The sequence below is a fragment of the Exiguobacterium sp. SH3S3 genome (genome assembly GCF_004337115.1).
Taxonomy (GTDB): domain Bacteria; phylum Bacillota; class Bacilli; order Exiguobacteriales; family Exiguobacteriaceae; genus Exiguobacterium; species Exiguobacterium aurantiacum_A.
In genome coordinates this window covers 57672-115342 of sequence record NZ_SJUU01000009.1, presented here as the reverse complement: position 1 = coordinate 115342, position 57671 = coordinate 57672, and the positions used below count along the sequence as shown (strand labels likewise).

54 protein-coding genes (2 of these 54 cut by a window edge) are annotated in these 57671 nt (G+C 53.2%); 36 read left to right on the top strand and 18 right to left on the bottom strand.

The window, feature by feature from the left end; genetic code table 11:
* The 4 genes from EVJ28_RS09950 to EVJ28_RS09935 all read left to right on the top strand — a co-directional run.
* Positions 1 to 1030 carry the 3' portion of a DUF445 domain-containing protein gene (locus EVJ28_RS09950; RefSeq protein WP_236634122.1) on the top strand. 89 nt of this gene lie to the left of the window's left edge, so the window shows 1030 of its 1119 coding nt (coding positions 90-1119); the start codon falls outside the window, past its left edge; the stop codon is at positions 1028 to 1030.
* Between the two features lie 37 nt (positions 1031 to 1067).
* Positions 1068 to 1439, top strand: a complete 372-nt coding sequence (locus EVJ28_RS09945) for a YlbF family regulator (protein ID WP_131458132.1) — start codon at positions 1068 to 1070, stop codon at positions 1437 to 1439.
* A 128-nt stretch (positions 1440 to 1567) separates the two neighbouring features.
* On the top strand, positions 1568 to 3343 hold the full coding sequence (locus tag EVJ28_RS09940) for an SLC13 family permease (RefSeq protein WP_236634121.1): 1776 nt from the start codon (positions 1568 to 1570) through the stop codon (positions 3341 to 3343).
* A gap of 70 nt (positions 3344 to 3413) precedes the next feature.
* Positions 3414 to 3902 (top strand): hypothetical protein, encoded by a 489-nt coding sequence (locus tag EVJ28_RS09935; RefSeq protein WP_131488818.1) that lies wholly within the window; start codon positions 3414 to 3416, stop codon positions 3900 to 3902.
* Positions 3903 to 3934: 32 nt separating this feature from the next.
* On the opposite strand, the gene EVJ28_RS09930 is transcribed toward EVJ28_RS09935, so the two are convergent.
* From EVJ28_RS09930 to EVJ28_RS09920, 3 genes are read right to left on the bottom strand one after another with little or no spacing between them, the layout of a single operon-like run.
* The gene (locus tag EVJ28_RS09930) at positions 3935 to 4147 is read right to left on the bottom strand and encodes a YhzD family protein (RefSeq protein ID WP_236634125.1); all 213 of its coding nucleotides are present in this window, start codon (positions 4145 to 4147) and stop codon (positions 3935 to 3937) included.
* A gap of 45 nt (positions 4148 to 4192) precedes the next feature.
* Positions 4193 to 5284, bottom strand: coding sequence for a DNA polymerase IV (gene dinB / locus EVJ28_RS09925; RefSeq protein ID WP_236634120.1), 1092 nt, complete (start codon positions 5282 to 5284; stop codon positions 4193 to 4195).
* A 35-nt stretch (positions 5285 to 5319) separates the two neighbouring features.
* On the bottom strand, positions 5320 to 6243 hold the full coding sequence (locus tag EVJ28_RS09920) for a CorA family divalent cation transporter (protein ID WP_131458126.1): 924 nt from the start codon (positions 6241 to 6243) through the stop codon (positions 5320 to 5322).
* An 83-nt stretch (positions 6244 to 6326) separates the two neighbouring features.
* On the opposite strand from EVJ28_RS09920, the gene EVJ28_RS09915 reads away from it, so the two are divergent.
* Positions 6327 to 7286, top strand: coding sequence for an HD domain-containing protein (locus tag EVJ28_RS09915; protein WP_201738374.1), 960 nt, complete (start codon positions 6327 to 6329; stop codon positions 7284 to 7286).
* A gap of 37 nt (positions 7287 to 7323) precedes the next feature.
* Here the strand turns inward: EVJ28_RS09915 and EVJ28_RS09910 are convergent, their stop codons facing one another.
* Positions 7324 to 8310 (bottom strand): peptidylprolyl isomerase, encoded by a 987-nt coding sequence (locus tag EVJ28_RS09910; protein WP_131458125.1) that lies wholly within the window; start codon positions 8308 to 8310, stop codon positions 7324 to 7326.
* 142 nt (positions 8311 to 8452) lie between these two features.
* Here EVJ28_RS09910 and EVJ28_RS09905 point away from each other — a divergent pair, with 142 nt between their 5' ends.
* Complete coding sequence (locus EVJ28_RS09905) at positions 8453 to 8797, top strand: DUF1878 family protein (protein WP_083274001.1); 345 nt, start codon at positions 8453 to 8455, stop codon at positions 8795 to 8797.
* On the opposite strand, the gene EVJ28_RS09900 is transcribed toward EVJ28_RS09905, so the two are convergent.
* Both EVJ28_RS09900 and EVJ28_RS09895 read right to left on the bottom strand, forming a co-directional pair.
* Positions 8784 to 9347 (bottom strand): HTH-type transcriptional regulator Hpr, encoded by a 564-nt coding sequence (locus EVJ28_RS09900; protein ID WP_131458124.1) that lies wholly within the window; start codon positions 9345 to 9347, stop codon positions 8784 to 8786. The genes EVJ28_RS09905 and EVJ28_RS09900 overlap by 14 nt on opposite strands.
* A 60-nt stretch (positions 9348 to 9407) precedes the next feature.
* Positions 9408 to 9764, bottom strand: a complete 357-nt coding sequence (locus EVJ28_RS09895; protein WP_233589624.1) for a hypothetical protein — start codon at positions 9762 to 9764, stop codon at positions 9408 to 9410.
* A 168-nt stretch (positions 9765 to 9932) separates the two neighbouring features.
* On the opposite strand from EVJ28_RS09895, the gene EVJ28_RS09890 reads away from it, so the two are divergent.
* Positions 9933 to 10268 carry a hypothetical protein gene (locus tag EVJ28_RS09890; protein ID WP_131458123.1) on the top strand — a complete coding sequence of 112 codons (336 nt, stop codon included), beginning with the start codon at positions 9933 to 9935 and terminating at the stop codon, positions 10266 to 10268.
* Between the two features lie 52 nt (positions 10269 to 10320).
* On the opposite strand, the gene EVJ28_RS09885 is transcribed toward EVJ28_RS09890, so the two are convergent.
* Positions 10321 to 10749 carry an HIT family protein gene (locus EVJ28_RS09885; protein ID WP_131458122.1) on the bottom strand — a complete coding sequence of 143 codons (429 nt, stop codon included), beginning with the start codon at positions 10747 to 10749 and terminating at the stop codon, positions 10321 to 10323.
* 132 nt (positions 10750 to 10881) lie between these two features.
* Here EVJ28_RS09885 and EVJ28_RS09880 point away from each other — a divergent pair, with 132 nt between their 5' ends.
* Positions 10882 to 11934, top strand: a complete 1053-nt coding sequence (locus EVJ28_RS09880) for a hypothetical protein (RefSeq protein WP_131488816.1) — start codon at positions 10882 to 10884, stop codon at positions 11932 to 11934.
* A 51-nt stretch (positions 11935 to 11985) separates the two neighbouring features.
* Here the strand turns inward: EVJ28_RS09880 and EVJ28_RS09875 are convergent, their stop codons facing one another.
* Complete coding sequence (locus tag EVJ28_RS09875; protein WP_070327866.1) at positions 11986 to 12240, bottom strand: GlsB/YeaQ/YmgE family stress response membrane protein; 255 nt, start codon at positions 12238 to 12240, stop codon at positions 11986 to 11988.
* Positions 12241 to 12408: 168 nt separating this feature from the next.
* Here EVJ28_RS09875 and EVJ28_RS09870 point away from each other — a divergent pair, with 168 nt between their 5' ends.
* Entirely contained in the window at positions 12409 to 13146 is a 738-nt protein-coding gene (locus EVJ28_RS09870) for an ABC transporter ATP-binding protein (protein WP_070327865.1), read from the top strand.
* Complete coding sequence (locus tag EVJ28_RS09865; protein WP_131458120.1) at positions 13143 to 14273, top strand: ABC transporter permease; 1131 nt, start codon at positions 13143 to 13145, stop codon at positions 14271 to 14273. The genes EVJ28_RS09870 and EVJ28_RS09865 overlap by 4 nt, the downstream gene beginning before the upstream one ends.
* A 46-nt stretch (positions 14274 to 14319) precedes the next feature.
* Here the strand turns inward: EVJ28_RS09865 and EVJ28_RS09860 are convergent, their stop codons facing one another.
* On the bottom strand, positions 14320 to 15618 hold the full coding sequence (locus EVJ28_RS09860; protein WP_131468816.1) for an ammonium transporter: 1299 nt from the start codon (positions 15616 to 15618) through the stop codon (positions 14320 to 14322).
* A gap of 128 nt (positions 15619 to 15746) precedes the next feature.
* On the opposite strand from EVJ28_RS09860, the gene EVJ28_RS09855 reads away from it, so the two are divergent.
* From EVJ28_RS09855 to EVJ28_RS09780, 16 genes are all read left to right on the top strand, one after another.
* Complete coding sequence (locus tag EVJ28_RS09855) at positions 15747 to 16052, top strand: MerR family transcriptional regulator (protein ID WP_131458118.1); 306 nt, start codon at positions 15747 to 15749, stop codon at positions 16050 to 16052.
* A gap of 116 nt (positions 16053 to 16168) precedes the next feature.
* Positions 16169 to 17218: a uroporphyrinogen decarboxylase gene (gene hemE, locus EVJ28_RS09850; RefSeq protein ID WP_131458117.1), complete on the top strand. Its 1050-nt coding sequence runs from the start codon at positions 16169 to 16171 to the stop codon at positions 17216 to 17218.
* Positions 17215 to 18144 (top strand): ferrochelatase, encoded by a 930-nt coding sequence (hemH, locus tag EVJ28_RS09845; RefSeq protein WP_131458116.1) that lies wholly within the window; start codon positions 17215 to 17217, stop codon positions 18142 to 18144. The genes hemE and hemH overlap by 4 nt, the downstream gene beginning before the upstream one ends.
* The gene (hemG, locus tag EVJ28_RS09840; RefSeq protein WP_131470589.1) at positions 18137 to 19522 is read left to right on the top strand and encodes a protoporphyrinogen oxidase; all 1386 of its coding nucleotides are present in this window, start codon (positions 18137 to 18139) and stop codon (positions 19520 to 19522) included. Before hemH ends, hemG begins: the two co-directional genes overlap by 8 nt.
* A gap of 84 nt (positions 19523 to 19606) precedes the next feature.
* Complete coding sequence (locus EVJ28_RS09835) at positions 19607 to 20500, top strand: Cof-type HAD-IIB family hydrolase (RefSeq protein WP_131458114.1); 894 nt, start codon at positions 19607 to 19609, stop codon at positions 20498 to 20500.
* 71 nt (positions 20501 to 20571) lie between these two features.
* The gene (gene lplA / locus EVJ28_RS09830) at positions 20572 to 21561 is read left to right on the top strand and encodes a lipoate--protein ligase (RefSeq protein WP_131458113.1); all 990 of its coding nucleotides are present in this window, start codon (positions 20572 to 20574) and stop codon (positions 21559 to 21561) included.
* Between the two features lie 155 nt (positions 21562 to 21716).
* Complete coding sequence (locus EVJ28_RS09825) at positions 21717 to 22190, top strand: PTS sugar transporter subunit IIA (protein ID WP_236634118.1); 474 nt, start codon at positions 21717 to 21719, stop codon at positions 22188 to 22190.
* A 103-nt stretch (positions 22191 to 22293) separates the two neighbouring features.
* A complete protein-coding gene (locus EVJ28_RS09820; RefSeq protein WP_131458111.1) occupies positions 22294 to 23838 on the top strand; it encodes a long-chain-fatty-acid--CoA ligase in 1545 nt (514 codons plus the stop codon).
* Positions 23839 to 23934: 96 nt separating this feature from the next.
* Positions 23935 to 24237 (top strand): metal-sensitive transcriptional regulator, encoded by a 303-nt coding sequence (locus EVJ28_RS09815; protein WP_070327854.1) that lies wholly within the window; start codon positions 23935 to 23937, stop codon positions 24235 to 24237.
* A gap of 12 nt (positions 24238 to 24249) precedes the next feature.
* Positions 24250 to 26361, top strand: a complete 2112-nt coding sequence (locus EVJ28_RS09810; RefSeq protein WP_131470591.1) for a heavy metal translocating P-type ATPase — start codon at positions 24250 to 24252, stop codon at positions 26359 to 26361.
* A complete protein-coding gene (locus EVJ28_RS09805) occupies positions 26358 to 26564 on the top strand; it encodes a cation transporter (protein ID WP_131458109.1) in 207 nt (68 codons plus the stop codon). The genes EVJ28_RS09810 and EVJ28_RS09805 overlap by 4 nt, the downstream gene beginning before the upstream one ends.
* A 341-nt stretch (positions 26565 to 26905) precedes the next feature.
* Complete coding sequence (locus EVJ28_RS09800) at positions 26906 to 27568, top strand: response regulator transcription factor (RefSeq protein WP_070327853.1); 663 nt, start codon at positions 26906 to 26908, stop codon at positions 27566 to 27568.
* Positions 27565 to 28944: a sensor histidine kinase gene (locus EVJ28_RS09795; RefSeq protein WP_131458108.1), complete on the top strand. Its 1380-nt coding sequence runs from the start codon at positions 27565 to 27567 to the stop codon at positions 28942 to 28944. The genes EVJ28_RS09800 and EVJ28_RS09795 overlap by 4 nt, the downstream gene beginning before the upstream one ends.
* A 121-nt stretch (positions 28945 to 29065) precedes the next feature.
* Positions 29066 to 29536 (top strand): competence protein ComK, encoded by a 471-nt coding sequence (locus tag EVJ28_RS09790; RefSeq protein WP_070327851.1) that lies wholly within the window; start codon positions 29066 to 29068, stop codon positions 29534 to 29536.
* A 27-nt stretch (positions 29537 to 29563) separates the two neighbouring features.
* Positions 29564 to 32692 carry an efflux RND transporter permease subunit gene (locus tag EVJ28_RS09785; protein ID WP_370250780.1) on the top strand — a complete coding sequence of 1043 codons (3129 nt, stop codon included), beginning with the start codon at positions 29564 to 29566 and terminating at the stop codon, positions 32690 to 32692.
* Positions 32693 to 32827: 135 nt separating this feature from the next.
* Positions 32828 to 33238, top strand: coding sequence for a hypothetical protein (locus EVJ28_RS09780; RefSeq protein WP_131458106.1), 411 nt, complete (start codon positions 32828 to 32830; stop codon positions 33236 to 33238).
* A gap of 24 nt (positions 33239 to 33262) precedes the next feature.
* Here EVJ28_RS09780 and EVJ28_RS09775 read toward each other — a convergent pair whose 3' ends face one another.
* Both EVJ28_RS09775 and EVJ28_RS09770 read right to left on the bottom strand, forming a co-directional pair.
* Positions 33263 to 33616, bottom strand: a complete 354-nt coding sequence (locus tag EVJ28_RS09775; protein WP_070327849.1) for a hypothetical protein — start codon at positions 33614 to 33616, stop codon at positions 33263 to 33265.
* Positions 33617 to 33671: 55 nt separating this feature from the next.
* Positions 33672 to 34052 carry a truncated hemoglobin gene (locus tag EVJ28_RS09770; RefSeq protein ID WP_131488813.1) on the bottom strand — a complete coding sequence of 127 codons (381 nt, stop codon included), beginning with the start codon at positions 34050 to 34052 and terminating at the stop codon, positions 33672 to 33674.
* Between the two features lie 156 nt (positions 34053 to 34208).
* Here EVJ28_RS09770 and addB point away from each other — a divergent pair, with 156 nt between their 5' ends.
* The 9 genes from addB to EVJ28_RS09725 all read left to right on the top strand — a co-directional run bounded on the left by addB (position 34209) and on the right by EVJ28_RS09725 (position 49768).
* Positions 34209 to 37649, top strand: coding sequence for a helicase-exonuclease AddAB subunit AddB (gene addB, locus EVJ28_RS09765; protein ID WP_131488811.1), 3441 nt, complete (start codon positions 34209 to 34211; stop codon positions 37647 to 37649).
* Positions 37633 to 41235, top strand: a complete 3603-nt coding sequence (gene addA / locus EVJ28_RS09760; RefSeq protein ID WP_131488809.1) for a helicase-exonuclease AddAB subunit AddA — start codon at positions 37633 to 37635, stop codon at positions 41233 to 41235. Before addB ends, addA begins: the two co-directional genes overlap by 17 nt.
* Before the next feature lie 114 nt (positions 41236 to 41349).
* Complete coding sequence (locus tag EVJ28_RS09755; protein WP_070327845.1) at positions 41350 to 41712, top strand: response regulator; 363 nt, start codon at positions 41350 to 41352, stop codon at positions 41710 to 41712.
* Positions 41709 to 44267, top strand: coding sequence for a sensor histidine kinase (locus EVJ28_RS09750; protein WP_131488807.1), 2559 nt, complete (start codon positions 41709 to 41711; stop codon positions 44265 to 44267). Before EVJ28_RS09755 ends, EVJ28_RS09750 begins: the two co-directional genes overlap by 4 nt.
* Positions 44268 to 44403: 136 nt before the next feature.
* Positions 44404 to 44784: a YisL family protein gene (locus EVJ28_RS09745; protein ID WP_131458101.1), complete on the top strand. Its 381-nt coding sequence runs from the start codon at positions 44404 to 44406 to the stop codon at positions 44782 to 44784.
* Positions 44785 to 44885: 101 nt separating this feature from the next.
* Entirely contained in the window at positions 44886 to 45887 is a 1002-nt protein-coding gene (locus EVJ28_RS09740; RefSeq protein WP_131458100.1) for a class I SAM-dependent methyltransferase, read from the top strand.
* Between the two features lie 104 nt (positions 45888 to 45991).
* Positions 45992 to 47485 (top strand): phytoene desaturase family protein, encoded by a 1494-nt coding sequence (locus tag EVJ28_RS09735; protein ID WP_131458099.1) that lies wholly within the window; start codon positions 45992 to 45994, stop codon positions 47483 to 47485.
* A complete protein-coding gene (locus EVJ28_RS09730) occupies positions 47482 to 48960 on the top strand; it encodes a phytoene desaturase family protein (RefSeq protein WP_131488805.1) in 1479 nt (492 codons plus the stop codon). Before EVJ28_RS09735 ends, EVJ28_RS09730 begins: the two co-directional genes overlap by 4 nt.
* Positions 48929 to 49768, top strand: coding sequence for a phytoene/squalene synthase family protein (locus tag EVJ28_RS09725; RefSeq protein ID WP_131458097.1), 840 nt, complete (start codon positions 48929 to 48931; stop codon positions 49766 to 49768). Before EVJ28_RS09730 ends, EVJ28_RS09725 begins: the two co-directional genes overlap by 32 nt.
* A 469-nt stretch (positions 49769 to 50237) precedes the next feature.
* Here the strand turns inward: EVJ28_RS09725 and EVJ28_RS09720 are convergent, their stop codons facing one another.
* The 6 genes from EVJ28_RS09720 to ybaK all read right to left on the bottom strand — a co-directional run bounded on the left by EVJ28_RS09720 (position 50238) and on the right by ybaK (position 55479).
* Positions 50238 to 51704, bottom strand: coding sequence for a phytoene desaturase family protein (locus EVJ28_RS09720; RefSeq protein WP_131459106.1), 1467 nt, complete (start codon positions 51702 to 51704; stop codon positions 50238 to 50240).
* A 24-nt stretch (positions 51705 to 51728) separates the two neighbouring features.
* Positions 51729 to 52796, bottom strand: coding sequence for a glycosyltransferase family 2 protein (locus EVJ28_RS09715; protein WP_131466133.1), 1068 nt, complete (start codon positions 52794 to 52796; stop codon positions 51729 to 51731).
* Entirely contained in the window at positions 52793 to 53491 is a 699-nt protein-coding gene (locus EVJ28_RS09710) for a lysophospholipid acyltransferase family protein (RefSeq protein ID WP_131488803.1), read from the bottom strand. The genes EVJ28_RS09715 and EVJ28_RS09710 overlap by 4 nt, the downstream gene beginning before the upstream one ends.
* Positions 53457 to 54206, bottom strand: coding sequence for a carotenoid biosynthesis protein (locus EVJ28_RS09705; protein ID WP_131459103.1), 750 nt, complete (start codon positions 54204 to 54206; stop codon positions 53457 to 53459). The genes EVJ28_RS09710 and EVJ28_RS09705 overlap by 35 nt, the downstream gene beginning before the upstream one ends.
* Before the next feature lie 90 nt (positions 54207 to 54296).
* Positions 54297 to 54995, bottom strand: a complete 699-nt coding sequence (gene pssA, locus EVJ28_RS09700; protein ID WP_016508135.1) for a CDP-diacylglycerol--serine O-phosphatidyltransferase — start codon at positions 54993 to 54995, stop codon at positions 54297 to 54299.
* A 19-nt stretch (positions 54996 to 55014) separates the two neighbouring features.
* On the bottom strand, positions 55015 to 55479 hold the full coding sequence (ybaK, locus tag EVJ28_RS09695) for a Cys-tRNA(Pro) deacylase (protein WP_131459102.1): 465 nt from the start codon (positions 55477 to 55479) through the stop codon (positions 55015 to 55017).
* Between the two features lie 154 nt (positions 55480 to 55633).
* On the opposite strand from ybaK, the gene EVJ28_RS09690 reads away from it, so the two are divergent.
* Positions 55634 to 56371: an enoyl-CoA hydratase/isomerase family protein gene (locus EVJ28_RS09690; protein ID WP_131470596.1), complete on the top strand. Its 738-nt coding sequence runs from the start codon at positions 55634 to 55636 to the stop codon at positions 56369 to 56371.
* A 35-nt stretch (positions 56372 to 56406) separates the two neighbouring features.
* Here the strand turns inward: EVJ28_RS09690 and EVJ28_RS09685 are convergent, their stop codons facing one another.
* Positions 56407 to 57671, bottom strand: the 3' portion of a protein-coding gene (locus tag EVJ28_RS09685; protein ID WP_131470597.1) for an MATE family efflux transporter. It continues 94 nt past the right edge of the window; only the last 1265 of its 1359 coding nucleotides appear in the window; the start codon falls outside the window, past its right edge — the gene reads right to left on this strand; the stop codon is at positions 56407 to 56409.

The window sequence follows — 57671 nt, the reverse complement described above, 5'->3', positions numbered from 1 at the left end:
TCGGCCCCACGAGCCAAAGTATATCGGAAAAGTCCGAGTACCGTTCACACCGGGGTTGATTCCGAAGCGCCGCGATGAGCTGGCGACGAGTCTCGGCAAGACGGTCGTGAAACACTTGTTGACGCCTGAAGGGATGCGGAAGCGCCTGCTCGACGAACAAGTGAACGGCCACATCACCTATTTCGTCCAAGAGGAAGTCCGGACGATGCTCCGTTCGGACAAGACGATTCGTACACTAGTCGAACCGCTTTACCCGGACGCCGAGTCGCGTGTGTTGACGGAAGCGGACACGAAACTCCGTCAAGAGCTCCGGCTCGTGCTTGCTGACGTCAAGTCACGCAAGCTGTACGAACTGCTCGGTGAGGACGGGATGGACCGTGTCCGTGACGTGATCCCGGAAATCGTCGACGCGATGCTCGTCAAATCAGAAGAGTATTTCTATTCGGCGGAAGGAGAGGCTCAATTGCGGTATATGGTCGACTCGTTCGTCCAACGCCGGCTCGGTTTTATCGCCGGGTTCATTCAAAATATGAACTTCGTCGAGATGATCCGCCCGGAGATTGTCAACATTTTACGTGGCGGATCGACTCGGTCCGGAATGGCGACGATGATCACGCGCGAGTTCGAACGGTTCAGTGAGCGTACGGTCGACACACTCTTAGATGAGCGGTTAGAAAACCGATTGATCGATGGGGTGACGACAGAAGTCATCACCCGTCTTCCGATCGGCGAATTGCTCGACCGGACCGTCTATTCGTATACACGAGACGTCGAGACGCGCATCGTCGACGATCTCGTCCCGAACGGGGTTCGGCTCGTCATCGAACGGTTCACCGATCAAATGGAGACGGTGATGGACCGTCTGAAAATCGATCAAATCGTGCAAGAGCAAGTCCAGTCGCTCGATACGTCGTACCTCGAGGAGATTGTTTTGTCGATCTCGAAACGGGAGTTCCGGGCAATAACATGGCTTGGGGCGCTGTTAGGTGGTATGATTGGGTTGATTCAAGGGTTGATTGCCATCGTTTGATCGGCCACGGCCCTAATAGTATTTAGGAGGACGTCACATGTCACAAACAAACTTGTACGATCATGCTAACCAATTGGAAAAAGCACTTCGCGAATCTGAGGAGTTCACAAATCTCTCTTCATTATACGATCGTGTCAATGCGGATGCAGAAGCGAACCAGTTGTTCGCTGACTTCCGTGATATCCAAATGAAGCTTCAGCAAAAGCAAATGCAAGGCGAAGAAATCTCAGAACAAGAGATGATGGATGCTCAAACGAAAATGATGAGCGTGCAACAGAACGAATTGATCATGGAGCTCATGCAAGAAGAGCAACGCATGCATCAACTGGTCACAGAAGTGACAAAAATTATCATGAAGCCACTTGAAGAGCTATACGCTCCGATGGTTAATGAAAACGAAGTTCAATAACACCTGTGCGGATGGCTTTCGAGCCATCCGTTTTTTGTTGACCGACTTGTCATATTCCTAATGATAGCGTTTACATAATGTGGGGTATAATAGCCTTGTACATCAATTCACAAGAGAGGGTGGGCGTCATGGTCACCTTGTTCATATTAGCGGTCATGATCATCTTTTTCATCGGGGGCTGGTTGCGGGCCGATCTCGTCGCACTCGTCGGGCTCGTCGCGCTCGTATTGACGCAGCAACTGTCGCCTGTCGAGGCGATGGCAGGTTTCTCGAATCCGGTCGTCTTGATGATCGCCGGATTATTCATCGTCGGAGCGGGCCTGTTTCATACAGGACTCGCCGAACGGCTTGGCGCTGGGCTCATTCCTTATGCGAAAGGGAGTGAGGTGCGTCTATTTCTCGTTCTGATGGTCACCGTGACGTTTCTATCTAGTCTCATGTCGAACACGGGGACGGTCGCGCTCTTGATCCCGGTCGTTCTCGCCATGTCGAGACAAACCGGTACGAATCCGGCAAAACTGTTAATGCCGCTCGCGTTCTTTTCAAGCATCGGCGGGACGATGACACTCATCGGCACCCCACCGAACCTTGTCGCCGCTGAGGCGCTCCGTGGTGCCTCAGTCGGAACGCTCGGTTTCTTCTCGCTACTACCGATCGGGTTCGCCGCCGCCGTCGTCGGGCTGCTCTACTTTTATGTCATCGGGAACCGGCTGCTCGATGCGGGCGAGGTTCGTTCGGTCGTCGTCGCTCGTCTGCCGATGCCTGACTTGAACATCTACGCGCTCACGCTCACGAAAGGTCATCCGCTTGTCGGGAAAGCACTCCGAGACGTGAAGTGGTCACGTGACGGTTTGATCGTCCTCGGCGAAAAGCGAAAAGGGCTCGCGCATCGACTCGTCACGGCTCGAGCCGATACGGTGCTCTATGAGGGACGTGTCCTCGTCAGCGGGGCAGAAACGGATGTTCGACGCGTCGCCCGTCAAGAAGGGTTGATCGTTGAACCGATGGAGCTGAAAGACGTCTACGGGAAAGGGTCAGGCGTCGCCATTTTCACCGTCCCATCTGATAGCCCGCTCATCGGTCACTGTCTCTCGGAAAGTCGTCTGCGAAATGACTACCGCTTGAACGTGCTTCAAGTCATCCGCCCGAACGAAGAAATTGCGATGACACGGCTGAAAGACGTCCCGTTAGAGCGAGGTGATATGCTCGTGGCCCAAGGCGAGTGGAGCGATTTAGAAAAAGCGGGTGACGAGACACACTTGTTGCTCGCGAACGAGCGCGTGACCGATGTCGCCAACCGAGCTGTGTCCGAGCGCCATCAACTCGCGGCCGGTCTCATCATGCTCGTCATGGTCGTGCTCCTCGTCTTCGAATGGGTCGACCCGACCGTTGCCGTTTGGCTTGCGGCCATCGCGATGGTGCTGACGGGAGCGGTCCGGCATATGGACGTTGCCTACGAGTCGGTCCAATGGTCGTCGCTACTGTTGATTGCCGCCATGATTCCAGTCGGGACCGCACTCGAAAACGCGGGTGTCATGGCCTGGCTTGTCACATGGATCAGTGAGTCGTTCGGGCGCGCTGGTCCGGTCTGGGTGCTTGTCGCCATCTTCGTCGCAACGATGGTGCTCAGTCAAATCATCTCCAATACGGCAACGGCCGTCTTGTTCGCACCGCTCGCCTTATCGCTCGCCGCGTCACTCGAAGTCAGTCCGGTGCCGCTCGTCGTCGCGGTCGCCGTCGCGGCATCACTCGCGTTTATGACGCCGTTCGGCTCACCGACGAACGCGATGGTGTTCAGTATCGGCGGCTATCGCTTTTTCGATTTCGTTAAAGTCGGTTTGCCGCTACAAATGATTGTCGCGGTCGTCGCGATGTTTTCGATTTTATTCCTCTTTCCATTCTGAAAGAGGAAATTTTTGTTAGTTGACGAATAAGACGAATAAGTTGAAAACAATGAACTAATGAGGTGAAGAGATGATGTGGAAACGAATCGGTATCCTCCTGTGCGTCTTCTTCCTGGCAGCTTGCTCGAACGCCAGTGAAGAACCGACGCTCGGAGAGGACGCGTTGCTGGCCAAAAGGTATTTGGAGGAGAAAGGTTATGAGATCGTCTCTTACAAGGGAGGGGACACGTCACGTTTCGAGAAGAAAGACCTTCTCGATTCACCTGTGCGAGATACTTGGAGCGTCCAGACGACGCCACCGGACGACTATATCGGGCGTGACATTAAGCGAGAGCATTTCGTCGTCCGTAACCATCTGCTCGATGATCAGTACGAGCTCGGACAGACGAACGTCTTGGTCCTAATTGATGAGGGGGACATCATCGGCGGGACCTCATTCCCTGATTCAAAGGAACCGCTGATGGGGGCACCTTATTCACTGGATGGGAAGACGGCGGAAGAGCTACATCCCGATTATTGGACGTGGCGCGAACAATGGGAGACTAAATATAGCGAATAAACAAGCGCCTCGGGGTTCCCGAGGCGCTTCTGTTATGAGGCTGTGCTTTTCAGTTTTCCGGGAAGTTTGCACCGCTCGAAATAGATGAGTTGTCCTTGGCGGACGATGCGCGCCCCTTTATGGTCGTGACCGGCCTCCTGGAGCATCGCTAGCCCTTTCGCTTTTCCTTCTTCGTCGTTCGCTGCCTCGAATGAATCATTAAGTAAAATCGTGCCGTCATTCTCGAACGCGGTGACTGTGTACATGTTCAAACGGATCCCCCCCTTTTTTTCATTGTACTGAATCACCATTCATTCTTCAAGCGGTGGTTTCGTCAGTTCGTCGAACGTGAGCTGACGGGCTGTCTCCGTTCGGGGGATCAAATCGGAGACGGTCATGCCGATCAGACGGACCGGCTCGTTGATTGACATCTCATCGAACAAGCGTCGGGCGAGCCGTTTGATTTCGTCATGGTCATGGGTCGGATGGTTCAGCTTGATTTGGTGGCTGCGTGCTTGGAACTCGCTCGTCTTGATTTTGATCGTCACGGTTTGACAACTCAATTCACGGCGGTCGAGCTGTTGCAATACGTCTTCGATTTCAGGGATGACGCGCTCATACACTTCCTCCGGGTCGTCGAGGTCAAAGGCGAACGTCGTCTCCGAGCCGATCGACTTGCGTTCACGGGTCGGGACGACGGGACGGCTGTCACGTCCGTGGGCGAGTTCGTATAACTGGACACCACGGTCATGGCCGAGGATGGCCTTCAACTGTTCAGGTCGCGCCTGCTGGATGTCGGCAATCGTTTCAAACCCGTGCTTGAACAAAGTCTGGGCGGTCACTTTTCCGACACCGTGCATCGTCGTGATCGACAGCGGGGCGAGGAACGACTCGACTTCGTCCGCGGCGACGATAGTGAGGCCGTTCGGTTTGTCGAACCCGGAGGCGATTTTGGCGACGAACTTGGACGGGGCGACGCCGGCGGAAGCGGTCAGTCCGGTCCGGCGTTTGATCTCGCCGAGAATGTAGCGCGCCACGTAAGGAGCCGACGTGCTCATGAGCGAGTTCTCGGTGACATCGAGGTACGCTTCATCGAGCGATAGCGGCTCGACGAATGGCGTCACAGACTTGAAGATCTTCATCACGTCTTGGCTCACTTGCCGATACGCCTGAAAGCGCGGCTTGACGAACGTCGCTTGCGGGCACAGGGCGAACGCACGGCGTGACGACATGGCGCTATGCACGCCGTATTTCCTCGCCTCATACGAACAGGTGGCGACCACTCCACGACTGTGAGGGGCGCCACCGACGATGACGGGCTTATTTCGCAAATGAGGACGGTCTCGTTGTTCGACGGATGCATAGAACGCATCCATATCGACATGTATGATTAAACGTTCCATCGGCATCTCCTTTCTGTTTCAATCGACTCCTTTCATTATACCGAACTTTTGTTCGTTTTTTTACTTCTTTGTTTATCGAGACGTTGTTGAGTTCGAGGCTGACTTGGGAATTGGAGCAATGAGCCGATCCAATTTTTTCGCTTTAACCAAATTTGAATCAACAGCGTGAACAGGATAATCATGAACCAAGCGAACAAATAGCCGAGCGGCCACTCGAGTTCAGGCATTTGTTTAAAGTTCATGCCCCAGACGGCACCGAAGGCGACGACCGGCGTCGTCAGTGCCGTGAAGACGGTCAACGCCTTCATGATCTCGTTGCCGCGAAAGTTTGACAGCGTCGAGGCGAGATCGGTCATCGCGATGACATCTTCCTGGTAGTGTTCAATTAACGTTAACAGCCGGTCGACACGGTACTCAGCAAGGCGATAAGACTTCAGCTCATTCAACTCTATGTCGAGGAACGCCTCTCGTCCCGCCATCAGTAGCTCGCGGTACGGGACGACCGTATCTGACCAACGTTCAATCTCACTCCGCAGCCCAAATATCTCGTTCATGAATTCAGGCGGAACTTGACCGCTCATTTCACGCTGTGACATCATCAGGCGTTCCTCATATTCATCGATCCCATGGAAGTAATAGTCCATCTTTTCGGCGAGCAGGTCATAGAACGCTTCAATCGGTGTGGCATATTGTTTCGCTGCGACGATCTCGCAGTACAAATCGTCAAACCCGATCGTCCATAAAAAGTCGCGCGTCACGAAATAGTGACCGATTTTCTGCGGTTCGCGTTCGAGCTGCTCATAGTCGAGCGTGAGCGAACCATACATATAGTCCTGCTCGACGATGATTTTCGTCACTTTGGCCGTCGTCAGTTGTTCGAGCCAATACGTGTACGCCTCCGCATAGTGGTCGTCAACGTGTACGATTTCCTCAGGTCGCGTGTACCAAGTCCAATTCATCCTTCATTCCCCCAATGTTCTTCTCTCCTCAAGTATTCCCGGTTTACCGAGAAAGTTGGCATCTGGGGCGAACTTTCGTTAAGATGGAAGTACTGACAAGAAGAGAGGTGCTTTCATTGACGACTAAAATCGGTCAGCTCAAAGTGGGCGACACGTTAAACCAATATGTAATGATCAAACAATCATATCGAGGGCTCGCCGGGAACGGGAAGCCTTATCTGACGCTCGTTTTATGCGATGAGAGCGGCGAAATCGAGACGAAGGTGTGGGATAGCGCTGATACCGAGAAGTACGGGACGAAAAAGATCGTCCACGCCTCAGGAGAAGTCATGGACTATCGGGGCCGGACGCAGCTCAAACTGAAGCAGATCTCGATTATCGAAGGGGAGACGGACATCGCACCGTACGTCCGCTCTGCGCCGATCCCGAAGTCGGAGCTCGAGACGACGATCCGGGCGTATATCGACGCGATCAGTCACGAGGGCATGCGGGAACTCGTGACGACGATTGTCGACCGAAACGAAGAGGCATATTTCACGTATCCGGCGGCGGTACGTCATCATCATGCGGTCTATTCAGGGCTCGCGTTCCACGTTATGTCAATGCTCAAACTGGCCGGAACGATGTGTGACTTGTATCCACAGTTGAACCGGGACTTGCTCGTCTCAGGTGTCGTCTTGCACGATTTGGCGAAAGTCATCGAGCTGTCGGACGCGATCACTCCGGAGTATACGCTCGAAGGCAAACTGCTCGGTCATTTGTCGCTCATGGCGTCCGAGATCGAAGTCACAGCCCGCGAGCTCGGGACCGATCGTGAAGTCACGACGCTGTTACAACATCTCGTCTTGAGTCACCATGGGAAGCCGGAGTGGGGCTCGGCGAATGCGCCGCAACTTCCGGAGGCCGAGATGCTGTTCTTCATCGATAACATCGACGCGCGGATGAACATGTTCGATAAAGCGTTCGAAGGTGTCGAGCCAGGAACGTTCACAGAACGGGTCATGGCGCTTGATAACCGGGCGTTCTACAAACCGAAGCTATAAAAAAAGGCAGGCATCCCGCGGGATGCCTGCCTGTTGCTTATTGTTCTGTCGACTCTTCAGCCGGTGCTTCTTCTTCCGCTTTGAGAGCGTCTTTTACTGCGTCGAATTGTGTTGAGGCTTTCGCGTCTTTCACGTCAACGTTGTATTTTTCGATCAACTCAGCGTAGATTTTGTTGGCGTCGACTGAAGCTGCTTTTTCAGTCGCCAATTCTTCACGGATGCGGTCTTTCTCGTCCTCGAGCTTGAGGTCTTTTTCTTTACGGTCTACGACTTTGATGACGTGGAATCCGAATTGTGATTGGACCGGCTCTGAGACTTTACCGACGACATCTTCTTGGAACGCGTATGCTTCGAATTCAGGAACCATGGCACCGGCTGAGAAGTAACCGAGGTCGCCGCCTTTTTCGCCTGAACCAGTGTCTGTTGATTTTTCTTTCGCAACGTCTGCGAAATCAGCGCCATCGTTCAACTCTTTGATGATCGCTTGCGCTTCTTCTTCCGTCTCGACGAGGATGTGGCTCGCCTGGACTTCGACGTTCTCTTTGGCGAATTGTGCTTCGATTTCTTCATCCGTCACGTCGACGAGTTCAGACTTCGCAGCATCGACGAGCATCTGCCCACGGAGCGCTTCTTTGAATTCGTCTGTGTCAGCCATACCAGCCTGTTGGATCGCTTGTTCGAACTCTTCTTTCGAGTTGAACTGCTCTTCCGTCTTGCTGAACTCTTCGTCGACTTTCTCTTGCTCGACTTTGTCGCCATACTCTTTTTCAAGAAGTGCGTTCATCGTTTCTTGGAAAGCGAGTTGTGGGACCATACGGTCGTAGCTCATGTCCGCGATTTCACCGCGCGTGATTTCGCCACCTTCGAAAGAGACAACAGCTGAGTTGTCAGAAGATCCGCCGCTCGTTGCAGCGTACGTACCGCCTACACCGATGAGAAGCGCGATTGCCGATGCGCCGACAAGGGCACCAGTTGAAAACTTTTTGTTTTGTTTGTTTGGTTCATTCGTCATTCCGTTTGACATATATTCCACCCCTAAAAATCTATAAGTTTCTATGTTCGACTATACCACATTTTGTTAATGCTGACAGCTGTTCGATTACCTGTGTAGTATCATAGCACAGAAACGTGTCGTATAATGATGAAAGAGAATGTGAAATGATGGGGTGGGAAACGTGTCGTTAGAAGAGAAAGTTAATCAGTTGTCTTTTCAGATGGAGCTGTTGCTCGGACTAGTCGATTGGTCGAGTCGGCCGTTTGAATATGAAGTCATCAAAGCAAACTTGACGAAGGAAGAAGTTGCGGACTTCTATAAACTACTCGACGAAATCAACAATCAACAAAACGAGCAAAGGCGTTACGGCTTGTCGTCCGTAGAGCCTTTGCTCGTCAGTTTCGTCGGGATGTTGCATCCGTCGTTAGACCCTGGGGTCATCTTGGCGGCGTGCGTCAAACAAGGGATCGCTCTCGAAATCACAGAGCCCCTTTACGCGCACGTCAAGCTTCTTTAGTCAGCTCGTCATCTTCGGGACGACGGCCTGCCTCTTCAGAAATCATTTTTGATGTTTCGGCGAAGATGTCCATAAAGTTGTCGCCGTACAGGCGGCGGACGATGGCCGTGATGTCCGTCAAGTCCGGGAACTTCCCATATAACTCCTGCAACGGGAGCGAGGCACGGAACACACCGTTCTCTTCAGGGTCGAACGCATGGATTGTTTTGAGCAAGAGCGCTTCACCTTCAGGCGTCAACTGTACATAAGTATTACGTTTGTCCGTTTCTTTTTTAGAGAACGTGAGGAGACCACGATCTTCTAATTTTTTCGAAAAGTTGAACGCGGTCGATACGTGCATCACGCCATATTTCGCAATCTCAGAGATTGAGGCGCCACCGAGCGCGTGGGCAATCCATAAAATATGATGCTCGTTTATGTTCAAATCGAAAGGCTTGATCCAGTTCTGCCAGTCTTTTTCGACCGTCTTCCACAATGCTTTACTGAGCTGAATGATTTTATGGCTATAGAGCATGGCCTCAGGGCCAGAGAATTCTTTTTCATGTTCCATCTCAATTCATCCTTTCCGGATACAAAGTGACTAAAACGACGGACGATGCCTAAAGACCGGTCAGTCGGTCTTCTTCGCTTTCGCTTCGGTCATATCTGACTGTACGTTTGAAAGCTCGTTTAGGTTTCCTTGGATCTGCTCGATTGAAGGCTGAATGTCTTGTTGATAGCGTTCGACCTCGGCTTTCACTTGATCCGTCAATTCTTTGCCTTGCAACTTACCAGCCGCCACCACTTGTGAAGCATCTTTGGCAACTTTTTGGAATTGTTCTTTCAACGTAGTGATTGTAGACGCCCGATGCTGATTCGATGCGGCATCGTTGGCCGTTCCACGAGCAATCTTTTTCACTGTCGCCACGCCTAAAAACGCTACGACAAAGCCAAAAGCAACCCACTCGCGACGATTGTGACTCGACAATACATTCCCCTCCTCAAGCACGATAATGCTAGAATACATTCTTTTCATATTATTTTACCAAAAAAGAGAGATTAAAAACCTATATCTCAAATAAAATTTTTCAGAACATTCAATTTTGACCGAAAAATCATTTTATTTTAAAATGAGGTCAAAGGAAGGTGACCTCCAGTGGACAAGCAAAAGCGTTGGTTCGATGACATGCTAGACTTGTACAACGCGGCGAAACAACTGGGAGATGACCCTTGGGCACATAAAATAATGGAAGCACTCGAGGCGGGATACGAAGCGTCAGAACAGAACGAACAGACGCGTAAACAAACTTTGCTTGAAAAGCGACTTTTTGAAATCGACACCCGTCTAAATGAATTAAGAAAAGAGTTCGAACAAGCGGAGTCTGTCAAATCTCGTCAGCAACTGTATGAGCAGGCGATCAAATTGCAAATAGAGCGGGCTCAAATTGAAGAAGAGCGGAAGCGGCACTTCAATTCGATCAACTCGTCATGAAAGACATGAAAGCGGACCAGGCTCTCGGAGGAGTCTGGTCCGCTTATTTTGTTCAAACACGTTGTTTGATTTGAGCCGCGAGCGTGTTCATTTCTTCTGGCGTGTACGCATCGTTATGGGTTTCCCATTTCGCATCGAAGCCGTCTTCTTGGCCGTAGCGTGGAAGCAAGTGAATATGGAAATGGTACACCGTCTGACCGGCGATCTCTTCGGCGTTCGAGAGGACGTTCATCCCGATCGCGCCCGTCTCGCGTTGAAGCGCGCTCGCGATTCCCGGGACCGCTTTAAAGACGTCACTTGCGACGTCACTCGGCAGTTCGTAAATGTTTTTGGCATGATGTTTCGGGATGACGAGGGTATGGCCTTTCGTCACTTGGGAAATGTCGAGAAAAGCGACGACGTCATCATCTTCGTACACCTTGTAAGAAGGGATGTCGTTGTTGACGATTTTACAAAAGATACAATTGGCATCGGTATGCATCGTATTTCCTCCATTCATGAAATGACTGATCGATTTCATCATAACACGGAAGTTCAGGCGAAAGAATGATTGTCCTCGTTCTCACGTCATCCTACAATAGAAGGACAAGAGAAAGTGATAGGAGTGGAGAGAATGGCGTATGAACGATCGAAAAAGACGACAAGGCAGCGCAAGATTCGCCTCGTCATCGTCCTAGCCGTTTTGCTCGTCTTAGCGACGGGGGCAATCTATATATGGGGCTATAAGCCGGCGGAGGCGAACGCGCAAATCCACGTTCGATTTAAAGAGGCTCTGTTGACGGAAGACGTCGCTTTCTTTGAGCAGACGGTTGAATATGAGACTGAGCCGCTCACGCGCGCCGAGGCACTCCGGTTCATGCGTTGGCTGAACGAAGAGAAGTCGATTCGAGGTGAGGCGATCTCTGAGGTGGCGGCGGACCGCGCCGATGAACGTCAAGGTATGGAGTCAGTCGGGTTGTTCCGCTTGCTTGATACGGGAGACGGCCGGTTCGGCTTTGCGGATTATCGAATTGAGCTGTTACCGCAAACGTTCGTTGCGACGTCAGACGTGCCGTTGACGAACATATGGGTCGATGGGACACAAGTAGGCCGGATTGATGCGGCGGGCGACAGCCTGACGGTCGAGCGGATGCCAGGCCGGTACGACGTCAAAGCCGTCGCGGTCGTGAACGGGGAGACCGTCACGCGAACGGAGACGGTGACGCTCGTTCGGGAGGAACAGCTCGCTTTCGCGCTACAGCCCGAAGCGAACGAGACGATTGCCGGTCAGTTCGATATCGAGCGGGTCGAGCTGATCGAGATTGAAGTCGAGGCGAGGACCGGGCATTCGCTTGAAACGATTGAGTCGGTTATGAACAAGCGGGAGAAAACGGTCGTCGGACAGCTCGGTGAACCGCTTGAACGGGACGGAGACGTGTGGCGGTATGCCGGCATGGATGTGACATTTGTCAAAAAGAAAGTGAACCAAATCGACATCGATTTGGACAAACGGACGGACGATATGGTCGCCCTCCTCGGTGAGCCGAATGAACGAATCGAGACAGAGTTTGGGAAAGAGTGGCGTTACGATCGCTCACTGGTTGAATCGATTTTCACGCTGCTCGGCCTAGAAACGGAAAAACGCTTCATCGAACGCGACGGGGCGATGTATTTATTGTTAAGTTGAACGAAAAAAACGGGACCCTCGTGTCGAGGGTCCCGTTTTTGTAGCACTGGATTAGCGCTTTTTGTTCATTGATTTCATAACGAACGATACGATCAAGATCAAGATAATCGCACCAAGAAGTGCTGGAATAATCGCGATGTCAGCGATGATTGGTCCGAAATCAGGGAAGATCAATCCGCCAAGCCAAGCACCAATGATACCGGCGATGATGTTACCGATGACGCCGCCTGGTACGTCTTTACCTAAAATAAGACCTGCTAACCAACCGATGATACCTCCGACGATCAAATAAAGAATAAAACCCATGCAAACATTCTCCTCTCTGTTTTGTCCATTGTTCTTAATAACAATTTTATGGAACAATGGAAGTGATGAATAAGTTTTTAAAATGCCTTACAGTAGAGAATATTCCCATGTGACAATTTTTAAAACATATATCACAAAAAAAAGTTGAAAATAAGGGGTGGAGTTTTCATGTTACACGTCGAACACTTGAACGGCGGTTATATAGGTAAACAAGTGCTGCATGATGTTTCGTTTGAAGTAAAAAAAGGTGAGCTCGTCGGGCTGATAGGGCTAAACGGTGCCGGGAAGTCGACGACGATTAAACATATTTTAGGATTGCTTGAACCGATTTCGGGATCGGTCGAAGTCGACGGCGAAACGTTGCAATCGTCTGAAAAAAATTATCGCAAGAAAATAAGTTATATACCTGAGACGCCGATTTTGTATGACACGTTGACGTTACGTGAACATTTGTTGTTGATGGGGAAAGCGTACGAGATTGACAGCCGTGACCTCGAGATGCGGACGGAACGCTTGGCCCGCGACATGCGCATGGAGAAACAGTTGGACTGGTTCCCATCCGTCTTCTCGAAAGGGATGCGCCAAAAAGCGATGATCCTGAGCGCGCTCGTGACGAAGACGCCGCTCTTGATCGTCGACGAACCGTTCGTCGGGCTCGACCCGCTCGCAATCCGTCAACTGCTCCGCCTGTTTGATGAGTATAAACAAGAGTGTGCGATTCTCATGTCGACGCACATCCTCGAGACGGCGGAACGTCACTGTGACCGGTTCGTGTTTCTCCATCAAGGAGTCGTGATCGCGACCGGTACGGCAGCGCAGTTGCGTGAAAAATATGCGCTCCGTCCTGACGCAACGCTCGATGACATTTATGTCGAGGCGATCGAGGCTGAGGAGCGGGCGCAATGAGGGTGTTCAACGCGCGGTTTAGTAGTTGGATGGAAGAAGTCGTGAAGTATAGCCGCTATGTGGCGAACGGGGGTCTCTTGTTCACGCTCTACTTCACGCTCATTTACGGGGGGTTCGTCTACAATCAATTTTTAAACGGACTCGACCCGGCGTTTCCGAGCGAATGGATCGTCGCGCTCGTGTTCTTGTTCTTGCCGCTCGGGCATCGGCCGCGGACGTTGCTTCAAGAAGCGGATCAAGTGTTTTTGTTGCCGGAGCTCGGGGATATCCGTTCGTATATGAACGGGGTTCGTCTGTTCAACGTCGTGTTCGCGAGCGTTCGGGCGCTCGTTGTCATGCTCGTGGTCTTGCCGCTCATCGTCCGGACGCAAGCGCTCACGCCGGCAGAAGTAGGCGCCATCGTCGCAGCGAGCGTGTTGCTTTCGGTGGCGGGTCGCCTCGCAAAGCTCGAACTGATCTCAAATGTGGTGCTCTTCAGTGCGCTCGCGAGTGGAGTCATCATGATTTTCGGTGTCCCGTTATTGACGCCGGTGCCGGCGCTTGTCGCGCTTGTCTTGCTTCATCTAAGACGGCACGACCGCATCCCGCTCCTTGATTGGCTCACGCTCGAGCAGAAGAGCAAGGCGCAGTTCGACCGTGTCATCAGTTGGTTCGTCGACTTGCCGGCGATGCGGGAAGAAGTGAAGGAGAGAAGTGTCATCGTGCGAACGCTCGAGCGTTCGGTGCTCAGACGCGCGGATGCCGCGCGTTATGTCTATGGCTTACGCGTCATCCGTTCGAAAGACTCGCTCGACCTCGTGTTCCGCCTTTCTGTCGTGGCGTTCATCGTCATGTGGCTGTCGGGTGGCTGGTATGTCGGCTTGGTCGTCCCGCTGTTCGTCGGTTTGACCGCACTCCAACTCGTGCCGCTCTTCAAACGGCTCGATACGATGTCGATCGCTTCATGGTTGCCGATCACGCGTCTTGAACGGCTGGCGGGTTACAAATGGTGGATGAACCGCTTGCTGATTGGTCAGTTGGTCGTCCTGACGGTTGGGTCGGTCGTGTTCGGTGCTAGAGTTGACGCGGTCGCGGGAGTCGTGCTCGGCTATCTCGTCATCCGTTACTATTTAGGGCGGTTGAAATGAATAAGGGCCACCCTTCCGCATATGGAGGGTGGCCCTTTGACTGCTATTATTTTTTTGGTGACATGACCGACACGCTCGAGCCGAGAATCTTCGGCAGGCGAGCCGGGGTGTCAGTTTCCGAATCGATTTCACCGTACGCCGATACACCGTGCTCGGCGATATCGAGTCCGACGTCTTCTTGCTCTTCAGTGACACGGAGACCGATCGTCACGTCGAGTAGTTTTAAGAAGACGTAGCTTCCGCCTCCGGCGATGACCATTGCGATCAAGACACCAAGCGCCTGGACGCCGAGTTGTGACAAGCCGCCACCGTAGAAGAGGCCGGCCGAACCGATGCCGGTGATCTCGACGAGACGCGGTGATGCGAAGAACCCGAGTGCGAGTGTTCCGATGATGCCAGCGACACCGTGGACCGAGAAGGCACAGAGTGGGTCATCGATATATTTCGCCATGAGGATACTCGTGCCGTATGTTGCGATGGAAGCTAGGGCGCCGATGACGACAGCGGCCCATGGTTCGACAAAGGCACAAGCGGCTGTGATGGCGACGAGCGCCCCGAGAACACCGTTGACGACTGAAGGGATGTCGGCCGTCTTCTTGTGGATCATGACGATGGCGAGCGCGCCGAGCGCACCGGCAGCCGTAGCGAGCATCGTCGTAAGAGCGACATAACCGAAGAATCCGTCAGCAACCGACATTGTCGATCCCGCGTTGAACCCGAACCAGCAGAGCCAAAGGACGAGTCCGCCGACGACCGTCAAGACGTGGTTATGACCGGCGAGTGATTCTGTTTTCCGTCGTGGTTTCAAGATGATCGTCGCCATGAGGGCGGCCATCCCACCTTGGAGGTGGACGACGGCTGAACCTGCGAAGTCTTGCATCCCCATTGAGCCGAGGAGTCCACCCGCCCAAACCGAGCGAGCGACGATCGGATAGAGAATGGCGACGAAGAAGATACCGAATAAGACGTAAGCCGACAGTTTAGCCCGTTCCGCAAATCCGCCCCAAGCGATTGCGAGCGCAACGGCGACGAATGACAATTGGAACAAGAATTTAATGTCGAGCGAGACGTTAGCCCAGTCGAGGCTCGTGAACGATCCGTTTAAAAAGAATCCTTCAGTCCCGAACCAGCGGGTACCATCCCCGAATGAGAGGCCGAACCCGACGGCCCAAAAGGCGATTGCCGCCACAGAGAGGCTGATGATTTGTTTGACAGCGACATGCCCGGCGTTTTTAGCCCGGAGCGTCCCAGTCTCGAGTAAGCCGAAACCAAGTTGCATCGTCAAGACGAGCAGTGCAGCGATGAGTACGAACAGCGTGTCCATATAATACATAATTTCTTCCATGTTGCGATTCCTCCTTTTAGCAAGTGTGATTTCAAAAGTTGGTTTCAGTTTAAGACGAAATGAACGGGTTGGATTGCAATTTGTCAGATTATCTGACATAGTTTTTTTGAGAAGGGAGATGGCGGACGATGGACTACAAGTCGAAGAAAGTGATTGGAATGGGCATCATTACCGAACTGACCGGGCTTTCTGAACGACAAGTGCGCTATTATGAGGCGAAAGGACTCGTCTTCCCGGAACGGACAAAGGGAGGCTCACGTAAATATTCTTTCCATGACGTCGAACGGTTGATCGACGTGGCGTCGAAGCTTGAGGACGGATGGCGGATTCAAGACATTAAAGAGCGCGAGAAACGTCTGTCGACGAGACAGCGTGACGATTTGATCCGGGGTCAGCTCAATTCGGCGTTCCGCACGTACCCGACAAAGAAATGACACAATGAAAACACAATGAAAATGCTTCACATTAGCATTATTCTAATTAATTTCTGTATAATGTTTTTGAGTTCACATACCTATAGAAGAAGAGTGTAGGAGAATTATAGAGGGGAATGACGCGACGTATGAACGATACTATTTTGAAGGCGTTTCGAGGAGAGGCGACAGACTATGTTCCGGTCTGGTATATGCGCCAAGCCGGACGCTACCAACCAGAATATCGTGAGATCAAGAAAACGAGGACGTTGTTCGAAATCACACACGATTCAGAACTATGCGCCTACGTGACAGAACTCCCGGTCAAGCAACTTGGAGTCGACGCGGCCATTCTGTACAAAGATATTATGACACCACTCCCATCGATGGGTGTCGATGTAGAAATTAAGAGCGGGATTGGCCCGGTCATCGATAATCCGTATCGGACGATGGAGGACGTCGAGCGCTTGAAACCGCTGAATATCGACGACATCTCGTACGTGCTCGAGACGATCCGTTTGCTCCGGGAGCGTCTTGAAGTGCCGCTCATCGGATTCTCGGGAGCGCCGTTCACGCTTGCGAGCTATATGATTGAAGGCGGTCCATCGAAAAGCTATCATCGGACAAAAGCACTCATGTACGCTGAGCCGGACGTTTGGAACGCGCTCATGGACAAACTTGGAGACATGGTCATCACGTACGCCAAAGCGCAAGCTGAGGCCGGGATCCAAGCGTTCCAATTGTTCGATTCATGGGTCGGGACGCTCAGCCGCAAAGATTATGTCCGCTACATTAAACCGACGACTGAGCGCATCTTCACTGAATTGCGCACGCTCGACATCCCGCTCATCATGCACGGTGTCGGAGCGAGCCATCTTGTAGAAGAATGGCAGGATCAGCCAATCGACGTCGTCGGGCTCGACTGGCGCTTGTCGGTTCAAGAAGCGCGCGATCGCGGCATTACGAAAGCGGTGCAAGGAAACTTGGACCCGTCGTTCTTGCTGGCACCATGGCCGGTCATCGAGGAGAAAGTGAAAGAAATCCTCGATGAAGGGATGAAACAACCGGGCTACGTCTTCAACTTGGGACATGGGGTGTTCCCAGAAGTCGACCCGGCCGTACTCGTCAAATTGACGGCATTTATCCATGACTATTCACGTGAAAAAATGGGAGGCAAATCATCATGAAAACAGTCGGATTACTCGTAATGGCTTATGGAACACCATATAAACCGGAAGACATTGAACGATATTATACGCACATCCGTTACGGACGCAAGCCGGCACCGGAAGCGCTCCAAGACTTGACGGAACGTTATGAGGCGATCGGGGGCGTATCTCCGCTCGCGAAGATCACGATTGACCAAGCGGAGACGCTTCGAGACATTTTGAACGAGCGTCACGCTGGTGAAATCGACTTCAAATTATATATCGGTCTCAAGCACATCGAACCGTTCGTCGAGGATGCGGTCGCGCAAATGGCGAACGACGGCATTAAAGAAGCGGTCTCAGTCGTTCTTGCCCCTCATTATTCGTCATATAGCGTCAAGTCTTACAACGGACGCGCCCATGAAGAAGCGGCGAAATACGACATCGAGATCCGTTCGGTCGAGTCGTGGTACGATGAGCCGAAATTTATCAATTGGTGGGCCGAAGCGATCAAAGACACGTTCGCGAACTTGCCGGTCCCAGCCGAAAAGGCGTGCTTGATCGTGTCGGCGCATAGCTTGCCAGAGAAGATTTTGGCCGGTGGCGATCCGTACCCGGATCAGTTGAAAGAGACGGCAGACAAGATCGCGCAAGCTGCCGGTGTCATCAACTATGAGGTCGGTTGGCAGTCTGAAGGCAACACGCCGGATCCTTGGATCGGGCCGGACGTCCAAGATTTGACGGCTGAACTTCACGAAAAACATGGCTACGAGGCGTTTGTCTATACGCCGGTCGGTTTTGTCGCTGACCACCTCGAAGTGCTCTTCGACAACGACGTGGAATGTAAAGTCGTTTGTGACCGCCTTGGCGTTCACTACGCACGTCCAAACATGCCAAACGCAGAGCGGAGCTTCATCGAAGCCGTCGCAGATCGGATGGAAAGCGTGATCGTGCATCATGCGTAATTTGACGATTGTCGGTGGTGGGATCACAGGTCTCACCGCCGCTTTTTATGCCGAGCGTTATTTGCCGGAAGACGTGTCGATCACGCTGTTAGAGGCGAATGACCGGTTAGGCGGAAAAATCGATACGTTCGAGACCGGTGAATTCGCGGTCGAGCGCGGTCCTGACTCTTACGTGTTCAGGAAGACGGCGATGACCGAGTTGATCCATGACGTCGGTCTCGGGGACGAGCTCGTCCGGAACGGGGTCGGCCAAGCGTACGTCTTGCATCATGACGGGTTACATCCGATCCCGAAACAGACGGTGATGGGCATCCCACTCGACGTCGACGTGTTCAAGCAGACGTCGCTCTTGTCAGAAGACGAGCACGCGGCATTGCGGGCCATGCTGTTGTCGCCCCCGGACATCACGCCCCCGGAGACGGACGTCTCACTCGGCCTCTATCTTCGAGAACGGGTCGGGGATCCGATTGTCGACCGATTGATCGAGCCGCTATTGTCGGGCATTTATGCCGGCGATATCGACAAGATGAGTGCGCTGTCGACGTTCCCGCAGTTTATCGAAGGTGAGAAGAAGTACGGCAGTCTATATGAAGGGATGCGCCATCTTCGTCCCGAACAGCGTGTCGCTGAAGTCGGCGCGAAGAAAGTCGGACAGTTCGCTTCGCTCCGGCGAGGTTTGAAGTCGCTGACGGACCGTCTCGCGGAACGGCTCGAGCGGACAGAGGTCATCTTGAACTGTTCGGTCGAACAAGTCGAGGAGACGGAGACAGGCTATCGTCTGCTCACGAATCGTGGCGATATGGATTCAGAGCGTCTCGTGCTGACGGTCCCGCCGCGTCTCATTCGTCAGTTCTTACCGAAAGTCGACAGTGATTTCTTGGCCGATATGAAGCCGCATGCGACCGCGACGTGCTCACTCGTCTTTAAAGAGACAGATATCGAGCTCCCGTTCGTCGGTACGGGCTTCGTCACGAGCCAAGAAGCGGACGTGATGATCACGGCGTGTACGTTCATCGATCAAAAATGGCCACACGCCGTGCCAGACGGCTATCACGTTCTCCGTGTCTTCCTCGGTCGTCCGGGTGCTGACGAGATCGTCGATGCGCCGGATGAGGACATTGTGGCGACAGCGCTGCATGACTTGGGCGGTTTGATGAACATCAAAGCCGCACCGCTCCAGGCGGTCGTCAGCCGGCTGCGGGACGGATTGCCACCGTACGCGGTCTTCCACGCCGACCGGGTGCGAGCGCTTCGGGCCGAGATGAGCCGAGTTTATCCGGGCGTGCTGCTCGCGGGGATCGCCTACGACGGGATCGGCATGCCGGACTGTATTAAGAGCGTCCACGAGCAGATCAAACAGTTAGCAGAACTTGGTTAAGGATTTGTGAAGAGCGGTGTCGGATTTTTCCGTCGGCCTCTCTTTTTGTTATAGTTAGAAGCGAAAGAGAAAAAGAGGGAGTGGATGTTGATGACAACGTATAAACTGTTCGTATCCGATATGGATGGCACGATTCTGCACAACCACACAAAAATCGCACCGGAGACGGCGGAAATCGTCCGCGCCGCCGAAGCGCAAGGGATTCGCTTTGCGATTGCGACGGGACGCAATTACTTCAACGCGAAAGGAATTCTCGATGAAGCCGGTCTCACGTGCCCGATCGTCTCGTCAAACGGGGGCCGCGTCTTGACTGAAACGGGAGAGGTGCTCCATGAAATCGATTTGACGGTAGAAGAAGCGCTCGAAGTCGTGTCGGTGCTTCATCAAGACCATAAGTATTCGGATATCTTTTATGAGATGTATTCGGAAGCGGGACTTGTCGCAAGTCGCCTCGATTTGATTGAAGCGACGATGGAAAACTTGAAGCAAAATGGTGACGACCGGTCGCTCGAGATGTATGAGTTCTTCCGGAAGCGCTATTACGTCAACGAAGACGTCCGTCTCGTCGAGGACATCGAGGACTTCATCAAAAACGAGGCCGGACGCGTCTATAAATTCATCGCGTTCTCAAGTCATTTTGAGAAGATGTCATCACTATGGACTGAAATCGATGAGCGTGTCGACGGGGTATACGTCACGTCATCAGGGAACGACAACATCGAAGTGATGGCGAACGGGGCCGACAAAGGTCACGGCGTCAAGAAGCTCGCCGAGCACTTCGGTGTCGATTTGTCAGAAGTCGTCGTCATCGGTGACAACTTGAACGACGTGCCGATGTTTGAAGTCGCCGGCAAAGCGATTGCGATGGGCAACAGTCACGAGGAGTTAATTGCCATCAGCCACCACGTCACGGAACGTCATGATGAGTATGGCGTCGCGAACGCGTTGAAGCGCATCATGAGCGGTGAGTGGAAGTAAACAAGTTGTAGAGCGGGTGATTCGTCTCGTATAATACAACTAACGAACATCCGATTAGGAGGAAACCGACTGTGAAATTTATCTTTAACCCGGACATCCGGGACCCAAAACTCAACTTGGCGGTCGAGGAGTATATCCTCAAGCATTTGAACGTCGAGCATGAGGACTACTTCTTGTTCTATATTAACGGCCCGTCGATCATCATCGGCAAAAACCAGAACACGTCAGAAGAAGTCAACTTGAAGTATATCGAAGAGAACGGGATCGACGTCGTCCGTCGCTTGTCTGGCGGCGGTGCCGTCTATCACGACGAAGGCAACTTGAACTTCAGCTTCATCACGAAAGATGACGGCAATTCGTTCAATAACTACAAGAAGTTCACACAGCCGATCGTCGATGCGCTCAAACAACTCGGTGTCGAAGCAGAATTGACCGGTCGTAACGATATTCAAGTCGGCGAACGGAAAATCAGCGGGAACGCCCAATTCACGACGCGCGGTCGTATGTTCAGCCACGGGACGCTCATGTTCAACTCGAACATCGAGGAAGTCGTCAACTCGCTCAACGTCTCAGAAGAGAAGATGCGCTCAAAAGGCATCAAGTCGGTTCGGAGCCGGGTCGCCAACATCACGGAATTTTTAGAAGAAGAGATGGAGATGGAACGGTTCGTCGAGGCGCTCCTCCACTCGATCTATGATGGTCAAGACCCGGAACGTTACGTGCTCCGTGACGAGGACTGGGAAATCGTTCAAGACATCTCGAAAGAACGCTACGCGAACTGGGACTGGAACTTCGGGAAGTCACCGAAGTTCGACGTCGAATCGAAGCGTCGTTTCCCGATCGGCACGATTGACGTTCGTTTGAACGTCAATAAAGGGACGATCACGGAAGCGAAAATCTACGGCGACTTCTTCGGCGTCGGTGATATCCACGACGTCGAGCAGGCACTCGTCGGGACGCGGTTCGAACGGGTCGCGATTCGGGAACAATTGTCACACCTCGACGTCAAGCATTACTTCGGTAACGTCGACTTAGAAGAATTGGTCGATCTCATTAGCTGAGGCGATTTTGCAGGAGGATGGTCTGTTTCAGAGACCATCCTTTTTGGCGTTTTCGTGAAACCTCGTGTGTAGCGTTGCGAGTCGTTGCGGGAAGGCGTATCATAATTATTGCAAGCGCTTTCGTTAACGGAGATGAGCCAATAGGAGGAATGAAGATGTGCCGTTTCATCACAGAATGGATGGACACGAACTGGATGTGGGTGACCGATCAACCGACGTTCGAGCGAGCCATGCTCGCGATTGGTCTTGAGCTAGAAGGAAAAGGAATTGTCGATGATACGTTCGCGCAAGTCATCATCGAGCAGGAGCGCACGATCCCGTCCGGAGTGACGGACGTCGCCATCCCGGTCGCTGTCATCGACGTGCCGAACCAGGTCTCAAAGCGCGATGGCATCACGCTGCTCCACTTGAACCGTCCGTTCGACGTGCGGACGATCGCCGGGGAATCGGTCTGTGCAGAACTGATCTTTATCATCACAGCGACGACTGACGAGAAGAAACAGACGTTCCATAAGTTGATCGATGATCTGCTCATGGATGACGAAGCGTTGCAAGCGCTTGTTCACGTCCAAAGCCGGGCCGGGCTATATCATTTGCAGACGATGGATTTGAAAGCGTTTTCTTCCTGAGATGTTTCATGTACAATAGAGGTAACTGAAAAAGAGCGCGGTTGCCGTGCTCTTTTTTACGGCTCAAGAGTGAATCGTCATTCATTTCCAAAGGGGGATTACCATGGCAAACTTAGTCACAGCGTTACAAGGGGTTGTGGCCGCGCATCCAAATAAGGCGGCCTACGTGTTCGGGGAGGACACGGTCAGCTACGAACAGTTTTTCGGACAAGTCCAAGCGATGGCATCGACGCTTGAACAGAAGGGGATCGACAGAGGGGACCACGTCGCGCTCGTCCTTGGGAATAGCCCGGCGTTCTTGATTTCTTATTTTGCGGTCCTCGCGCGAGGGGGAATCGTCATTCCGATCAACCCTACATATACGCCGGACGAGATGGCTTACATTTTACTCGATGGAGACGTGAAAGCGATCGTCGCCTTGTCGCCGCTCGTCGCGCAAGCCGAAACGGCGCTCACGAACTTGCCGCAGTTGAAACTCGTCATCTCGGTACCGTATGCGGATGTGCCCGCAATCGAGCGCACAGGGGATATCGAATTTATGCCGTTTTCAAAAGCGTTCGCCTCGGGCGTGACGGCGCTAGTCGAGGTCGATGAACAAGACGTCGCCGTCATCTTATATACGAGCGGGACGACAGGTAAACCTAAGGGAGCGCTGTTGACCCACCTCAACTTGTTCTCGAACGCGCACTCAATCGGAGAATATCTCGAGATCACACCGGACGATAAGGCGCTCGCGGCGCTACCGATGTTCCACGTCTTCTGTTTGACGGTCATCGTCAACGCGCCGCTCCTGCGCGGGGCGACGATCATCATCTTGCCGAAGTTCTCGCCGCAAGACGTATTCGATCTCATTCCGAAGCACCAGGTCAGCATTTTTGCCGGTGTGCCGACGATGTACAACTTCTTGTTACAAACGGCGCTGAAAGTACCGGCTTACGCGTCGGCGCTCAAGCACGTCCGCGTCTTCGTCTCGGGCGGGGCGAGCTTACCGGTCCAACTGCTCGAATCGTTTGAACAAAAGTTCGAGTGTAAGATCCTCGAAGGGTATGGCCTGTCAGAGGCGTCGCCGGTCACTTGTTTCAACCCGCTCCACGGGGAACGGAAAGCGGGATCGATCGGTCCGTCGATCGTCCACGTCGAGAACAAAATCGTCGACGAGCTCGGCGAAGAAGTCGGTGTCGGCGAAGTCGGGGAACTCATCGTCCGCGGTCCGAACGTCATGAAAGGCTATTACAAACTGCCTGAGGAGACGTCGATGACGCTTCGGGACGGCTGGCTCTATACGGGCGACTTGGCGAAACGTGACGAGGACGGATATTTTTACATCGTCGACCGGAAAAAGGATATGGTCATCGTCGGTGGTTATAACGTCTACCCGCGGGAAGTCGAAGAAGTGTTGTACCAACACCCGGGCATCGTCGAGGCTGCCGTCATCGGCGTGCCCGATGCCGAGCAAGGTGAAGCGGTGAAGGCGTTCATCGTCACCCGCGATGAGCTTTCGGTCGACGAGATCCGCGCGTTCGCGGCGACGAAACTTGCCAAATATAAACAGCCGAGCCACATCGAGATCATCGATGAGTTACCGCGAAATACGACCGGTAAAATTTTGCGGACGGTTTTGAAAAGCGAAGCGTTTCAACGCAACTGAATCAAGCAAGGGCGACACACAATTGTCGCTCTTTTTTTATTTCATACGTTTGACACCATTACGGGGTAGGGGTATATTAGACGTGAGGTGATAACAATGGATGAATTCTTGCACGAACAGCCGCTCGTCCCGCGCGAAGACGCCGAGCGAGTTGCGCTCAGTAAACGGCTGCGCCGGATCGAAGGCCAAGTCCGTGGGATTCAAAAGATGGTCGAGAGCGACCGATATTGCGTCGATATCTTGACGCAGACGTCGGCTATTCAAGCCGCGTTAAAGCAAGTCGAGATGCAGCTGCTTGAGCGTCATATGCGTAAATGCTTGGTCCATGCGAGTGAAACGGAAGATATGGATCCATACATTGACGAATTGATGACAATTGTCAGCCGCATTAAAAAGTAAGGAGGTGCTCGTATGAAGACTGTCGAACTGTCGATTCAAGGAATGACATGCGCCGCATGCTCAGCCCGAATCGAGAAAGTATTGAATAAGATGGACGGGGTCGATGCGACCGTCAACTTGCCGCTCGAGACGGCGACAATTCGCGTCGAGGACGGCATCACCGAAGAGGAGCTGATCGCCCGGATCGAGAAGATCGGCTACGGGGCGGAACGAAAAGTCGAGCGCACACCGAAACATGACCTCCGCCCACTAGAACGGAAAGTGCTCATTTCGGCGCTTCTTTCGGCGCCGCTCTTACTCGTCATGATTACCCATATCCCTGGGTTAATGTTCCATGCCGATTGGCTCATGAACCCGTGGTGGCAATTCGCGCTCGCGACACCGGTCCAGTTTTGGATCGGGGCCCAGTTTTATCAAGGGGCATATAAGAGCCTGAAGAGCGGGGCGGCCAATATGGACGTCCTCGTCGCGACGGGGACATCCGCCGCCTACTTCTATTCCGTGTTCGAAATGCTCATCCATCCGATGAATCCGTCCCTTTACTTCGAGACGAGCGCTGTGTTGATCACGCTCGTATTGCTCGGGAAATGGTTGGAGGCACGGGCGAAAGAAAAAACGACAGATGCGCTCAAATCGCTTCTGTCGCTGCAGGCGAAAGAAGCAATCTTACTCGTCGACGGGGAAGAGCGGTCGGTGGCGATCGACCTTGTCAACGTCGGCGACGTGATCGTCGTCCGTCCAGGTGAGAAAGTGCCGGTCGACGGTAAGATCGTTGAAGGTGAGACGGTCATCGATGAATCGATGCTGACCGGCGAATCGATCCCGTCTGAAAAAGGCGTCGGTTTTGATGTCGTCGGTGGGACGATCAATCGAACACACCGCTTCTTGATGGCGGCAGAGCGTGTCGGCAGCGAGACGATGCTTGCGCAAATCGTCCGTGTCGTCGAACAGGCACAAACGGATAAAGCACCGATTCAACGGCAGGCCGACCGAATCTCTGGCGTGTTCGTACCGATCGTCGTCGCCATCAGTGCCGTCACGTTCGCCGTTTGGTTGTTCGGGTTTAATGATCTCGATATGGCGATTCGGTCTTCAATCGCCGTCCTCGTCATCGCTTGCCCGTGTGCACTCGGACTTGCGACCCCGACCTCGATCATGGTCGGGACCGGCCGTGCGGCTGAACAAGGCGTCCTCTTTAAAGGGGGCGGTCAACTCGAATCATTGAACGGTGTCGATGTCGTCGTGTTCGATAAGACGGGGACGCTCACGAACGGGACGCCTGAAGTCGTGGCGACGTTCGGGGACGAGTCGTTCTTACAACGGGCGGTCATGGCCGAGCGTCAGTCGACGCATCCACTTGCGGAAGCGATCGGTCGTGGCGTCGGCGTCGGGCACGTGGAACGGGTCGAAGAATTATCGGGCCGAGGATTGAAAGCGGTCGTCGATGGGAAAGAGCTTCTTATCGGTTCGGTCCGGATGATGCGCGAGGCCGGATTCACGTTGCCTGATTGGGACATGCAAGCGATGACGCCGGTTTACGTGGCGAGTGAATCTGAAGTCGTGGCGGCGTTCGGTCTTCAAGACCGGTTGAAAGAAGGTAGCCGGGAAGTCGTGCAACGACTTGCGACGACGAGACAAGTGTATGTCTTGACGGGAGACCGAAAAGAAGTCGCGCTCGACGTGGCGCGTGAACTAGGCATCGCTGAAGCGAACGTCATTGCCGAGGTGTTGCCCGTCGAGAAGGCAGACCACATCGAGGCACTGAAACAACGTGGCCGCGTCGCCATGGTCGGTGACGGGATGAACGATGCGCCTGCGCTCGCCGTCGCGGACGTCGGTATCGCCTTCGGCAGCGGGACGGACGTCGCTTTAGAAGCGGCGGACGTGACGATCATGGGTCGGGACATCGAAGGCGTGGATCGGGCGATCGAGATGAGTGCGCTCACGATGCGAAACATCCGTCAAAACCTATTTTGGGCGCTCGCCTATAATAGCTTCGGTATACCGATTGCCGCGGCCGGTTTGCTCGCTCCATGGATTGCCGGGGCGGCGATGGCGTTCAGTTCGGTTTCGGTCGTATTGAACGCACTGCGATTAAAAAAACAAGGAGGACATCAAAAATGAATGAGACAGTCTTGAAAGTAGAAGGTATGACATGTAACCATTGTAAGGCAGCGGTTGAAGGGGCTTTGACCGAATTAGAAGGCGTCGAGTCAGCCATCGTCTCGTTGCAAGATCACCGGGTCGATGTCATCCATAACGATAAGATTTCCGTCAAAACGATGATCGAAGCTATCGAAGAACAAGGTTACGACGTCAACGCATAACGACCGGATCCCGCCTGTGAGGCGGGATTTTTTTGTGATGTTCTCATACTAAAAACTATGATATAGTATAGATGATAATGAGAATCGGTATCAGCGGGAAGGTGGGGTTACGATGGAACTCGTCATGATCAGCGGCGTGTTGGCGTTACTTAGCGGGGGGACGGCCTTCCTCGCTCAACAATTGCGGACACGGCCGACACGGTGAGGAGGGGAAACCCTTCTTTTTTTTCGTCAACTTAAGAGATTGACGGTACATCCAGACGGCTCAAAACGAGTGATTTCCCATCATTCGTCGACAATTGTTTGATATGATAGTGAAAAATGTTGCAGAGGTGACTAAAATGTACACGATCTATTTAGTCGATGATGAGGTCAATTTAAACAAAATGCTCGTCACGTATTTAGAGCAAGAAGGCTACCAAGTCCGTTCGTTCACGGATGGTGTATCAGCCCAAGCCGCGATTCAAGACGAACCTGACTTATGGGTGCTCGATATTATGCTACCGGACCTCGATGGCTTTCAGTTGTTGAAGCAAATCAAGGCGACGAACGCCAATACACCGACGATCTTCATTTCGGCCCGTGATGAGGACATCGATAAAATCATCGGACTGGAGATGGGTTCGGATGACTACATCGCCAAACCGTTCTTACCGCGCGAGCTCGTCATCCGGGTCAAAAAATTGATCGATCGGGTGTACGGGTCGAAATCGAACGAACATATCGAGTACGGGGAATACACGATTTATCCGGACAAACGACTGATCAAGCATGCTGCGGATGATATCGATTTGACGTCCAAAGAGTTCGATTTGTTATTGCTCTTCCTCGAGCATCCGGGCTCGGCGCTGTCGCGTGAGCAAATATTAGAAGGCGTTTGGGGTCGCGACTATTTCGGCTCAGACCGTGTCGTCGATGACTTGGTCCGACGCTTACGGAAGAAGTTGCACCGACTCGAACTTGAGACGCTGTATGGGATCGGTTATCGACTCGTTAAGCCATGAGACTTCACGATCTTAAGCCGAAACGGCTCATGTGGAAAATCTGGGTATTGATTTTGCTCATCATCGTCACCTTGGCGTTGATGATCTTGTTGACGGTCCGCTCCTCGATCACGCAGTTCATCGATGAACAAGTGTATGAGACGCTTCAAGATGTCGATTATTACCTCGGAAATACGAACGAGCTCGAAAATATTCCGAGCAACCCGATCGAGTACGATCGGCGTCAACAAGAATCACGTTCGGTCAATCAGCTTATCTTTTTGCCGAACGGACGCATCATTTACGGCTCGGCCCCGCTCGAGCTGACGAATCGGATGTATCAAGAGGCGCTCGAACAGACGAGTGAGGTCGCCAAATATCAGACGACGATCGATGGGGAAGACGTCTACTATACGATTCGTCAAAACGAATATGACGGTGCCCTCATCTACCAGGCGTCGTACGCCTGGGACGCTTATCGCCGTGAGCTCGTCTCGACATTGTTCTGGCGTATCTCGATTTTAATTGGTGTCATCAGCCTCCTATCACTCATCCCGGCCCTTTGGATGTCGAGAGAGTTGACGAAGCCGATCGTCGAGATGGAACGGGCCGTTGAGAAAATATCGAACCGCCAATGGGAGACGGTGTTACCACTCGCCAGGGAAGACGAGCTCGGGCAATTGGCGCGGTCGATCGACGCGATGCGCCAAGAACTGCAAGAGCAAGATTTGGCGCAACAGGCGCTCTTACAAAACATCTCTCACGATTTGAAGACGCCGATCATGGTCATTCGCGGCTATGCCCAGTCAATCGGGGACGGCATCTATCCGACCGGAGACTTGAAAGGGTCGGCCGAAGTCATTGATGAAGAAGCATCGCGTCTCGAGAAAAAAGTGGTCGACTTGTTATACGTCACCAAGTTGGAGTATTTCAAAGGGCAGGAGATGAAGCTTGATCCGATCAACCTCGATAAGTTGGTCGAATTGCTCATCGACCGCTTCAAGCTCCGTGGTAACCTCGAGTGGACGTTGACCGGACACGCGGGCGAGATGCTCGGTGACGGGGAACAGGTTCGGGTCGCGCTCGAAAACGTGCTCGACAATGCGATTCGTTACGCCGAGTCGACGATTCAGGTCGAACTCGAACGAACGGATGCAGGAATCGACATCGTCATTAAAAACGATGGCCCGTCGGTCGATGAAAACCTTGACCTGTTCCATCAATTCTCCCGTGGGAAACAAGGCAAGTTCGGTCTCGGCTTGTTTATCGTCCAACGCATCGTGACCCTCCATGGCGGGACCGTTACCTTGGGTAATACAAACGACGGAGTTGCTGTCCAATTCCACTTCCCCCACCTGAAAGACACACAAAAATTAAAAACGGATGACAGATTTTAAAAACCAGCCTGCGAACGGCTGGTTTTTTTAGTGGGAAATGTCGCCGAGCCATTTGCATACGTTTAAGGAACTTGTTATGAATAACGTGTAAGTCATATCATACGTTTTGGAGGAAGAACAGATGACACAGTTGACGAATGATACAAGAGCGTTGGTTCCGGTATTTAATGAGTACGGTGAGGCCGAGACACTCGTCTATCAGCCTGATGGCGTGCACCGTCTGAAAGGTTCGCCGATTCACTTGCTCGAATCGGCTTGTCTCTATTATGGATCGAGTATCCAAGGGCGAATCGAAGCGGCCCGTCACGTGCTTGGTCCTCATCGAAAAACCCCTGTCGTCATGGATTGGCACGCCGATGCCGTCTTTTTCCCGACGATCGCCAAAGAGAGTCCTGATTGTGCGTGGATCAATTTTCAACATGTCACGGGCATCAAAAAGTTTGGCAACGGGACCCGGATTCAATTTCTGACCGGGGAATCGATTCAAGTCCCTGTCTCCGATCATACGGTCCAACGGCAGAAGCAGCGGTCGATTGAATTATCGTATGCGTTCCAAAAACGTTTCCATAGTAGCACATTGCATCACGTTTAAGGATTGAAAACCGATTCAAACCCCTCTATGATAAAGAAGAATAGTTCATATGTGTATTTGCACATTATCCGAAAGCGAGGGGTCAATATGTTTTTTCAGAAAATGATTGAGCGAGGAAAATTGATGATTGTATTTTTACTCGTTGCAATCGTCGTCGGGGTACTCACGTTTTTCCAGCTCCCGAAACGTGAAATCCCAGAGACTAGCGTCAATATCATTCTCATTCAGACCCCATATCCAGGGGCGACCGCTGAGACGGTCGAACGGAACGTCACGAACATCCTTGAAACCGAGTTAAGAGGGCTTGAAGGGGTGGAGAACGTATCGTCGCTGTCGGCGTCGGAGTTCTCGAATATCACCGTCGAGTATGAAGACGGATTTGATCAAGGCGAGCTACAAGCGAACGTGAGGCAGGCGATCTCAGACGCGGCGCCTCGGTTACCTGACAACGCCTTAGCACCGACGGTCAACGATTCGATCGGTCAGCTTCCGGTCGCTTCCTATTTGTTGACGTCGAGCGACCGCGAGTCGCTTGAAGCGGTTCGAGAACAGGTCGAACGGCTAGAAGACCGTTTGTTACGAACAGATGGTGTGACCGGGTTCACGATCAAAGGGCTCCCGGAAACAGAATTCGTCGTCTCACTTGATTCCGAAGCGCTTGGGGAACGCCAACTCGCATTCCCAGACGTCTTGACGGCAATCAACGAAGAATATAAGACGACACCGCTCGGTCGCCAATCGACGGACGACGGTATTTATCAATTGGCGATCGATAACTTGACGAACGTCAATGACATGGATCAAGTCATCGTCGGTTCTGTCGACGGCGATCCCGTCCGCCTTGCCGATGTCGGTACGGTCGAAGAGACGACAAAAGCAGTCACCGACCTCGTCTCACTCGACGGCGAACCGGCAATCTCGCTCACGGTGACAATCGAGCCAGGTCAAGACATCCCGACGCTGCAACAACGCGTCGATGAAGTCGTCGCTTCTGAAGTGGGAGACTTAGACGGAGTCGAACTCGTTACTTATTACGATCAAGCGAAAGCGGTCGATGCGATCTTCTCGTCACTTACGAAAGAATTCATCATCGCCATGATCGCAGTTATCGTCGTCACGACGATTGGGTTGACGTTCACAGGGTCACTCATCGTCAGCTTGGCGATTCCGTTGTCCTTCTTGATCGCACTCATCCCGCTACGCTTCACGGGAGTCGATTTGAACCAAATCTCGATCATCGGGGCGATCATCGCGCTCGGTATTCTCGTCGATGACGCGATCGTCGTCAACGACAACATTTTGCGTCGCTACCGGAAAGGCGATACAGCCATGGTCGGTGCCGTTCGCGGAACGAAAGAAGTATGGGGATCGATCGTCACGTCGACGCTCGCCGTCGTCTTCGCGTTCTTACCGCTGACACTCTTGTCAGGCGCGAACGGGAACTTTATCCGAGCGTTACCGACAGTACTCGCCTTGTCGGTGCTCGCATCGATGGTCATCAGTTTGACGCTCGTGCCGATCGCACAGTATTGGTTGAACCGGAAGAAAGTGAAAGTGTCGAAGCGGGAGCCAGGATGGCTCGGCGGACCGCTCAACCGTCTCAGTAATTTTTATGCGGATCGGTTGCTCCCGGTCGTCGCCAAACGGCCGTGGACGTTCGGGTTGGTCGGATTTGTCATCACGACGGCACTATACGGGCTGATTCTGTTGACACCGTTCGAGTTCTTCCCGGCTGCGAACCGGCCAGAAGTCGTGACGAGCGTCACGTTCCCGGTTCAAACTGACTTAGAGGAAACAGAACGTCGCCTCCAACAGATCGAAGCCGAATTCCAACAGATTGACGGTGTTACCGAGACCGCCATTTTCGCTGGCGGTGGGCTTCCAAGCTTGTTCACCGGTGGACTCAATCAGTCGGGTGACAATGCAGGACAAGTCGTCGTCCGAGTCGACAACGAACAAATCGATGCGATTCAGTTGATTGATGAGTACACGTCGCAAATACGTGAAAACTATCCGGACGCTGAAATCTTCTTAGATACGCAGCAGCAGGGACCACCAACGTCTGCCCCGGTAGAATTCACAATGCGCGGTGAAACGATCGAAGAACTTGTCGCGGCACGCGATACGGTCAAGGCAGACCTCGAAGACATCGATGGCGCGCTCGTGCTCGATAACATTAAAGAACCGTTCCAGACACTCACGTACGAATTGAACCGCGAAGCGATGGCTGCCTCTGGAGTGACCGCGAAAGCAATTAGCGATCAGATCCGGTTAGTCACGGACGGCATCCCGATTGGTACGTTCGACGATGGTGTCGAACAACGCGATGTGAAAATCGTCGTCGATGCGGCCGCAAACCGCGAGGCGCTCGCCCTTGACGAGATTCTTATCCCGGTCGACACGGAAGCCGGTCCGCCGGTCGCACCGCTCAGTACGTTCGTCACCGAAACGACGACTGAACAGATCCAACAGATTCCGCGTGAGAACGGGGAGCGGATCGTCACGCTTCAAATCTATTCGACTGAAGGGATGGACGAAGATGCGTTCAAACAAGACGTTGAACAGATTCTCGATGACGCAAAATCAGACTTGACGAACGATGGCATCTCGTTCGAACAGTCGGGAGCGAGCGATACGCAAAATGAGTTCTTCGTTGAACTCGCGACGTTGTTCATCGTCGTCTTGTTCTTGATTTTCTTAATCATCGCATTCCAGTTCAATTCACTTTCATTACCGCTTCTCGTCTTGTTCACGATTTACTTGGCGATTGCCGGTGCGGTCGTCGGGCTGTTCATCACGCAGACGCCGTTTAGCTTCATGGCATCGATGGGGATGGTCTCACTTGCCGGAATCGTCGTTCGAAACGCGGTCGTCTTGTTCGAATTCATCGAGCAAGGGATTCGTAGTGGAATGTCGGTCACGACGGCGGTATACGAGGCGGGACGTGCTCGGATCCGTCCGATTCTCCTGACGGCGTTGACGGCGGTCGTCGCGTTACTGCCGGTCGCGTTCGGTGAAGACCCGCTCTTCAAACCGCTCGCCATCTGTATCGTGTCGGGAATTCTGTTCTCGACCGTACTGACACTCGTCCTTGTTCCGGCTTATTACTTGATCTTGGCGAAACGTCGCCATCGGGATAAACCGTTCACGGATTGATCAGCAAACGAATCGGCGCCCGGTCCAAATTAGGACCGGGCGCCTGTTTGTTTGTCTCGTCAAGACTGATGTTTTCGTCAGATGTTGTATGGGTATAATATGAAGAGATACTTCAGCATATTGGAGGGAATATAGATGAACGATTCATACACTTGGTTAAATCGTCGTAAGATTCGTCCGGCCTATAGCGCGACCGGTGCCCGCACATGGACGAGCGAACGTGTCGTCCGGCCGGATGCCGCTCGTGGAAAGACGGTAACAGACGTCAAGCGGGTTCGCCGGCCTTACACGGATGAACATGGAAACCGCCGCTATACGACAGGACGTGTCGTCGTGACGGACGCGGCCCGCAAAGCACGGGCGAACGGTCACGGTGAGACGGCCGTTCAACTCGAATTGTCGGTTCCGACACCGTACGAACGTGTCAAAAAGATGCTTCCGACGAAGAAAATCCTCGTGCCTGCGATGGCTGGGATCGCCGTCGCCGGAGGAATCGCCGGAGTGATTTACGCGCTTCGCAAGAAAAAACGAAACAAGAAACAATAAAAAAATCGCCCGCGGGCGATTTTTTTATTTGAGTCGATCGGCAAGGATCCGCTTGAGCTGTTTCTCGCCGAGTTTCTGCATCTCTGCTTCGTTCTCTTCATCGTAGGCATCATCTGTGAAACGCCCGACAAATTCGACTTTCCCGTTTCCAAGTTCACGGAACACGAGGTTTTTACGGTCGTGATAAAAGACGACACGATATTCCCGTCCGTTCTTTTGTGTATAGTTGAACACACCTTTGATGTGGTCCATGTTCTTTTCTTCGGGTAAAGCTTCTTCCTCATCCTCTTCAAGGACTTCGGCGAGGACTGCCGTAGGTTCTACTTCTTCCGTTTCCTCTTTAGCTGAAACGGCCTCTTTTTTCTCTTCTTCTGTCATGAAAACCGACCTCCTTTGCTTACTTTCCTATCATACCCGCTTTTTTAAATGATGACTACTCAAAATGGTGCGAGCAGACGCGGATGACGTTTGACGACGACATGATCAGACGTTGAAACAACTGTCGCTTGATCGCTTCCGGTGCCTCGACCGTCTTGAGCGCTTGTTCCATGCACCCGAGCCAATGACCGGCATGTCTTTCTGAGATCGGGTGATCGCGGTGGATCATCGCCAGGTTGCCGCCGCCGTGACGTTCCGTATACAGTTTTGGTCCCCCGAGCAGTTGCGTCAGAAATTCGAACTGATGTTGTTTTACCCGGTCTTTGTCGTCTGGAAACAGTGGCAACAGTACGGGATCAGCGTAAACGAGTTCGTAAAAAGCGTCGACGAGCTGCTGGACGCCGCGTTCGCCTCCGAATTGTTCATATGCACTCATAGTATTCCCCCTCATACGTTCAGTCTAATCGATTTTCGAAGGAATGGGATACGAGAAGGCTGTGTTTTTTTCTTGCAAGGTAGCCGGCAGGTTTCCCTCTACAAACAGCAAGCGATACGTCATAATAAAAGAAAAAGGGAAGGGGTGTTCGCCTAAATGACGGTCACTTTTCATGTCGGACGGTCGGGTAGCGGTAAGAGCGAGCGGATGATCAATCAAGTCATTCAAGAGCTGAAGCGCGATCCGAGCGGCCCGACCATCTATATGCTTGTCCCAGACCAAATGTCGTTTGAAATGGAACGGAAGATGGCGATGACAGACGGTTTAAACGGATCGACGCGGATTCAAGTGCTGTCGATGCGCCGTCTCGCATTCTTGATCATGCGCGATCACGGTGTCGCGACCGAGCAGTTTTTAGACCAGACAGGGACCCATCTTTTGTTACGGCGTGTCGTCGAGATGAACGAGGAACGGCTGACGCTGTTCCGGCGCACGATGAACCAGTACGGGTTTTACGAAGAACTGAACGAGTTGATCACGATGTTGAAACGCGGCCTCGTCGAGCCGGAGCAGTTGCTTCGCCTGAGCGAGCAAGACCAACATCGGGCCTTGAAACTACAAGACCTGTCCATCCTCTATGAGGGCTTTTTGACGATGACGGCCGGCAAAACGCTTCACGCCGAAGACTACTTCAAAGTGATGTTGCAGTTGTTACCGGAAGTCGATTTAACAGGGACTCACTTTTATGTGGACGGGTTCAACGAGTTTTCGGAACAAGAGCTCGCGGTGCTCGTCGCTTTAGCCGAGCAGGCGCCGCTGGACGTCTTGTTGACTGTCGACCCGGACTCGCTCTATCGCCCGAACCCGTTGTTCGGACCGACACAGCGGACGCTGATGCGCTTTAAAGAGCTGCTCTCAGAACGTCAACTTTCATCGACGGATGAACTATATCATGGGGTGCATCGCTTTAAACATCCGAGTCTCGCTTATCTCGAGGCGACGTTCGGTCAAGTGACGGCAGCGCCGTATACGCGGCCGGATAACCAAGTCGCCTTGAATGCGGCCGTCGACCGGACCGTGGAAGTAGCGGCCGCTGTACGCGAGGTCACACGACTTGTCCGCGAAGACGGCTACCGCTTCCGAGACATCGTGTTCATCTCAAGGTCACTTGAAGAATATGGAGATTTGGCGTCACAAGCGCTCCAAAAAATGAACTTGCCGTTCTTCCTGGATGAACGGCAGCCGATGCTTGATCATCCGGTCGTCGAGTTGTTGAAGGCGACGATCGAAGTCGCGCTCCGCGGCTACCGGGAAGAAGCTATATTCCGCGCGTTGAAGACTGAGCTGATCTTGCTCGACCGAGAACATCGGCGTACGTCTGTCGATCGGCTCGAGGCGTTCGTGATTGAGCGGGGCATCAAACATTATCACTGGCATGACGAGTGGCAATTAAAACGCCGGGCCGAAGATGAGGCCAAGTTGACGGGGGAAGAACTCGATATAGAGACGGCACTCAACACCTATCGTCAAACCGTCATCGAAACGTTCGATCCACTCCTCGCCGACTTGAAAGCGGCCAAGACGATGCAGGCTTACACGCACGCTATTTACGCTTTTCTAGAACGAATCGACGTCTCGTCATGCCTTGCCCATTGGCGCGAAGAAGCGCTTGAGGCATCACGCCTGATTGAAGCAAGAGAACATACACAAGTATGGGACGCCGTCCTCCATCTTCTCGAGCAACTCGAGGCGGCTGCGCCGGAAGAGACGCTCTCGACGGAACTGTTCCTGCAAATGATGGACACCGGCCTCGATAGCCTCCGCTATGCACTCGTCCCGCCGTCACTCGATCAATTGACGGTGACCGATTACGTGCGGGGGCGTTTGATTGATAAAAAAATCGTCTTTTTACTCGGTGCCAACGAAGATCAAATCCCACTCGTCGCGACGCAATCGAAACTGTTGACGGACCACGATATGGACTTCATGCATGAGAACGGTGTCCGGGCGGGGAAAGCGACCGAGCACTTGTTCGACGATGAGACGTACTACTTGTATAAAGCATTGACGGCGCCAAGTGACCGGTTGTACGTCAGTTACGCGCTCGTCGACCGGAGCGGGAAAGCGATTCAACCGGCGAGTTTCATCGCTGACGTCAAGGCGAGACTCGGTAACGGCAAGGCCGTCAAGACCCACTTCGCAGAAGCGGGAGAGCATCGCCCGACAGATCAGCTCGCCTTCATCACGAACGTGAATCAGACAGCGGCCGTGACGGCGCTCGAGTTGCAGCGGCTCAGTCGTCACTACCCGATTCAAGAGACGTGGTTCACGGTGTACAACGAACTGTTGAAGCACCCGGAAGGACGCGAGCGAATCCGACTGTTGACGAGCGCGCTGTTTTATCAAAACGTTCCCGAGCCATTGCCAGAGTCGGTCGCGAAGTCACTTTACACGAACTCGATTCGGGCGAGTGTGTCCCGCCTCGAGACGTTCCAAGCCTGCCCGTTCCGTCATTTTGCGAACTACGGCTTGCGCTTGAAAGAGCGACGGCTCTATCGGCTCGAGGCACCGGACATCGGTAACTTGTACCATCGGACGATCGAGCATATGTCTCAAACCGTCAAGATGGACGGGAAAGAATGGCGTGACGTGTCGCCCGACCAATGTGCGACACTCGCGGAGTCGGCCGTCGAACTCGTCACACCGGAGATTCAAAATGCGATTTTGATGAGTTCGAACCGCTACGGTTACTTGAAGAAAAAGCTGACGGACGTCGTCAGTAAGACGGCCGAAGTATTGATCGAGCAGTCGAAACGTGACGGGTTCGATCCCGTCGCGTTCGAACTCGCGTTCGGGAGCGGCAACTTCCCGCCGGTGTCGTTCACGCTCAGTAACGGGGCGACGTGTGAACTTGTCGGCCGGATCGACCGGGTCGATACGGCACAAGTGCATGATCAGCTGTACGTCCGCATCGTCGATTACAAGTCGAGCAAACGGGAGATCGACTTCGCTGAGATTTATTATGGTTTGGCGATGCAGATGCTCATCTATTTGAAAGTGTTGATCGAGCAGGCAGATGCTTGGGCGAAAGGTTCCGTGGCACCTGCAGCCGCGCTTTATTTCCACGTCCACCGACCGCTCGTCACGCCGGCCGAGACAGATGCCGAAACCGAGCGGAAAGTGCTCGAGTCGTATCAGATGCAAGGGTTGCTCGTCGACGATCCAGCCATCCTTGAGGTGATGGATAAGACGGCGAGAGGGGATCAGAAAAAGTCGATCGTCATTCCGGTCAAATATAAGAAAGACGGGACGCTCGATGCGAACACGACGAAAAAAGTCGTCTCACCTCCTCAGCTCGAGCAGTTGATGGCCCATGCGCTCGACCTTGCCGAGACGAGTGTGGAGGCGATGTATGATGGGAAAATCGGTGTCGAGCCTTATGAATATAAAGAGCGGCGTCCGTGCCAGACGTGTCCGTATCAAAGTGTCTGTCATTTTGACGAGGCGCTCGCCAACGAGCCCCGTCAGCTGAAAAAGTTAGATAAAGAAGAAGTTTTGTTTAAATTAGGAGGTGACGCCGATGAAGTGGACGAGTGATCAACAAGCAGCCATCGACGCACGGGGGTCTCATGTACTCGTCTCGGCGGCAGCCGGTTCAGGGAAGACGGCCGTGCTCGTCGAACGGCTCGCCAGCCGTTTGCTCGATGAAGCGGACGAGTTGACGGCGGACCGTATGCTCGTCGTGACGTTCACGAACGCCGCAGCGGCCGAGATGAAACGACGGATCGCCAAAGCGCTCGATCAGGCGCTGCGGGAACATCCGGAAAACGACTATATACGAAAACAACGGCAAATGCTGAACCGGGCCCTCATCACGACGATTCATTCATTCTGTTTAGAAGTCATTCGTGAGAATTACTACTTGCTCGACCTCGATCCGGCCTTCAAGATCGCCGAGGAGCGGGACTTGGTGCTCTTGCAAGACGATGTGCTCGAAGACGTGCTCGAGGCAGAGTATGGCAAACAAGACAATGCCTTCTTCGCGCTCGTCGATGCCTATACGTCTGACCGTGGTGACAGTGAAATCGAAGAGCTGATCCTAGGTTTGTATCAATACGCGCGAACCCTTCCGGATCCGGAAGCGTATTTAGATGAGCTGGTCTCCCTTTATCAGTTTGAAGGCGACCCTGACGAGGAACGGTTGCTCGTCGAGTTCGGGCAGTTGCTCTGGGTCGATATTGAAAAGGCACTTCGTCAACTCCGGCGTGTAGCGATCGAACTCCGGCTTGCCGGTTACGAGGCGCAATCGGAAAATGTGTCCAAAGCGATTTTCCCGTTCCAAAACATCGACGAAGACACGCTCAAATGGAGCGAACTCGAGACGGCGTCCCGAGCGGTTAAATTCGGGACGATGAAATCGGTCCAGAAAAAAGACGAGCATCACATCTATCACACGGTGTTGAAGCCGGCCTATGACCAAGCGAAAAAACGGCTTGTCGATGCGGTCGGTCAAGCGAGTGTCAGCGGAGCTGATCATTTAGACGTCTTGCTGTCACAGCGCCCGCTCGTCGAGACGCTCGTACGCACCGTCCGAACGTTCGGGGCCGCTTACGAGCAAGCCAAGCGGGACCGCGCCTTCGTCGACTTCAGTGATCTCGAGCATTACGCGCTCGCCATACTACGGGACGGGGACGCCCCGTCCTCGGTCGCGTCGCTCTACAAACAGCGATTCGCCGAAGTGTTGGTCGATGAGTATCAAGATACGAACGAGATCCAAGAGACGATCATCGGCCTCGTCAGCAATGAGAGTGAAAAGCTCGGCAACTTGTTCATGGTCGGTGACATCAAGCAATCGATCTACCGGTTCCGGCACGCCGAGCCGAGATTGTTCATCGAGAAAGCGACGCGGTTCAAACAAGCCGGGTCGGGGCAACGGATCGACTTGTCTCAAAACTTTAGAAGTCGCTCCGAAGTGCTGCACGGAATCAATGACCTATTCATTCAGTTGATGGACGAAGAAGTGAGTGAGATCGAGTACGACGAGGCGGCACGTCTCGTACCGGGTCGGGCGTATGAAGAGCTCGAGGCAAGTCCTGAACTTTTGATCGTCAACGGAGAAAGCCGGGACTTGTCGAAACAGGAGCTTGAAGGCCGTGCCATCGCCACACGTATATTAGAGCTCGTCTCTGGGGATGAGCCGTTCAAAGTGACGGACGAGGCGACCGGATTGCTTCGTTCCTGTGAGTACCGGGACATCGTCATCTTGGTCCGTTCGAAAAAAGAGCGGGTCGAGCAGCTGATGGATATTTTGACACAGTATAATATCCCGGCTTATACCGATTCGGACGGCGGCTATTTCCAAGCGACGGAAATTCGAATGATGTTGTCGCTCTTGAAGTTGATCGACAACCCGCTCCAAGACATCCCGCTCGCCGGGGCGCTCCGGTCACCGATGTTTGGTTTCACCGATCAAGAGCTGGCCAAGATTCGCTTAGAGTCGGAAGCGTCGTTTTTCGATGCACTCAAGGCGAAAGCAGACGATGACGACGAGCTTGGATTGAAATGTGGAGACGTGCTCGATCAGTTGTCGGAATGGCGTACGTTCGCCCGCAACCACAGCTTGTCGGAGTTGATTCAGCAAGTGTTCAACGACACCGGGTTTTATGATTTTGCCGGCGGACTGCCGGGCGGGAAAGGGCGTCAAGAGAACTTGAAGGCGCTCTATGACCGGGCCCTCTCCTATGAACGGAGCGGCTACCGTGGGTTGTATCGCTTCTTGCGGGTCATGGACCGTCTCCAAGATAACGGCGAAGATCTATCGGAAGCACGTTCACTCGGAGAAGAAGAGAACGTCGTCCGCATCATGACGGTCCATAAATCGAAGGGGCTCGAGTTTCCGGTGACGATCGTCGCCCAACTCGGCAAACAGTTCAATAAACGTGATCAAATGCAACGTGTCATCTTCCATAAACGATACGGCATCTCCCTCGATGCGATCGATGTCGTCACACGGACGAGAACCGAGACGTTCGTGAAAGAGATGATCCGTCGGGATCTCGATGCGACGATGAAAGCCGAAGAGATGCGCGTCTTGTACGTCGCGCTGACCCGGGCGAAAGAGAAATTGATCTTAGTCGGTACGGTCGCAGAACCGGTTAAACAGATCAACCAATGGCTGCAGGTCGAAGCGACGGGTGAGACGTTATCCGCTGACGCACGACGCGAGGCGAAGACGTATCTGGACTGGGTCGCGCCGGCGCTCCTCAAACTAGAAGGCGCCGTACCGTTCATCGAGGAGATGGGCTTACCGGTCTTTTCGCCGATACGGGAAGCGACGAACTGGACGTATCGCATCATCGGACAAGACGATTTGGCGGAAGTGGCCACACTCCAAGCGATGATGGCCCAGCTTCATCATGTGCAACAGTTCGAGGCGATTGATTTTCCGGTCAAAGACGAAGAAGCGACGATTCAAGTCGTCAATCGAGCCTTTTCGTACAGTTATCCGGCCCAAGCCGCGACCGAGACGGCAGCGAAACAGACCGTGACGGAATTGAAACGAGCGATGCAACTCGAGCAAGCGGCGTTCGAAGACACGTTCCGCCCGAGCGATACCCCGTATCGGGAGCCGAAATGGAAGCAGACGAAGCAGACAGGTGCCGAGCGCGGGACGACGCTCCATCTCATTTTCCAATTGTTTGAGCCGACTGAACCGCTCGACATACAAATCGACCGATGGGAAAATAATGGGATGCTCGGTCCGATCGAGGCGGAGACGGCACGGCTGGCGCTGCCTGAAATCGAGTCGTTCTTCAACTCGGAGATCGGTCGGGCGCTGTCTGAAGCGCTACAAGCCGGACGAGGATGGCGCGAGCTGCCGTTCACGTATACGGTGCCCGCGGAGCGAGTGAATCCGACGGCGACGTTCACGGACGAGCACGTGTTGATTCAAGGGATCATCGATTGCCTGTTCTTCGATGGTGAGACGTACGTCCTACTCGACTATAAATCGGACTCGGTCTTGTTCACGAGTGCATCGCGAGAAGAGGCAAGACAGTTGCTTCGTGACCGCTACACTGTTCAGCTGTCGCTCTATCGCGAAGCGATCGAGTCGATTTGGAATATCCAAGTCGGGACGACGGTCATTTATTCTTTGGAATTGCAGGAAACTGTTGTACTATAATGTAGACGATATGATTGTAAAGGTGTACGGTTATAAACCGTGCATCTTTTATTTTTGTGATTACAAAATAGATTAGGTAAAATAATGAAATGAGATAATAATGGAGGAAACGTCATGGTGAAAATTCTACTAGCAGAAGATGAAGAAGTATTGCGCATGCTCGTATTAGATACGTTAGAAGACGAAGGATATGACATTGATGAAGCGCCAGACGGTCTTGAAGCCTATCGGCTGATCGAACAGAACGAGTACGACCTCGTGATTGTCGACCATATGATGCCAGGAATGACAGGTCTTGAAGTCATTGAGAAAGTGAGGAAGTTGCCGGGACGTCAACATACGAAAGTGATGATGTTGACGGCGAAGAGCCAACAATCTGACCGTGATTGCGCGAATGAGATTGGGGTCGATTATTTCATTTCGAAGCCGTTTAGTCCGCTTGAACTTGTGAAGATCATAGGAGGCATCGTTAAGTGAATAAATGGTTTAAACAAAAACTCGGACGTGACATCACGACCGTCCTGTATTCGTTCCTCGCGCTCGCGCTCGTCGGATCGATGATCATGTACGTGCAGATGGAAACCCGGGTCAGAGAGAACGAAGCCCGTCTCCAACAAGTCGATGAACGAATCAACCGATTGAATACGTTTTGGGACGAATGGCAGAGCGCGCAGTATGACTCACGAGGCTACTTGCTGTTTGGTGATGTGGAAGCGCTCGAGCGAGCCCAAAGTAAAGAAAATGAGTTCCAACAAGAAATCAACTGGTTCAAGGCCGCTGTCGAATCAAAACAAGGTGAGATTTTCGCAGCCGATTTACAAGCCTTTCACGATTTTTACTTCAATGTGATCATGCCGGTCACGGCGGAATATGGTCAACTGCGAGCGTCCGGGGAAATCACCGAGAGCACGATTGATCCTGAAACCATATTGACGTTGCCGACAGCCGAACGATTGATTGAGCAAGGCGTCGTACCGTACGATCCGGAACGCGGTATCGATACGCTCGCTCCGATCCAACAGATCGAATCGTCACTCATGGACTACAAGGCGTTGATGAACAGTGAGAAAAATAGAGTGTACGCCGACTGGAAAGTGAACAATGATGTTTTACAGTTCTTATGGATTGCGAGTATCTTCTCGTTCGCGGCGTTGATTTTACTATTCGTCCAACCGTTCTTGCGTCGTCAAACCCGTCTGATCTCTCGCCTGTCGGTCGCATCTGACCGCTTACTGAAAGGTGAGATCGTCGACTTGAGCGATCAAATGGAGCGCGAAGACGAGATCGGGACGATGTCCCGTTCGTTCAACAAGATGGCGGAGACGCTCCGTGAAAATGAACGTCACTTGATTGAGAAGAACCATGAGTTGCAGGCACAACAAGAAGAATTGATCGCCCAGCAAGAAGAGCTGCAAGCGCAGCAACAAGAGCTTGAAGAGATCTTGGAACAGACGCAACAGAACGAACAGCACTTGGCGTACCGAAACGAATTGACCGAGACGCTCGCGGCTCGCGATTCGTTGACGGCTTACCCGGAAATCATCGAGAAACTTGTCGCCATCACCGACTCAGAAGTCGGGGCGCTCGTCTTCCTCGATGCGACAGGCTCGTTCTCTATCACGAGCCACGGGCTGAACGAGACGTTGTCGCGTAAATTGCTCGATAGCGAGAACTCCGTGTTGACGCGGGCGATGACGTTGCGGACGACAGTCCATTCGTCGAAACAAGTCGCAAGCGACCATCCGCTGCCGTATCCGTACTACATGTACGAGACGGCCGTACCGGTCCACGACCCGACGGATGATTCAATCATCGCCTTCATCTATCTCGTCCGTTACAAAGACCGCTTCACGCAGACGCAAATGGGCGATATCATGTCGTTCGCACGTCAGCTGTCATTGTCGTTGCTTCGGATGCGTCTATTTGAAGAGATGACCCGTGAAAAAGGCAAGACCGAACGGATTCTCGATTCAATCCGTGAAGCTGTCATTTACGTCGAACATTCGACCGATGACGTGTTCGTCAACCGACCGCTTTACGAGATGTTCCCAGAGCTCGATGCGATCACATCGAGTCAGCTCGCAGAACTGTCTTGGAACGAGTGGCGGGAGACGATCGCGACGACGGTCGACCAAGACGATGACTTCATGACGTATACAGACCGTCTGTTCACAGACGACTTCCCGCACGACAGTGTCAGCTTCTCGATCCGTAAAGGGGAGATGAACTTACAGATGTATGCCGAGCGGATCGTCGTCGGCGGATTGTCGAAAGGGACGCTGCTCGTCTTCCGTGATATTACGAGTGAGACCGAGGCTGAGCGCTTGAAGAGCGAGTTCATCTCGACGATCTCGCATGAGTTGCGGACACCGTTGTCTTCGATTTATGGGTTCACCGAGCTCATGGTCAAGAAACAGTTGCCGAACGAGAAACAGGCGAAATATTTGCAGACAATCCACGCTGAGACGGAGCGGTTGACGCATCTCGTCAACGACTTCCTCGACGTACAGCGCATGGAATCAGGTAGCCAAATGTATGACCGGGAACAGCTCGATATCGAGCCGGTCATCCATGACATGATGACGTTCTACGAAGCGTCGTCATTGAAACACCAGTTCGAGCTTGTCACGGTCGACGACCGACCGTACGAACTGTTCGCAGACTGTCAGAAGTTCAAACAGCTGATGAGCAACTTGCTCTCGAACGCCGTGAAGTACTCACCGCGTGGCGGGAAGATCACGGTCGAGCTCGCCCATCACGACCAATCGATCTCGATTAAAGTGAAGGATCAAGGGATCGGCATTCCGAGCGACGCCCTCGATCGTCTGTTCGATAAGTTCTATCGGGTCGACAACTCAGATAGTCGTGAAATCGGCGGCACGGGACTGGGTCTCCCGATCTGCCAAGAAATCGTGCGCGGTCACGCCGGTCAGATCCATGTCGAGTCCGTCCAACATAAAGGCTCGACGTTCACCGTTGTGATTCCGAGCTTCGAACACGCTATTCGGGAAGAAGAACAAACGACGGCTTGATCAAAACAAGAGGAGGAGACGTGCCGTTCAATCGTGACCGGCACGTCTTTTTTTGTGGTGTAAATGCGGGCTTGACCGAAAAGTGGCTTGTTCGTGTACAATAGTAGTTGTACATAATCAAAAGGGGGATTTTTGAATGCCATTGACAGCATTTCTACACACGCACGTGACGAGTTGGATTTTACTACTCGTCTTGTTCGCTGTCGCCTATATCGGCTACAAGAACGGAAATAAGAGCGGCAAGATCGCGCATATGGCGTTTCGCCTCATGTTGCTCATCGCGTTCGGTACAGGACTTTATTTGTACTTGCAACTGAACGGAGGCGGCATGTTCTACCACGTGAAAATCACAATCGGATTACTCGCACTCATCTTCGGTGAGATGACGCTCATTCGTTTGAAAAAAAGAAAACCATCGGGCGCTATGTTTGGCGGCTTCGTGGCACTGTCACTCGTGACGATCTTTATCGGTTACGCGTTGCCGTACGGTCAGTCGTTCTTCAGCAACTTTATTTGAGTCACATCCCACTTCACACATCGGAGTGGGATTTTTTTGTTTGTCCGCAAATTATTAGGGGAAAATAAAAAAATCAGGAATAACGATGATGAGGTGAAACGATGGATCAACAAACGAATGAATGGTCGCGTGTATTACATGCGCGTAGATGGATGAAGCAAACTGAATCGTTCTTGCCGTTATGGCACGGCTACATCGGCTACAAATACGGATTGTTCGATGCGCTTCAAGGCGGGGCGAGCTTCGCTGAAATGACGCTGCGCTTGAAGCAGCCGCTCACGAAACTCGCACTCGAGCGTTGGTTAGAAGTCGGGGTCGCCGTGCGCCACTTGAAGAAGAAAGGATGGCGCTATTTTCCAACGCGTAGCTTGAGGTATCAGCTCTCGCTCAAAGACGAACGCAGCATCGGATTCATGCTTCAAGAGATGATGGAACTTCATATCCCGGCACTCATCGCCTACCCAGACTTTTTAGAGTCCGGCAAACAGAAGACGTTCGACGGTGCGACACACGGGAAAGTCGTCGCTCAAACGTCGACGCTCGTCGAAACGGTCGCTTTTCCGGTCGTCCAACAGCTGCTCCGCCAAGCGGACGTCAAGACGATGCTTGATATCGGATGCGGCCACGGGGGCTATTTGCGGAAACTCCACGGTCTTGAGCCGGATTGGAAGTTGACCGGGATCGACCTCGAACAAAAAGTGATCGAAGAGGCACGTGAGCAAGATGAGACGGGTGAGATTCGTTACGAAGTGGCCGATTTCATGGAATGGGATCACGACGAGCGGTTCGATGTCGTCATGATGAACAATATGCTTTACTATTTCTCGCCCGAGCAGCGGATTGGACTGTTAGAGCGGATGCTCAGCAATCTTGATACGGCAGGTGTCGCCGTCCTCGTCACACCGCTCGCGGAGTCACCGCTAGGCGCCCGCTTCGCTTCGGCGTTCAACGCGTTTATGACGCTCCACGATAACCTCCATCCGCTCCCGACGACTCGTCAGTTGCGCCGGCAATTGGAACAGGTCGGCTTCGAGAAAGTACGTTTCGTCCCGTTTATTCCGGAAGGATCTTGGTATATCGTCATCGCCGAACGTGGAGATTGAAACGTCTAGCGTACAGCGAACCGATTCAGATTTGAACTTGTGTTCAGTCATTTCTATAATAGAATAGAAGTATAAGAGACTTTTCACATAGGGAGTTGTTCAACGTGTCGGAAAAAAGAGTCGCAGTGATCGGTGCCGGGCCAGGTGGGCTTGCTGCCGCAATGATCTTGTCGAGCCGTGGTGTGGATGTAACTGTATTTGAAAAACAACCGTTTGTCGGTGGACGGACGTCACGTCTGCAAGTCGGGGAGTTCGCGTTCGATCGTGGCCCGACTTTTTTGAATATGCCGTATATTCTTGAAGAGATGTTCGAGGAGACGGGACGGGATTTGGCTGATTATGTCGATATGAAGCGATTAGAACCGATGTACGATCTTTACTTTGATCGCGGACAAAGCGTGCTATCGATGACGACCGACCGCGACCAGATGCGTCAATCGATTGAAGAGATGTTCCCCGGCAACGGCGAAGGATACGACCGATTCATGGCAGACCAGGCGGTCAAACTATCGAAGCTCATGCCGGTGCTCCAGACCGCCCATGATAAGCTGACGGATTACGTGTCGACACGCGTCTTGAAGGCGTTGCCGTTCCTCTCGATCGGAAAATCGCTATACGACGTGCTGTCTGAATACTTTACGAGTGAAGAACTCAAATACTCGTTCACGTTCCAAGCGAAGTACCTCGGGATGTCGGCTTGGGACTGTCCGGGTGGGTTCTCGATCTTGTCGTATATGGAACATGCTTACGGCGTCCATCATCCGATCGGCGGGGTGAACCAACTCTGTTCGGCGATGGCCCGTGTCATCGAGGAGGAAGGCGGGACGATCCGGTTAGGTGAAGCGGTCGACCGTCTATTGCTCGACGGGAAACGTGTCAACGGACTCGTGGCGAACAACGTCCATTACGCGTTTGACGAAGTCATCGTCGGGGCGGATTTTGCCCATGCGATGACGACGCTCGTACCGAGCGATACGCTAACGCGCTGGAGTCCGAAACAGTTGAAGAAGAAGCGCTATTCTTGCTCGACGTTCATGCTCTACCTCGGACTTGATCGCGTCTACGATGAGGTCGGCCACCATTCGATTCACTTTGCGGATGATTATGAGCGCAACGTCAAAGAAATGACGCAAGACTTGAAGCTGAGCGAGGATTTCTCGTTCTACGTTCAAAACGCGTCACGGATCGACCCGACGCTCGCGCCAGCCGGCAAGTCGTCGCTCTACGTGCTCGTACCGGTGCCGAACAATCTGTCAAACCTTCCTTGGGACACGCTCGAGGAAAAGATGACCGAACTCGTCTTGGACGCACTCGAGACACGTTCGCCTTACCGGAACGTCCGCGACCATATCGAAGTGATGCAGGCGCTCACCCCGAACGATTGGGAAGCGTTTGGGGTCTATGAAGGGGCAACGTTCAACCTTGGACATAACTTGTCGCAAATGATGTACTTCCGTCCGCACAATCAGTTCGAAGAGCTCGACCATGTCTGGCTCGTCGGCGGTGGGACGCATCCAGGCAGCGGACTGCCGACGATTTTTGAATCGGCACGAATCACGGCCAACTTGCTTCGGGACCGGGCGGGTGTCGGACGATGAACATCAGTTTCGTTGGTGCCGGTATCGGGTCGCTTTACGCCGCCTTGCTATGGACTCATAAGCATCCATCGACCCAAGTGACGATTTATGAGAAAGAGGACCGGGTCGGTGGGCGGCTCAACTATGTCGAGTTCGAGAACGGTGCTCGCATCGATGAAGGACCGACAATCGTCTTGTTGCCGAGCAAGCTGAAGAGCCAACTGCAAGAAGCTGGGTTTCCCGAACAGGAACTCGAACTGCTCGAAGTCGATCCGCTCTATCGCCTCCGTTACGAAGATGGGACGACGTTTCACAAATATCACGACATCGATCGTCAAGCCGAAGAGATTGAACGATTTTTCGGCGAAGGTGAATCGTTCCGTCGTTACATGGGACAAAAGCGCGAGGAATACAAAATCGGTTTTGACACGTTTTTAAACCGTGGCTATAAAGGCAAGACCGACTTGTTCGAGCCGAGACTGCTCATGTTGCTCTTGCGCCTGAAAGCGTATGAATCGGCTCATGAGAACATGAAGCGGTTCTTTAAAGATGAGCGGCTCCGGGTCGCCTATAGTCTGCAGACGCTCTACATCGGCGGCAACCCTTATGAGACGCCGTCCCTGTACGGATTGATCCCATATCGCGAGCAAGAAGAAGGAATCTGGTACGTACGAGGAGGATATTTCTCGCTTGCGACGAAGTTAGAACAAGAGCTGAAGAAGCGGGGCGTCACGTTCAAGCTGAACACGCCGGTAGAACGCGTCCGCGTCCAAGACGGCCGTGCCAACGCCGTCGTCGTCGATGGCGTCCCTCATCCGTATGATGCGGTCGTCGTCAATGGAGACTTCCCGCTCATGGAACGTCTGATTGATGGAATCAAGCCGAAAGCGTACGAACCGTCGAGCGGCACGCTGCTCCTCTATTTCACGGTGGACGGCGAGATCGAACTCCCGGTGCATCAGTTCGATTTGCCGAACGATTTTGCCGGGTCGATGCGCACGATCTTTGAAGATGGTAAACTGAGCAAGTATCCTGCGATGTATACGTTCAATCCGTCGCTCATCGATTCGACGCTCGCACCAGTTGGGACGAGTGTGCTTTATGTCCTTGTGCCGGTACCGCGCAAGTTAGAGCGACAAGATTTTGAACAGAGCGGGGCAATTGAACGTCTCGTGTCCCGGATCGAAGGGATGGTCCCTAAATTTAGAGACCGTGTCATCGAGATGAAAGTCCGGACACCGATGGACGCGGAACGGTTCGGGTTGTTCGAAGGCGGGAGTTTTGGGATTGCCCCGAAACTTTCACAGTCGGCAGCATTCAAGCCGCAAGCCCGTCCATACGCCCAAATCGAGCGGCTCTATGCCGTCGGTGCCTCCGTACATCCATGCGGTGGTGTCCCGATCGTGATGATCGGCTCACAGTTGTTAGTGAAAAGAATGGAAGAAGAAATGGGGGCATTGTACCATGACGAGGCAAGAAGCGTATCGTCAATGTGAAGAAGTGATGAAGAAAGGCTCACTCACGTTTTATCGGGCCTTCTCCCTGCTTTCAAAACCGGACCGCCAGGCTGTCGCCGCGGTCTATACGTTTTGCCGGACGTTAGACGATGCGGTCGACGAGTCAGCGTATCCTGAGGAAAGTTTGACCGCATTTCTGGCGGAGTTCGACCGCTTTTTAGCCGGCAACGACCCAGACGGCGCTCTTTGGATTGCTTTACGCGACGTTTGGCAGCGCTATGACATGGACGTCGAACCGTTCTTCGAGTTAGCGGAAGGCATGAAGTGGGATTTACATAAGACACGTTACACGACACTTGAAGAGACGGAACAGTACGGCTATTATGCGGCCAGCACGGTCGGTTTGATGTTGTTACCAATCCTTGTCCCGGACGCGAACATGGAAGCGCGGCAACAACTGAAGCAAGGCGCGATCGACCTCGGCATCGCTATGCAGTTGACGAACATCCTTCGCGACGTCGGTGAGGACTTGGACCGGGACCGGATTTATGTACCGCGTACGCTCTTAGCGCAGCACGCGATGTCAGAGACCGATCTGTTTGAACGGAAAGTGACACCTCAGTTCGTTGAAGTGTGGGAGACGATGGCCAACCGGGCGGAAATGCTATACCGCAGTGCCCGTGAGACGCATCACTTGTATCCGGCGACGAGTCGAAAGCCGGTCCAAGCCGCGGCGCTCCTCTACGAAGGTATATTAGATGCGGCCCGAAGTAACGACCATGATGTCTTTACGAAGCGCGCTTACGTATCGACACTTCAAAAAGGAAAGCTGTTAGCGAGACTTTGAAAAAGACCCGATTGCGAGAGCAATCGGGTCTTTTGCTGAACAGACTCGAGCCTGTAGACACCGTCTGCAGGCTTTTAGGATACAAAAAACCACTTTTGGCGGGGGACCAAAAGTGGCGTAAGCGTTATGTGATCCGTTCATCGGGGAAACGAACGAATCGGACGTGATGAACCCTAAAGATGTGCCTCGTTTCATGGGGAATGAAACGATGGGGCATCTTCGCTGAAGTAGGATGCTTGATGGACTAAGGGGGAACATCAGACGCATGCTATTCCAGCAGCGGGAAACGAGTGGGGAAACTCGCTCATCACTTTTTTCTCGGGTGTGACAAGTTCAAAACGCGATTGGCTCGGGGAAGCCATTCGATCGCTACAGGTGTAACAAACGTTACAATACTGCTTGAACTCGATATGATGTTATCACGTCTGTGACTTGTCGACAAGTGTCGAATCTTCTGTTCACAAAATGTTCAAATTGTCAGAGGTATGTCCTCCAACATCGAACGAGCAGCAAACTGTCCTGAAAGCGTCACCATTGGACTGCCGCCGCCAGGATGGGTCGATCCACCCGCAAACCAGATGTTCGAGACGTCTTCCGAGCGCGAGGCCGGACGGAAAAACGCACCTTTTTTCGAGTTTGCTGACGTTCCGTATAACGAGCCATAATACGCATAAAAATCACGCGTCAAGTCAAGCGGGGTCACGCGGCGGTGGAACAAGACGTCAGCATCGTCCCAATCGACGCCGAATGTGCGCAGCCGTCGACGGATCAAATGTTCGTACGTCTCGGCATCGATGTCGGTCAAGTGGGCCGGAGCGTTGACGAGGATGAACAGATTGTCCCCGGCCTCACCCATGGACGGATCGGTGTAGGCCGAGTTCGAGATGTAGATCGTCGGCTCATCGGCGTAGCGTTCTTCGTCGAACAAGGCACGGAACTCAGCCTCGTAATCGTCCGAGAAGTAGACGTTATGATGGGCGAGATTTAGACGTTTGTTCAGTCCGACCATCATGACGAAAGCAGAGACGGATGGCTCGACCGTATCCCGGGTCGGTACCGGGAACGATGGACGATGGACCGCATCGACGAGCCGGGGATATTGGGTCAATAGCTCCCCGTTCAAAAGGACGGCATCGCAAGACATGACTTCTTCATGGTCGATGACGACAGCATGCGCCTTACCGTTCATGACTTCAATCTTTGTGACTTCATGGCCGAGTCGGAACTCGACACCGAGCTCGCTCGCGCGTTTGGCGAAACCTTTGGCGATCGTCCAGTTCCCGCCTTTGGCGAAATAGACGCCGTCGTTCAACTCAAGATGTGAGATCAAGGCGAACGTGCCGGGCGTAACGTAAGGACTGCTGCCGATATACGTCGCGTAACGGTCGAGTGCTTGGATGATGCGCGGGTCTTTAAAATATTTTTTATGGAGCGCGTGCAAACTCTTAAGCGGATGGACCTTCATCATATCGGCCCAAAGACCGGTGTCGATTTTTGTGTCCATTCGAGTGAAGAAACGATTGTTGGCAATCTCAAATAGCTTTTCAGCCTCGTCCAAGTACGCCGCCAATTGATTTTTGTCGGCTTTGTCACCGGTCAAGCGCCGGACTTCAGCTTCCATTTGTTCCCGTTCGGAGTGGAATGTGAACGTCGACCCGTCGGAGAAGTGATTGACCGTATGCGAGTCGAGTTTGACGAGTTCAAAATAATCCTCTGGGTTGGCCCCGCTGTTCCGGATGACGGAACGGAACACGTCCGGCATCGTGATCGTGTTTGGCCCGAAGTCGAAGCGGTGACCGTCCGTGATGATCGGCATGAGCTTACCACCGACGTGCTCATTTTTTTCGATGACGGTCACATCGTACCCGCGAGCCGCTAGTGTGACGGCGGCGCTCAGGCCTCCGAGACCGGCCCCGATAATAGCGATTTGTTTCATTGCAATGCGCCTCCTAACAATTTTCTAATGATACATCCGGCCTTTCCAAGTGATCGGTTTTCGTCTCCATTTTCGGACGACCGCGTTCGTGAGTAGGACGAGGTAGGCAACCAGACTGAACGGATGGAGCCAAAAATGGCGTCCGCCCGACTTCAAGTCGATTGCTAGCCGTGCGAACAAAACGAACAGGCTCGCTCCGAGCGATATCCAGTCTGGTCGGATGAGCAGGAAGATGAACGCCGATAACTGGACGCCGTAGTAAAGGGAAAAATAAAGGGCGATGCCCACTGCTTCATTCATTCCCTTGAATACGTTTTTTGAAAACCCGTTCCAGACTTCCTCGTTCGTCGCATACATATCGCACGTGATATAAGGTGAGACATTGACGAGCGACGTCACTTTTTTACGGCGCTTAAATTCGCGGCATAAATCGATATCATCAATCAGGGAGTCGTGGATCGAGGCGTGACCGCCGACTTCCTCATAACTAGTCCGTTCGACCAAGACGTTCATCCCGTTCGCGGCGGCGAAGGCGGGATGTCTCACTTTTCGCCAAAACAGCGGCAAGTGCTGGGCGATCAAGACGTGTTGCATCGGAATGAGCAGTTTACCGAGCCACGTCGGCGTCGGAAAGCGGGGGAAGCCGGATAAAAAGACGGCGCCTTCCCGGACGAGCGTTCCGTGCATGCGGCCGACGAAGCTCGGATCGATGGTCACATCGGCATCGAGAAACAATAAGTAAGGTTCACGGGTCTGCGTCGCCAATTGATGACAGGCGTGTACTTTTCCGGACCAACCGTCGGTGAGCGGCACACCGCGCAAGATCGTGAACCGGTCGTCCGAGGCGATTTCCCGCACGAGCGCGTCATACGTCCCGTCCTCAGAGCGATCCTCATATAAGTAGACGTGACAGCCGGCGGTGAGGGCCGGCTTTAAACTGTTGATTAATTTTGGGACGTTCCGCTCTTCGTTGCGGAGCGGAATGCAAATCGCGGTCGGCGGCACCGGGATCGGGGCCGTGAGCGGACGAAGAAATGCCAAGTTGACTAACGTGAAGAGAAACATGAGTCCAGTGAGCACGAATAGGATCATTGTTGTCTCCTCCCGATGGTGAGCAAGTGCTCCGTCCAGTCGGCGAGCCCGCGTCGTGGCGGAAACAACGACATGTACCGGTCCGACTGGGCGATCACATCGGCGCGCGTGTCGTCATAGAGCTGTTCGAGCGCTGTGGCGAGCTCTTGCTTTTGCTCCCGGCGTGTCGTCGAGACGACGGTATGGGTCCGGAACCGGACGTAGACGACCGGGGACGCATGCGACGCGAACGCGTAGTAGATGGCACAAAGCCGGACCTCGGGTTTTGCGAGTAGCATCGTCGCACCCGTCCCGATCTCAAGCGGCCGGTGCTCTTGTGGGTATTCACGGCCTTGCGGGAACACCCACACCGATTTCCCGACGGACAAGAGCTGATTGGCATAGTTGAGAGAAGCGCGAATGTCGGATAACTTCCCTTTTTTGATGGAAAAGGCGCCTAAATGACGGAAGAACGGAAAGCGTCGCAATCCGTCCTCATCCATCAGGACGTGAACGTCGTGCCGTAAATAATACTCGTTCAACATGAGCAAGATGAGTCCGTCCCACCACGAGCTGTGCGTGCTTAAAAAGAGGCCCGGCGTCGGAACGTCATCAGCCCGAACGTTGATCGTGTGAAAGAACGGTCGGATCTGGTGTTCTTTGACGAACGTTGAAAAGATGTTACTGAACCATTTCTTTTTGTTCGCTTCGATCATGACGCAACCTCCGTTCCAAATAGATGACGCTTGCCGTTACAATACTTAACACACCGATCCCATAAAGACCGGCGTTGACCGCGGTGACACCGAACAAAGCGTGAAGCATGACGAACAAGTAGCGTCCGTGCATGAGTAAAGTCGGCTCCGCTTCGACTTCGAAGCGGTCGAGCAACCATGAGAAGATGAGCGACAGTCCGAACCATCCGACGAAGTTTTGCGTCGGGATGTCATAATAGAGACCATCATTGGCCCATTCCCAGTAGCCTTTCACGTTGGCTGCGACCGGATCGATCGCCATGTCTAACCAGACCGCCAAAAACGGGACGAGCCAGAGCGTCCGTCGCTTGAACGCGAACAGGCGGGCGACAGCGAAGCTTGCGCCGATGACGGCGAGCCAGGCCGCACCAATCGTGACCGGTACGCCGAACACGGTCGGACCGAACGCTTCGGCATAAATATACTCGCTGAACGGGAACCCGGTTTTGACACCGAGCGTCTCGACGGCGATCGAGCCGAAAAAGATGAACGGCACGATGAAACGGGCGTGACGGACCCCGTCGGCAATGACAAATCCTCCGATGAGACCGGCGAGCCATAAGAAGACCGGGTTCGCCCATTCGAGCCAACTCGGCAGTAAATCAAAGCCGACGAGAACAACGCCGACGACGTACCAGACTAAAAATAATTTCCAAATCCATGGATACACTTTCATCAAATCACCTCACCTTCTATTCTAAAGAGGTTTTCGACATCCGTCTAATGAATGCATGCACAAAAAAAGAGCCCCTGCTAGAGGGACTCATCAATTCGCCATGCGCTTCCGTTTTTTCACAAATGAGAAAGCGATGAACAGGATGTAGAACGGGATGGCGATGAACCAAAACGTCGGCCATTCTTTCCACCGGGCGAACGTCATATACGTCAAATAGACGAGACTGAACGTGATGATGAACGAGTGACGCGGCAACGGTACGTCTTTAAAACTCGGAATACGAACCCGGCTCACCATGAGCAAGGCGAGACCGGTAAAGAAGATCGGGGTGAGCAGTTCGTTGACGCGATCGCCAAACGTCGTCACGACGGCGAGCAATCCACCGGCTGCCGTGATCGGGACGCCTGAGAAATAGCTTGCCGTGACGTTCGTCGCCGACAAGTTGAACCGGGCTAGGCGATAGGCGCCGAAGAGCGGGAACAGGGCGGCGAAGAAGAGCCCGTAATTCCCGTAATCGATAAAGAACGTATAGTAAGCAAGTAACGCCGGGGCGACGCCGAACGTGACGACGTCAGCGAGCGAATCAAGCTCTTTTCCGAAGTCACCGTCTACCCCGAGCATACGGGCGAGACGGCCGTCGAGGCTGTCGAGCATCATCGCGATGATGATCAGGAGTGTCGCATTCGAGAAATCGCCGCGCGCGGCGTAGACGATGGCGAGGACGCCACAAAATAAGTTACCGAATGTAAATGAGTTAGGAACCCACGAACGGATTCGTTCTTTCCACATAGTATTGCCTCCATCTTTGTCATTGAGTGAACCAGCGGCCGTCCGTGAAGCGGATCAAGTCGTCCGGTGTTAATTCGATTTGATAGCCACGTTTTCCGGCCGAGATGATGATCTTGTCTTTTTGTTTCGCGCTGTCATGCAGGAAGACGGGGAAACGCTTTTTCGCTCCGATCGGTGAGACGCCGCCGCGGATGTAGCCGGTCAGCGCTTCAAGCTCTTTCATCGGGACGGGCGACGCTTTCTTCGCGCCCCACGCTTTAGCGGCCGCCTTTAAATCGATATCTAAATCTCCTGAGATGAGGAAGAAGGCGTACTTCCGTTGCTCGTTCTCGAGGCAAATCGTCTTATACAGTTGGTCGAGCGGCTTATCGAGTGATGCGGCGACATGTTTTGCGGAGACATCGGACTCATCCACTACATAAGAATGATAAGTGAACGGGATGTTCCGTTGTTTTAATTGTCTTGCGGCATTCGTCAGTTGCACCAGTCCCACCCTTTCGTTGAACGACTCCTCTAAGAATAGCAAATAGTGGTAGCGTCGGGCAATCGAACTTGAAAAGTTTTGGTGTCAGGAAGGAAACAGAATGGACGATAGAGAAATGAACAGTGATTCATTTTTTTAAAAGGGGGATTATTTCATGGAAACAATTCAAGTGGAACGGCACAACGGGGTAGGCTGGCTCAAATGGAACCGTCCGGAAAAATTGAACGCGCTGAACGAGACGTTGTTACGCGAAGCGAGACAGGCGCTCGAACAACTTGAAGCCGACGAATCGGTCCGAGTCATCGTGCTGATCGGGGAAGGGCGCGCCTTCTCGTCCGGTCAAGATTTGACGATCGAGAGTGACGCCGATTATGGCACGTATTTAGAGGACGTCTACCATCCGCTCGTCCGGGCACTCTCGGATTGCCGGAAGCCAATCGTTGCCGGCATCCACGGTGTCGTCGCTGGGGCAGGACTCAGTCTAGCGCTTGCGGCCGACGTTCGCCTCGTCGCCCGTTCGACGAAGTTCAGCTCGGCGTTCATCAAGATCGGCCTCGTCGCAGACGCCGGTGGGCCATATCATTTGCGTCGTTTGATGCGCCAAGACGTCGCGCTCGATTGGATGTGGAGCGGCAGCACGATCGACGCCGAACAAGCTGAGGCGTTCGGTCTCGTCACTGAACTGATCGAGGATGAGGCGTATCTTGCCCGTCTCACGGCCTACGCCGAGACGCTCGCGGCAAAATCACCGACGGCCGTACAAGGGATGAAGGCGCTCCTTCGCGAGTCATCGTTTGAAGACGGGCTCGCGCAAGAGATCCACTGGCAACGGGAATGCGGCAAGACCGAGGTGCATCAACGGGCGATGCAAGCATTTTTAAGTAAAAAATAAGGGAAGCGGTCGTGTTGACCGCTTCCCTTATTCGTTCAAGAGGATGGTTTGGCTTCGAACTGGAAGCCTTTTTGTTGCCACTTGCCGTACTTCCACCGTCGGAAAGCGAAGAAGCCGCGGAACCACTCGTCGAGCGAGAACGCAAGCCAAATCCCGAGCACACCGAGTCCGAAATGAATCCCGAACAAGTAACTGAAGACGACGGCGACGCCCCACATCGAGGCGACCCCAATCATGACCGGGAAGCGGACGTCTCCGACCGACTTGAGTGACCCCATCAGAACGATGTTCATGGCGCGACCCGGCTCAAGAATGAGCGTCGCCCATAGGATCGGGATACCGACGGCGATGATGTCCGGGTTCGACGTGAACAAGCCGAGCAAGGATTTCCCGAACACGGCGAGGCCGAGCGAGGCGACGAGCGAAGAGAACATGGCAATCTTCAACGTCCGGACTGCCCGGGTATACGCCTCCTTGAACCGCTTCCCGCCGACGTCGCGGGCAATCAATAGCTGTGTCCCTTGGGCGATGGCGACCGTGAACAAAAATGCGAGCATCGATAAGTTCATCACGTAGACGCGAGCGGCGAGCGAGGCGTCACCCATCGTCGCGATGAAGCCGGTGATGACAATTTGTGAAAACTGGTACGACAAGTTCTCTCCTGCCGAAGGAACACCGATTTGTAAGAGTGCTTGAATATCATCGCGTTTTGGACGAATCAACTCTTTGAGCGGGAACCGCATCATGAGGCGGCGTTTGACGATCCAAAACAACAATATCATGGCCGACAAACGAGCGATGACGATGGCCCAGGCGACACCGGCGACACCCGTCACTGGGAGACCGAACCAGCCTGTCACGGCGAGCATGGCTCCTGCTGCCGTGATGACATCGATCAAAAGCGTCGCGAGCATGGCATGTTTCGTCATGCCGTGGCTGCGCAACACCGCGCTGAGCGCCATGATGAGCGCTTCGGTGAAGAGCGATAAGCCGACGATTTGTAAGAACAGCAGACCGTAACCGAACAGCTCATCCGACAGACCGAACAAGCGAAGGAACGTCTCGCCGAACAAGAAGACGACGACGACCATGACGACGCCGAGCCACATGTTCAAGCTGACGGCAGAGCGGGCAAAGTCCCGGCTCTTCTTCATCCGACCGGCACCGATCGCCTGACCGATCAAGATCGTCGCGCCGACGGAGGTGACGCTGAAGACGATTAAGAAGACGTTCAACAATTGGTTGGCGACGCCGACCGCTGAAGCGGCGGCATCGGAATACTGGGCGAGCATGAGCGTGG

Excerpts from the sequence above, each read along its gene's own strand:
- EVJ28_RS09945 (WP_131458132.1), top strand. The coding sequence starts at position 1,068 with ATGTCACAAACAAACTTGTACGATCATGCTAACCAATTGGAAAAAGCA.
- EVJ28_RS09940 (WP_236634121.1), top strand. The coding sequence starts at position 1,568 with ATGGTCACCTTGTTCATATTAGCGGTCATGATCATCTTTTTCATCGGG.
- EVJ28_RS09935 (WP_131488818.1), top strand. The coding sequence starts at position 3,414 with ATGATGTGGAAACGAATCGGTATCCTCCTGTGCGTCTTCTTCCTGGCA.
- EVJ28_RS09930 (WP_236634125.1), bottom strand. The coding sequence starts at position 4,147 with ATGTACACAGTCACCGCGTTCGAGAATGACGGCACGATTTTACTTAAT.
- dinB (WP_236634120.1), bottom strand. The coding sequence starts at position 5,284 with ATGGAACGTTTAATCATACATGTCGATATGGATGCGTTCTATGCATCC.
- EVJ28_RS09920 (WP_131458126.1), bottom strand. The coding sequence starts at position 6,243 with ATGAATTGGACTTGGTACACGCGACCTGAGGAAATCGTACACGTTGAC.
- EVJ28_RS09915 (WP_201738374.1), top strand. The coding sequence starts at position 6,327 with ATGGAAGTACTGACAAGAAGAGAGGTGCTTTCATTGACGACTAAAATC.
- EVJ28_RS09910 (WP_131458125.1), bottom strand. The coding sequence starts at position 8,310 with ATGTCAAACGGAATGACGAATGAACCAAACAAACAAAACAAAAAGTTT.
- EVJ28_RS09900 (WP_131458124.1), bottom strand. The coding sequence starts at position 9,347 with ATGGAACATGAAAAAGAATTCTCTGGCCCTGAGGCCATGCTCTATAGC.
- EVJ28_RS09885 (WP_131458122.1), bottom strand. The coding sequence starts at position 10,749 with ATGCATACCGATGCCAATTGTATCTTTTGTAAAATCGTCAACAACGAC.
- EVJ28_RS09880 (WP_131488816.1), top strand. The coding sequence starts at position 10,882 with ATGGCGTATGAACGATCGAAAAAGACGACAAGGCAGCGCAAGATTCGC.
- EVJ28_RS09875 (WP_070327866.1), bottom strand. The coding sequence starts at position 12,240 with ATGGGTTTTATTCTTTATTTGATCGTCGGAGGTATCATCGGTTGGTTA.
- EVJ28_RS09870 (WP_070327865.1), top strand. The coding sequence starts at position 12,409 with ATGTTACACGTCGAACACTTGAACGGCGGTTATATAGGTAAACAAGTG.
- EVJ28_RS09865 (WP_131458120.1), top strand. The coding sequence starts at position 13,143 with ATGAGGGTGTTCAACGCGCGGTTTAGTAGTTGGATGGAAGAAGTCGTG.
- EVJ28_RS09860 (WP_131468816.1), bottom strand. The coding sequence starts at position 15,618 with ATGGAAGAAATTATGTATTATATGGACACGCTGTTCGTACTCATCGCT.
- EVJ28_RS09855 (WP_131458118.1), top strand. The coding sequence starts at position 15,747 with ATGGACTACAAGTCGAAGAAAGTGATTGGAATGGGCATCATTACCGAA.
- hemE (WP_131458117.1), top strand. The coding sequence starts at position 16,169 with ATGACGCGACGTATGAACGATACTATTTTGAAGGCGTTTCGAGGAGAG.
- hemH (WP_131458116.1), top strand. The coding sequence starts at position 17,215 with ATGAAAACAGTCGGATTACTCGTAATGGCTTATGGAACACCATATAAA.
- hemG (WP_131470589.1), top strand. The coding sequence starts at position 18,137 with ATGCGTAATTTGACGATTGTCGGTGGTGGGATCACAGGTCTCACCGCC.
- EVJ28_RS09835 (WP_131458114.1), top strand. The coding sequence starts at position 19,607 with ATGTTGATGACAACGTATAAACTGTTCGTATCCGATATGGATGGCACG.
- EVJ28_RS09825 (WP_236634118.1), top strand. The coding sequence starts at position 21,717 with ATGTGCCGTTTCATCACAGAATGGATGGACACGAACTGGATGTGGGTG.
- EVJ28_RS09820 (WP_131458111.1), top strand. The coding sequence starts at position 22,294 with ATGGCAAACTTAGTCACAGCGTTACAAGGGGTTGTGGCCGCGCATCCA.
- EVJ28_RS09815 (WP_070327854.1), top strand. The coding sequence starts at position 23,935 with ATGGATGAATTCTTGCACGAACAGCCGCTCGTCCCGCGCGAAGACGCC.
- EVJ28_RS09810 (WP_131470591.1), top strand. The coding sequence starts at position 24,250 with ATGAAGACTGTCGAACTGTCGATTCAAGGAATGACATGCGCCGCATGC.
- EVJ28_RS09805 (WP_131458109.1), top strand. The coding sequence starts at position 26,358 with ATGAATGAGACAGTCTTGAAAGTAGAAGGTATGACATGTAACCATTGT.
- EVJ28_RS09800 (WP_070327853.1), top strand. The coding sequence starts at position 26,906 with ATGTACACGATCTATTTAGTCGATGATGAGGTCAATTTAAACAAAATG.
- EVJ28_RS09795 (WP_131458108.1), top strand. The coding sequence starts at position 27,565 with ATGAGACTTCACGATCTTAAGCCGAAACGGCTCATGTGGAAAATCTGG.
- EVJ28_RS09790 (WP_070327851.1), top strand. The coding sequence starts at position 29,066 with ATGACACAGTTGACGAATGATACAAGAGCGTTGGTTCCGGTATTTAAT.
- EVJ28_RS09785 (WP_370250780.1), top strand. The coding sequence starts at position 29,564 with ATGATAAAGAAGAATAGTTCATATGTGTATTTGCACATTATCCGAAAG.
- EVJ28_RS09780 (WP_131458106.1), top strand. The coding sequence starts at position 32,828 with ATGAACGATTCATACACTTGGTTAAATCGTCGTAAGATTCGTCCGGCC.
- EVJ28_RS09775 (WP_070327849.1), bottom strand. The coding sequence starts at position 33,616 with ATGACAGAAGAAGAGAAAAAAGAGGCCGTTTCAGCTAAAGAGGAAACG.
- EVJ28_RS09770 (WP_131488813.1), bottom strand. The coding sequence starts at position 34,052 with ATGAGTGCATATGAACAATTCGGAGGCGAACGCGGCGTCCAGCAGCTC.
- addB (WP_131488811.1), top strand. The coding sequence starts at position 34,209 with ATGACGGTCACTTTTCATGTCGGACGGTCGGGTAGCGGTAAGAGCGAG.
- addA (WP_131488809.1), top strand. The coding sequence starts at position 37,633 with ATGAAGTGGACGAGTGATCAACAAGCAGCCATCGACGCACGGGGGTCT.
- EVJ28_RS09755 (WP_070327845.1), top strand. The coding sequence starts at position 41,350 with ATGGTGAAAATTCTACTAGCAGAAGATGAAGAAGTATTGCGCATGCTC.
- EVJ28_RS09745 (WP_131458101.1), top strand. The coding sequence starts at position 44,404 with ATGCCATTGACAGCATTTCTACACACGCACGTGACGAGTTGGATTTTA.
- EVJ28_RS09740 (WP_131458100.1), top strand. The coding sequence starts at position 44,886 with ATGGATCAACAAACGAATGAATGGTCGCGTGTATTACATGCGCGTAGA.
- EVJ28_RS09730 (WP_131488805.1), top strand. The coding sequence starts at position 47,482 with ATGAACATCAGTTTCGTTGGTGCCGGTATCGGGTCGCTTTACGCCGCC.
- EVJ28_RS09725 (WP_131458097.1), top strand. The coding sequence starts at position 48,929 with ATGACGAGGCAAGAAGCGTATCGTCAATGTGAAGAAGTGATGAAGAAA.
- EVJ28_RS09720 (WP_131459106.1), bottom strand. The coding sequence starts at position 51,704 with ATGAAACAAATCGCTATTATCGGGGCCGGTCTCGGAGGCCTGAGCGCC.
- EVJ28_RS09715 (WP_131466133.1), bottom strand. The coding sequence starts at position 52,796 with ATGATCCTATTCGTGCTCACTGGACTCATGTTTCTCTTCACGTTAGTC.
- EVJ28_RS09710 (WP_131488803.1), bottom strand. The coding sequence starts at position 53,491 with ATGATCGAAGCGAACAAAAAGAAATGGTTCAGTAACATCTTTTCAACG.
- EVJ28_RS09705 (WP_131459103.1), bottom strand. The coding sequence starts at position 54,206 with ATGAAAGTGTATCCATGGATTTGGAAATTATTTTTAGTCTGGTACGTC.
- pssA (WP_016508135.1), bottom strand. The coding sequence starts at position 54,995 with ATGTGGAAAGAACGAATCCGTTCGTGGGTTCCTAACTCATTTACATTC.
- EVJ28_RS09690 (WP_131470596.1), top strand. The coding sequence starts at position 55,634 with ATGGAAACAATTCAAGTGGAACGGCACAACGGGGTAGGCTGGCTCAAA.